Origin of the sequence: Shinella sp. SUS2 (assembly GCF_001262505.1) — a bacterium.
Lineage (GTDB): Bacteria > Pseudomonadota > Alphaproteobacteria > Rhizobiales > Rhizobiaceae > Shinella.
This window is the reverse complement of sequence record NZ_KQ410734.1, coordinates 1-54,912: the sequence shown is the minus strand read 5'-3', so window position 1 is coordinate 54,912 and position 54,912 is coordinate 1. Positions and strand designations below refer to the sequence as shown.

The following is a 54,912-nucleotide window of genomic DNA, read 5'->3' as shown; positions in this document are numbered from 1 at the left end:
GCCTGCGGCGGCTTTATCCTTCCGGCCCAACACCATCTTCCCGCGGCACAACGAGGCGGCCGCCCGATGGCTCTCCACGCTCGGCGTCGAAACCACGCCGCGCAACCTGCTCGTGACGAACGGCGCCTCTTCGGCTTTCGCCGTCGCCCTCCTTTCGGCCGCAGGGCCTGGCGCGATCCTTGCCGCGGAAGAGATCTGCTATCACGTGATCCGGCCGCTCGCGGACTATCTCGGCATCCGGGTCCGCCCGATCGCCGCGGACGCCGACGGCATGGTGCCCGAAGCGCTGGAAGAGGCCTGCCTGCGGGACGAGGTGCGCGCGGTCACCCTCCAGCCCAATCTCGCCAACCCGACGGCTTCGCTGATGCCGGAAGGCCGGCGCCACGCCGTCGTCGAAACGGCCCGCAGACACGACGTCACGATCATCGAAAACGACGTGTTCGGCCCGCTCCTCTCCCGTCGCCCGCGCCCGATCGCGGCGCTGGCGCCCGAACGGACGGTTTACATCACGGGCTTCACAAAGGTCGCCCTCCCCGGCCTGCGCATCGGCTATGTCGCCGCGCCGGATCATCTCGCCGCCACGATCGCCAATCGGCATCTGATGGCAAACTGGATGGCGACGCCCGTCATGGCCGAGATCGCCACACTGTGGCTGGGCGATGGTACGATGCAAGCACTGGTGGACTGGCAGCGCGAAGCCCTCGGCCAACGGCACCGCATCGTCTCCACGGCGCTGGAAGGCGCCGCCTACCGTGCGCATCCGGAAGGGCTCCATTTCTGGCTGCCGCTTCCGCCGGAGCACGACGAGCTCGCCTTCGTTTCCCAGGCGCGCACCCGAGGCGTGGCCGTCGCACCGAGCACGCCGTTCTCCCTGTCCGGCAACCCGGCAGGCGCCGTCCGGGTATCGGTCGGCGCAACCGAAGCGGACGAGTTGCGCGCGGGCCTCGACATCCTCGCCTCGTTGCTGCGCGCCGCACCCGACCGGAGCGTTCTGGCACTCTGAAGCCCCGCAATACGGTCGCAAAACAGCCAGGCGATTTTGCACGACACACGCAGGAAATTGACATGTGTCTTTTTCCCAGATTGACATGCATTTCCTCCCACGGCTGAATGCCCTGCACAAGACTATGGCGGAGCGTGCATGATCGAGGAGATCCAGCATCAATCAACCTTGGAGGCCCGTGCCACGGCCCGACGCATCGGCCTGATCGCGCTTGCCACGGACCATACGGTGGAAGCGGATTTCCGGCGCCTCGTCGCCAGCGACGGCATCGCCGTTCATGTAACGCGCGTCGGCTATGCGAACCCCACGACGCCGGAAAACCTCCGCGCGATGCATCCCCACCTTTCTGCTGCCGCCACCCTGCTTTTGCCGGACGAAGAGCTCGACGCCATCGTCTACGGCTGCACCTCGGCCTCGGTCATCATCGGCGAGGAGGCTGTCACAGCCGCCATCCGCGAGGGCAAGCCGGGCGCCACGGTCATCACGCCGGCCGGCGCCGCCGTCCTGGCGCTACGCGCCCTGAAAGCACGACGCATCAGCATCCTGACACCTTACATCCGCCAGACGGCCGAACCCATGCAGGCCTATTTCGAGGCGAACGGCTTTGGCGTCGATCGCCTCGCCTGCCTCGGCATGGAGGACGACCGCGACATGGCCCGCCTGCCGCAGGCCGAGATCATCCGGCTGGCGGCACACATCGCCGCAGCCGGTACCGACGCTCTTTTCATCGCCTGCACGGCACTGCGGGCGGCACAATGCACCCCCGAGATCGAACGGCAAACCGGCCTGCCGGTCGTCACCAGCAATCTGGCGGCCGCCTGGGCCAGCCTGCGACAATGCGGTGTCGCGCCCGACCCCAGGGCCGCAAGCCGCCTGCTCGCGACCGCCTGACACTCCAGTTCCGCCAATCAGGATGCCTCCTCATGATCGAACTTCCCTTCGCCCTTTCCGAATACAGAGCCCGGCTCCAGGCCATCCGCGCGGAGATGGCGCAACGCAATCTCGATCTCCTCGTCGTCAACGATGTCGCCAACCAGCACTACATCACCGGTTATGACGGCTGGTCCTTCTATACGCCCCAGGTCGTGCTGGTACCGCTCGCCGACGAGGAACCCGTCTGGATCGGCCGCGCCATGGATGCCGCCGGCGGCCTGCTGACAGCCTGGATGAAACCGGAAAACATCGTCGGCTTCCCCGAGGACCACGTCCAGCGGGCCGACCGTCACCCGATGGACTGGATCGCTGCCTGGATCAGCCGGAAGGGTTGGGGCCGCGGCAATATCGGCATCGAGCTGGAAGCCTATTACTATTCGCCAAAGGCCCATGCCCGCCTCACAGCAGGCCTGCCAAACGCCACCTTCCACGATGCCGACCTGCTGGTGAACTGGATCCGCAGCGTCAAGTCGCCGGCCGAGGTCGATTATCTGCGCAAGGCCTCACGCCTTGCCGAGGCCGCGGTGCGCGCTGCCTATGACACCATCGCGCCCGGCGTGCGCGAATGCGATGCCATCGCCAAAATTCAGGCGGCGCAGGTTGCAGGCGCGCCGGACTTTGCCGGCGACATCACCGCCCTGCCCCCGACCATTCTCGCCGGCGAAAACGCCTCCGCGCCCCATGTCATGTGGAGCGACCGGCGTTTCGGAGAGAACGAGACCGTCGCGCTGGAACTTGCCGGTGTCGTGCGCCGCTATACGGCCGGCCTTGCACGAACCCTCCAGCTCGGCAAAATGCCGGTCAAGGTGAACGACACGAGCAAGGCGGTTCTCGAGGGCATGGAAGCCGTTCTTGCCAGCATCGGACCAGGCGTGACGGCCGAGGCGGTGGAAGCGAGCTGGCGCAAGGTGATCGAGCGCCACGGCCTCAAGAAGGAATCGCGCATCGGATACTCGATCGGCGTCGCCTATCCGCCGGATTGGGGCGAGCACACGATCAGCCTGCGCCCGGGTGACACGACCATCCTGAAGCCGGGCAACGTGCTGCACTCCATCCTCGGCATGTGGATGGACGGCTGGGGCATCGAGGTCAGCGAGACGATCCTCGTCACCGAAACCGGCTGCGAGACGCTGACCAACTTCCCCCGGGACATTCATGTCAAGGCCTGAGCCCGACACGGCGGCAGTGGACGCGGCCCTCGCGCGCCGGATGATCGAAATCCGGCGCCATCTCCACCGCAATCCCGAGCTTTCCAATGCGGAGCGCGAGACGCAGGCCTATTTGAAGCACGCGCTGGAAGAGGTGGGCCTCGGCCCGGTCCGGCCGGTCGCCGGCTTCGGACTGGCCGTCGATATCGCGGGCACCGCTGGCCCCTCGAACCGCAAGGTCGTCATCCGCGCCGATATCGATGCGCTGCCGATCAAGGAAATGTCGGGCGAGCCGTTCACCTCCGAAAAGCCGGGCGTGATGCATGCCTGTGGCCATGACGCGCACGCAGCCATGGGCTATGCCGCCGCCGTCCTGCTGGACAGGCGCAGACAATCCTTCAGTGGCACCGTGCGGCTGATCTTCCAGCCCGCCGAGGAGGCGGAACCGCTCGGTGGACGGCGGGTCGTCGCGGAGGGTCTTCTCGACGATGTCGACGCAGCGATCGGCATCCATGTCGATCCCTATACGCCGACCGGCAGGATCGCGGTCGGCGCCGGCCCCTATACGCTCGCCTGCGATATTTTCGACATCGTCGTGACCGGAAACTCCGCACATGCCGCAAGGCCCTCCGACGGCATCGATGCCATCGCCGTCGCCTGCACGATGGTGACAGAGTTGCAGAAGATCGTCGCGCGGGAAATCGATCCCTACGATCCCCTGGTGATTTCCGTCACCGGCATCGAGGGCGGCGGCGCCTACAACGTGATCGCTGCCGAGGCCCGACTGAAAGGCACCATCCGCAGCGGCCACGAGGAAACCCGGCAGAAGGCCTGGCGCCGGCTGCGGCAGCTCCTTGAAGGGGTGGCGGCGGCGCATGGCGCAACCGTCACGGTCGATCTGCAACGGGGTGAGCCGCCAGTCATCAACGCGCCGGAAATGGTCGAGATCGTCCGCCAGGCCGGCAGGGCGATCGTCGGAGCGGACAACGTGCTGTCGGCGCCCGGATGGACCGCCGCCGACGACTTCGCCTTCTACAGCGAGAAATGCCCGTCGGTCTATTTCCGCCTCGGCATTCGCAACGAGCAGGCCGGTGCCATATACCCCCTTCACCACCCGCAGTTCCGCATCGACGAGGCCGCCCTGCCGCAGGGTGCGGCGGTGCTCTGCGCCACAGCCGAAACCTTCCTCAAGACGATGGAATGAGGAAGACGCAGGCCTGTCGTCCGGTCAGCCTTGCCGCGCCAAGGGCGGCGTGCCGTTTGCACGCTCCGGCGGAATGCCTTCGGCACCGCTCATCTGACGGCATGCCGGCTTTCCGATCTGCAGCAAACAGCATACCGTCAAGCCGCAGGCACATGATCGGCGCCACAAAAGCACCACGGCAGGGTGTCGGAATTCCGGCCTGCCGTTCGTCTTCATGCAGACATGCTATGGAGGACAACATGACGATCACCATAACGGCCTTTGCCCAATCGCCTGATCGCGGTCGGGGTCTTGCGCGCGACATGCGCGTTCGCTGGGCGCTCGAGGAGGTGGGCCAGCCCTACGCGGTCCGTCTCCTCACGTTCAAGGACATGAAGGAGCCGGCGCATCTCGCGCTTCAACCCTTCGGACAAATCCCGACCTATGAGGACGGCGATCTCGCCCTGTTCGAAACGGGAGGCATCGTATTCCATATCGCGGAGCGCCATGCTGGCCTGCTGCCGGAGGACGCCGACGCCCGGGCACGCGCGATCAGCTGGATGTTCGCCGCACTGAACACCATCGAGCCGCCGATCCTCGACCGGGAAATGCCGACCTACACCGAGCGCGACAAACCCTGGTATGCGGAACGTCTGCCAATCCTGGAAAGCCGTATCCGCACACGGCTGGACGCGCTCTCCCGCCGGCTCGGCGATGCGGACTGGCTCGACGGCGCCTTCAGCGCCGGCGACCTTCTCATGGTGACCGTTCTGCGCCGGCTGGAGGGATCGGGCGTCCTTGAGGACTATCCGCGCCTCTCCGCCTACATCACCCGCGGCAAGGATCGCCCCGCCTACACGCGGGCCTTCGACGCACAACGGGCGGTGTTCACCGCAGCCTCCGCATGATGGCGCTGGTTCCGTTCGCACCCACTCATTTCACTCCTCTTCTCGGCTGGTTTCCAAGCTATGCCGATCTCGTGCAATGGGGTGGTCCCCTTCTGGAATTTCCCCTGTCGCACGGTCAGCTCGAACGGATGCTGGCGGAAGGCAGATCCGATCCGCCGGCCCGGCTCTGCTGGACGGCAGTGTTCGACGGTGAGCTGGCGGGCCATGTCCAGCTTGCCTTCGACTGGCGCAACGGCAACGTCGTGCTCGGTCGCGTGGCCATCGCGCCGGAAATGCGCGGCCGGCGTCTTGCCGGCCGGATGATCGCGCTGGCGATCGACAAGGCCTTCGGCTTCCAGGCGATTGAACGGCTGGAACTGAACGTATTCACCTGGAACACGCCGGCCATCCGCACCTATGAAGCGCTGGGCTTCACTCTGGAAGGGGTCCGCAGAGCATCCGCCCGCGTCGAGGGCGAGCGCTGGGACACTGCCATCATGAGCCTGTTGAGAACCGAACTCTCCAGGGCCACCGCGCCGCACGCAGGCGGTTAAGAAGAAGGCCCACACAGGCGACTGCGCGTGGGCCGGCTTCTACAGTTTCGCCCTCGTCGAACGCGGCGTGGAGAGGAGGATGCTCGTTTCACTGCCCGTGATGCCCGGCACGAGGCGGATCTTGCGCAGGACGGCGTCGAACTCGGCAAGGCTCGAGGCGCTCAGTTCCACCAGCAGGTCCCAGCGGCCGTTCGTCGTGTGGATCTGCGAAATCTCCGCGAAGCCACCGAGCGTACGGATCACGCGGTCGGTTACATGGCCTTCGATCTCGATCGTCATCACGCCGCGAACGACATCTTCGAGAGCATCGGCGCGCAGCATCACCGTATAGCCGAGAATCGTGCCGTCCTGCTCCATCCGCTCGATGCGCGCGCGCACGGTCGCCCGCGACGCCCCGGTTTCCAAAGCGAGATCCGAAACGCTCCGGCGCCCGTTGCCGCGCAGCAGCGTCACGATCTTCTGGTCGAGCTCGTCCATGCCAATCTGGCTCCTCGGCTTTCCATTATGGTCAATATGGCATTCCGAGATGCCAAAATTCAATATTCAATCTGCCGTTCAAGGCTTCTAGAATTTGGAAAACCAATAAGGAGTACGTCATGGAGTGCACGCTGATCGGCGCCCCCTTGCAAATCGGTGCAGGACAGCTTGGCTGCGAGATGGGGCCGAGCGCCCTTCGCATCGCCGGCCTTCGCACCGCGCTGGAGGAGCTTGGCCATACGGTGAAGGACACCGGCAACCTTACGCCCCGCGCCTTCGACGAGATGCCGCACCCGAACGCTGCCGTGCACCATCTCGGCGAGACGGTCGCCTGGGTGGAGGCGCTGTCTGCCGCCGCCTACGAGCACAGCAAGGCCGGCATGCCGATCTTCCTCGGTGGCGACCATGCGATCTCCGCCGGCACCGTTCCGGGTCTGGCACGCCGCGCCGCCGAACAGGGCCGGCCGCTCTTCGTGCTCTGGCTGGACGCCCACACTGATTTCCACAGCCTTGAGACCACCGCCAGCGGCAACCTGCACGGCACGCCCGTTGCCTACTATACCGGCCAGGCAGGCTTTGAAGGTTATTTCCCGCCGCTCGCCCATGCCGTACCCCCGGAAAATGTCTGCATGATCGGCATTCGCAGCGTCGATCCCGCTGAACAGGTCGCGATCCGCAAGACCGGCATCACGGTCCACGACATGCGTGTCATCGACGAACACGGCGTCGCCGTCCTCGTGCGCACCTTCATCGAGCGGGTTCGGGCTGCAAACGGCCTCCTGCATGTGAGCTTCGACGTCGACTTCCTGGAGCCCGATATCGCACCGGCCGTCGGCACCACGGTGCCGGGCGGGGCGACTTTCCGCGAGGCGCACCTGATCATGGAAATGCTGCACGACAGCGACCTGGTGACGAGCCTCGACATCGTCGAACTCAATCCGTTCCTCGACGAGCGCGGCAAGACTGCGAAGCTGCTCGTCGATCTTGTTGCCAGCCTGATGGGCAAGCGGGTGATGGATCGCCCGACGCTTGCAGGCTGAGCCCGGCTGTTCTTCTGGAGGGAAAATGAACACTGATCCGAAATTGAACGTGGTTCCGTTCGTCAGCGTGGACCATATGATGAAGCTGGTATTGAAGGTCGGCATCGACCGGTTCCTGACGGAGCTGGCGGCGACGATCGAGGAAGACTTCCGGCGTTGGCCGGTCTTCGACAAGACCCCGCGCGTCGCCTCCCATTCCGAGGAGGGCGTCATCGAACTGATGCCGACCAGCGACGGGACGCTCTATGGCTTCAAATATGTCAACGGCCATCCGAAGAACACGCGCGACGGCCGGCAGACCGTGACGGCCTTCGGCGTGCTGTCGGATGTCGGCAACGGCTATCCGATGCTGCTCACCGAGATGACGATCCTGACCGCGCTGCGTACCGCCGCGACCTCGGCGGTGGCGGCAAAATACCTGGCACGGCCGAATTCTCGCACCATGGCCATCATCGGCAACGGCGCGCAGAGCGAATTCCAGGCGCGCGCATTCAAGTCGCTTCTCGGAATCGACAGGCTGCGCCTTTTCGATATTGACGCCTCGGCAACGCGCAAATGTGCCCAGAACCTTGCAGGCCTCGGCTTCACCATTGAGGAATGCCGATCGGTCGAAGAGGCCGTGGAGGGCGCCGACATCATCACCACCGTCACCGCCGACAAGCAGTATGCGACGATCCTTTCGGACAACCATGTCGGCCCCGGCGCGCACATCAATGCCGTCGGCGGCGACTGCCCCGGCAAGACCGAGCTCAGCAAGGACATTCTGCTGCGCTCCGACATCTTTGTCGAATATCCGCCGCAGACACGCATCGAAGGCGAGATCCAGCAGCTGCCGGCCGAGCACCCCGTTATCGAACTCTGGCAGGTCATGACCGGCGAGACCGAGGGCCGCAAAAGCGCCGACCAGATTACGCTGTTCGACAGCGTCGGCTTCGCCATCGAGGATTTCTCCGCGCTGCGCTACGTGCGGGAGAAGCTCGCCGAGCACGGCATGTTCGTGGAACTCGACCTGCTCGCCGACCCCGACGAGCCGCGCGACCTCTACGGCATGCTGCTGCGCTGCGAGAAGAAGCTCAACGCAGCCTGATATGCGCTGTCACCCGGCTTGTGGATTGCCGAGCCGGGTGACAGCACCTCTCCTGGACGCAATATCCACGATTTGTTCCGGCCCGGGCGGGGCAGCACCTCTGGAAGCGATCAGGCCTTGGCACCGATACGCCCCCGCGCCGCCAAAAGCCCGACGATGGTCACGGATGCAAAGGCCGCGCCGGCAAGGAAGGTGGCTTCCGGCCCAAAAGCGTCCCACAGCGCACCCGCCAGCACGCTTGCTGCCAGCAGGGCGAGGCCGGTCACGAGATTGAACATTCCGAAGGCCGTACCGCGCAAATCCGCCGGTGCGACATCCGCGACAAGGGTTGCGAGCAGGCCCTGCGTGAAGCCCATGTGCAAGCCCCAGAGTACGACGCCGACGGCGAGCGACGCCATGCCGGTTGAAAACGCCAGCACGACATCGGCGAAAACAAGAAGAAGCAGGCCGGCGATGAGGATGCCGACACGGTTCATGCGATCGGAAAGCACCCCGACAGGATAGGCCGACAGCGAGTAGGTAAGGGCCATGAGCACCAGGACTGCCGGAACCATTGCAAGCGGCAAGTCGAGCGACTGCGCCCGCAGGATCAGGAAAGCCTCGCTGAAGCGCGACAGCGTGAACACGGCCGCGATGCCGACGATCCACCAATAGCTGGCGCCAAGCCGCGCCAGTTCGCTTCGCCGAAGGGGCATGCGCACAGGGCGCGCACCGTCCTTCCGCTCCGGCTCCCGGACAAAGACCATCAGCACGACGACGGAGAGGAACGCCGGCACGACGGCCACCCAGAAGACTGTCGGAAAGTGGTCAGCCGTCAACCACATCAGTGCGATGGCAAGGAGTGGCCCCAGGAAGGCCCCGATCGTATCAAGCGACTGGCGCAGGCCGAAGCTGGCGCCGCGCAGTTCGGGCGGCGCGATGTCCGCCACCAGCGCGTCGCGCGGCGCACCGCGGATACCCTTGCCGATACGATCGATGAAGCGGGCGGCGACCATCCAGTCCAGCGTCGATGCCAAGGGAAAGATCGGCTTGGTGAGCGCGGCAAGGCCATAGCCGAGTACCGCGAGAAGCTTGCGCTTGCCGAGCCAGTCGCTCAGCGCACCGGAAAAGATCTTGGTGATCGAAGCCGTCGCCTCGGCGATGCCCTCGATAATGCCGACAGCCAGCGTCGAGGCGCCAAGAACCGTCACCATGTAGAGCGGCAGAAGCGCGTGAATCATCTCCGACGAGACGTCCATCAGCATCGACACGAAGCCGAGCGCCCATATGCCCGACGGAATGCCGCGCCAACCGGCTCCTTTGCGGCTCGTCGCTGCCGCGTCCACCGGCGTACCCGCCTTGGCCGTGCCCATCACCGGTTCTCCTGCTGGGCATCGAAGACACGCTGCGCATAGCCGTCGAGCAGCGTCTCGCAGCCACGAAGGCGTGCCTCGGCCTCCGCGGCCAGCGGAGCGCCATAAAAGTCGAGCTTGCGAATCTTCTCGAACCAGCTCTGAAGCTTCTTCAGGTCGGCATCCTCTTCCTCAAGCTCGGCATAGGTAAATTTTTCGATGGCGATTTCCTTGGCGATCTCCACCTCGAACTCGGCGCAACGACCGAGGAATTCACGATACTGCTCGTCGCGATCGGCCTGGAAGCGGACGATGACCTTGTCCTCCTGCATCCGGTCGAGTGCCACGGTTTCCAGGATCACCGCGTCGCCGCCCATCGTGGCGATGTCGTTTTCCATCATCTTCAGGCGGCGCACATGTTCGTCGGTCTTCGGCAGGAGGCAGACGCCATTCTGGAGATAGACCGCTCCCATCCCCTTCAGCTTCCGCCACAGCGCCACCCGCTTTGCGGCCGGATCGGGCGGGACCTTGTAGGTCAGGAGAAGCCAGTGGAGAACAACCATGGCTTCTCTTTAATGTAACCATCGTAACAAATCAACTGCTGCGACAGGGGTATGGCTTCATCATCCACCTCCCCAAAACAGGAAACCGACGCGGTCCCGGCCTAGCGAAACGGCTCGATCGGCGCGGCCTCGCCGCGGGCGGCCAGTTCCGCCAGAAGAAGCGCACCGAGACCGGCGATGCAGAACCCCACGGACAGGGAGAGGGCTGTGCCGTCATAAAATCGGCCCATGCCGACGGCGAAGAGCGTGGCAACAAGGCTTGATCCCGATGCGATCAGCGACGCACCAAGGCCCGCCACCTGCCCGAGGGGACGCATGGCCATAGCATTCAGGTTGCCGAAGAGCACCCCGATGGCGAAGAAAGCTCCAAACCCGAGCACCATCAGCATGGAAAGCGGCGGGCGACCGCCCCAGAATATGCATGCGATCGCCATCAGGAAACCGGCCGCAGAAAGCCCCGCAAAACCGGCGCGCGCCATTCTATCCATGCCATAGCGGTGCAGGAGCCTGGCATTGACGAAGGACGCGAGCCCCACCCCGGCGGCCAGCCCGGCGAAATAGAGCGGGAAGGCCTGCCCGATCCCATAGGCATCGAAGAACAGGTCGGTCGCCGTGCTGAGATAGAGGAGCTGCGCCCCGAAGACGATCCCGGTCGCGATGATCAGCAGCACCACCCGTCGGCTGGACAGGATGCGACGGCTGTTCAAGACCAGCAAGCCCGGCCGAAACGGGATGCGCCGTGCCACCGGCAGGGTTTCCGGTTGACGAACGGCGAGCCAGAGGCCGAGCAGACCGGCGATCACCAGATAGGCGCCAAAAACGCTGCGCCAGCCGCCGAGAGCGATCAGGCCCTGTGCCAGAGCAGGGGCGAGCATCGGCACGAGAATGAAGAGGGTGAACATGAAGGACATGACGCGCGCCATAGCCTCCCCCGCGAACTGGTCACGGATCATCGCGCGCGTGGCGATCTTCGGACCGGCGACACCGATGCCCTGCAGGAACCGGCCCAGGATCACCATGTCCAGCGAGCCCGCCTGCATGGCGACAACGGTCCCGGCCCCGTAGACGCAGAGGCCCAGTAGCAGCGCCTTCTTCCGCCCGATCGCATCGGAGACCGGCCCGAGCAGCAGCTCGCCGAAGGCCATGCCGAAAATGAACAGCGAGACGATGTGCTGGGTGGAAAGCGGGGGCGCCTGCCCGACATCCGCCCCGATCTCCCGCAACCCGGGCAACAGCGCGTCAATGCTGAGGGAGGTCAACGAGGTCAGGAGAGCATAGAGGAGGATGCGTTCGCGAAAGCTGATCAAGAACAGGCCTTGCGGAAAATGGAAACGATCACCCTGCCCAATAGCATGTTTCGCTTGCGGAACGTGCGACTCTCGGTGAAATTACCGGCCTGCAAAATCCGCTAGCGGCGGGCGCAATGCCGGGCGGTTCTTTCGCTGCCCTAGCGGCAGAAGCGTCAGGCAACGAGCAACACCCATACGCGCAAAAATTGACGGCTTGTGAAGACCTCTTCCCTAGGATTGCCGCGGCATCCATCCAGCGGGGGCGGCGATGAAATCGGTGGCGCGTGCTTTTGTCCTTTTCGCCTTCATGGCCTTGCTTACGCTCCATGTCGCCACCGGCTTCCTTGCGAGTTTCACCGAAAAGGTTCCCCGCGCTGTCACCGGCATCGATACGGTCATCCGGACCGGCCTCGTATCCTGGCTCGGCCACACCAACACCCTGGCCTTGCTGGCCTTCCTGACACTCCTCCTGCCGGCCGCCGTCTGCTTGCGCGCCCTACAGGCCGGCCGAGCCGTTCACCCGGAACCGGTCACCATCAAACCGGCGCGCATGCAGCGCATGGTCGATCGAGCACCCAAATCCGACCTGCGTCCGCAGGACAGGCAGCTGCTGGCCAATATTCTCGAGGGAGTCGTCGGGCAAGTCGCGCAGGAACACGAGATGCTCAAGGCCAATGAACGGCCAAGCCCCTTCGTGCGGCTCGTGCCTCTGGTGCCGATCCCTCCGGATGGGCCGCCGCACAGCTGGTTCGGCGGCAACCCGTCGCTGCCCGAAGGCACCTCCTGGCCGATCCTCGGCGGTAAACCGGCGGCGTTCCTGGCGCAGATCGACTGCGCCGCCCTTCCCGCCGACCTCTGGGGCGGCGCGGGGCCACGCAACGGCTGGCTTTCCTTCTTCCTCGGCTACGAGAACGGCTATCTTGCCGCGAGGATTCTTCACACTCGATCCTACGGCGCACCGGCGGAGCCGCCTTTCCCGATCGAGTTCGAGTGGTTGTCGCTGCATGAGGTTCCCGGCACGGACTGGACATCGCTGGTGCGAAAGGACGTTCCGAAATGGCCGGTTGCCGTGGTCCGGGTTCCCTCGGCGGTGCAAGACCCGCGGGTGCGGACGAAACCCGGTTCCGACGACGAGAGCGATCCACGCTTCCTTCGATACCACACGGGTTTTGACCTGAACGAACCCGGCTGGAAGCCATTCGACGCCGCAAGCACGCTTCTCATGCTCGATGCAGCCACGGCCCACGCCCGCGAGATGGCCGGGCGCCGGCGAAGGAACCTCGACAAGGCGGCAAAGACGCTGGATCAGCTTGCCACCCAGCCCGAGCGCTTCGACAATCCCAACACAGCACGAAAGTGGGCGGAGGACGAGAAAGCCCGATCCGCGCGAAGCATGGCGGAGTGGGACGCCTGCCTTTCGCACGCCGGAGCGCTTCGGGCGGCGGCAGAACGCGAGATCGCGTCCGGATCTCGCCTGGAAGCATTGATCGACGACCTGATCACATCACTCGCGGAGATCACGATTCCGGACGGAAATGACGCACGGCCGACGAGCGCCTTCCCCACCCGGTGCCCGCCGGAAGCCGCCGCCTGCTGGCTGACAAGCTGGGCGACGCTTGCGCAGCATCATGCAACCTTCCTCTACGCCGCCGATCCTGCTGCGCTTCCGCCGGCGTGGCGGACAAGGGTCGAGAAACAGGTGGCCCACGATGCGCAGCGCGAAATGGGATCAATGCGCGACGTGCCAGACGGCTATGTCCACGAATTCGCAATGGGACAGGACGTAACGCTGCTGCAACTGCCCACCAGCCGTCTGATGAACTGGATCTGGGGCGATACCTACGATCTCGTGCTCACCATCGACAAAACCGATCTCGATCGGGGTGATTTCGGCCGGGTAAAGGTGCAGATCACGAACTAGGATCATCGCTGCAAAACCGAAATCGGATCGCGCTCACTTCCGCCGGACATCGAGACCCAGGGCCTCGGCGATGACGATCGTCTGGTCGATCGTGATGATCGCCTCCTTGAGGCGAACGTTTTCCGGTTCGATCGCACTGAGGTCGCTTCCCCTGAGATCGCAGGCGGAAAAATCCACGCCATGCAGCCACGCGCCGGAGAGATCGACGTCCCGCAGCGAGCCGGCCTTGCAGGAGGCACCCGTGAGATCCGCCTCCCGCAGGCGAACGTCCGCGAAGAAGGCCCGATCGAGCACAGCGCCTGGCAGGCCGACGAAGGACCAGTCACCCCCCGAAACCTGCATCTGATCAAACTCGCAGCCATCGAACATGCTGCCGACGAACTTGCACTGCGTGAATCGACTGTCGAAGAACTTGCAGGACAGGAAAGTACAGTTCACGAAGGCGCTCGCCTGGTGCGAGGACGCATTGAAACGGGCCCGTCGAAAGACGCATGTGTCGAAGACCGCGCCCTCACTTTGCGCCTCGGTGAGGTCGAGATCGGCAAACAGCGTGTTCGCGTGGCGCTCGCGTTCGATCTGCCGGCCATACCAGTCCGCCCCGGCAATGGTGATCTCCGTCTTCGGTGCCGCTTCGCCGTATCGTCGTTCAGCCATGGTCGTCCATCTGCGATCTGATCGAGGGTGCCTGTCCTGCGCTCGAAGCAAGCGCTTGCTCGGATCATGCCGGATGGCGACGGGAAAGACGAGGCGCGCAATGCCGTCTGTCCACGGTCCTGATGCCCGGAACGGGGACTGCGCCATTTACCCTGCGAATTTATGGCGGCCCTGCGCCGTTTCCCCTTCGCCCTCCCAAAAATGCAATCCCTTCAGGCAGATCATGACATTTCCCACAATCAAGCTTCCCGCCCGCCCCCTCGCCTTGAAGCGCGGGGTGATTTCAACGCCGCTCGCCTACTACTTCTCCACGCCGATCCTCCTGGCAATCGCCGTCTTCATGGTGGTAACGGAGGCTCCGGGCATTCTGCGCGACTACACGATCAGCCAGAATCCGCTCATCCTCGAAAACGGCGACATCAAGGGCAGTTGCACGACCCGCAAGGCCATCTTCACCACCTGCGAGGTCGATCTTTCCTACGAGCATGACGGTCAGCGCTATGACAAGGACGTCGAGGTGATGTTCGTCGACATGCACAGCGGCGACTATGAGACGGGCCTTGTGATTTCTGCGGATCGGCCGGATCTCGCCACGATCACCCTCGGGCTCGACATGCTGTGGAACAGGATCATCACACTTTCCGTCTTTGCCCTTCTGCTCGGCGGCGGCGCCTTGGCGATGATCTACCTTCTCTTCCGGATCCTGCGCGTTCGCGGCCAGTTGCAGCATCCAGCGCCCCTCACCCCGATTCCGGTCGAGATCACCGGCATGGACAAGAAGAACAACCGCCTCGCGATCACCTATGCGGACAAGGTGAGCGAACGGAAGACCAAACGCGTGGCCTACACCCGTTTCGAGGCCGGACAGGAGCCGATCATCATCGGCGACGCAGGCAGCAATGCAGTCGCACTGGCTGTCTGGCACGGCGACACCTTCCTGCCGGTCCTGCTCGACGACAAGCTCGAGCGCATCGAGATGACACAGCAGGAACGGGCGGAGGCCCTTGCGCCGCTCTATGCCGCGGCGACACAGGCCGGGCGGCAGGCAGCACCATCCCTTGCTCCGGCGAAGACAGGGCCGTCGCTGCTGCGAAGGCTGGGCCTGTTCCTCCTCGTCATCCTGCTCATCATCGTCGGTATTTTCGGTTACTGGCTCTGGTACGTGACCAGCGCGCCCTCGCAGTTCAATTCTCCGGGGATGGACATCAACAACATGCTGCCGGAAGCCCTCAACCAGTGGGGCTGCGACCAGCTGCAAAAACGCTTCGCCGATGGCCCTGCACCCTTTGGATGCACGGCTGCGGACTATCAAAGCTGGAAATGAGAAAGCGGCGCACCGCACCGCAAACATAGAGGGAGACGCCGCAAGGGCGTCTCCCCATTATCGAGCCTTAGCCGTGTGCGCGTTCTGCGGCATCCCACTCGAATTGCAGGCCAGCGGTACCGCCGAGGCCCTTCATGATGTCGAGGAAGGCCGGAACCGTCTCGGTCCGCTTCCAGTCGCGCTGCAATTCACACAGCAGCTGGACGACGGAGATCAGCTTGCCGCCGGCCTGCTCGATACGGCGCAGGGCCGCGTCATGAGCCGTGACGGAGGTGCCGCCAACGGCATCGACGACCACGTAGACCTCATAACCTTCCTTCAGCGCATCGAGCGCCGGGAAAGCCAGGCAGGCTTCCGTCCACAGGGCTGTCATGATCAGCTTCTTGCGGCCGGTCGCCTCGACGGCCTGGCGGAACTCGATATCCTCCCAGGAGTTGATCGTCGTGCGATCATAGGTCGGGAAATCGGCAAGGACCGCCTGCAGCTGCGAGATCGGCGGCTTGTTGAGACCGGTCTTCACATTGACCGTGGTGTGCACGATCGGCAGCTTGTAGGCGACACCGGCCTTGGCGGTCGCAACGATGTTGCGCACCATCAGCGGGCGATCCATCGACGCGATCGAGTTCACCTGGACGGGCTGGTAGTCGATGACGACAAGGGCGGAGTTCTGCGGGGTCAGAAGGTGGTCTTCGGCCGGGTTGCGGATGACTTCACTGGTCATGGTCTTCACTCCTGGTTTGGCTGCCTGCCTGTGCAGGCGGTGGGTTCCAAGTTCCCCCGCAATCGGGCAATACCTGTCGGCTGCAGGACAATGATGGCCCCGCACGCGGCTGGCTTGCCGTTTGCAGCGAGAGAACGTCTTCGAAGGAGAACGGGCGGTGCCGGCATCCCGTACCGGCAGGTTCCATCCCGCTGAGGCTTGAAAACCCTGAGGTTTTCGTTGCTCGCCTCCGATGAGTGAAACCTATGCCTTTCTTCTGGAAACGATAATTCCCAGTTCCGTTGGATCACTTAACACCAGGAGTGCGAAACGTACTCAATCGACCTGCCAGTCAGGAACACCGGCAAAGGCATCGGCGAGAAAGTCCACCATCGCCCGGACCTTCGCCGGCGGGCGCCGGTCCGGCGGGTAGACGGCGAAGATGCCGGCCATGTCATAGGCTGGCTGGTCGAGCGGCAGAAGTTCCAGCCTCCCGGCCGCAACGTGGTCGGCGATGAGGAAATCGGGACCGTAGAGGATGCCCTGCCCGTTCAGCGCCGCCGCCACAAGGGCATCGCCATTGTTGGCGATGAAGTTGCCCCGGATCGGCACGCGCAGCTGGTTGCGGGTGCCGAAGATCCATTCCCGGGCACCTGTCGCATCGGAAAGCGAATAGCTGAGGCAATTGTAGTCGAGCAGGTCGCCGACGCGCCGTGGCCGCCCATGCGCATCGAGATAGGCGGGCGTCGCGGCAACGACCATCTTCGTCGGCGCAAGCCGGCGGGCGATCAGCCGGCTGTCGGCCAGCCGGCCGATACGCACCGTCATGTCCCAACCTTCGTCGATCAAATCGACATAGCGGTCGTTCAGGCCGAGATCGACGGTAACACCGGGATACATCGCGCTGAATTCAGGGACGAGCGGGGCGATATAGCGCACACCGAAGGAGATCGGCGCGCTGAGGCGCAGCGTACCGACGACGTCGATGCGCTGGGAGGAGACGGCCGCCTCGGTCTCCTCGATATCAGGCAGGATACGCAGGCAGAATTCGAGATATTGCCGTCCCGACTCGTTGAGCGAAAGCTTGCGCGTGGTGCGATGGAAGAGCTTGATTCCGAGCCGTTCCTCCAGCGCATCGACATGTTTCGTCGCCATGGCCGGCGACATCTTCAGCTGACGCGCCGCGGCCGACAGGCTGCCCTGTTGCGCCGTGCGTACAAAGACCTGCATGCCGGTCAGGCGATCGAGCATCGATGGACCCCTTCTGTCGCGCCGCGGCCATCCAGCCTGCCGTCCTGCCGGTCTATCAGAGAAACCGGCCGGGCAGGAGGGTCTTGCGCAGGGCCAGCGACAGGGCCGTCGCAAGCAGCATGATCGCTCCGATCAGCAGAAAAGCGTCTGTGTAGCTCAACACATAGGCCTCGCGCTGGACGGTACGAGCAAGCAGGGCAGTAGCCTGCCCGACCGCTTCCTGTGGATTGGCGGCCCGCGGCAACACTGTTTGCGCCAGCGTCTCGATCCGCGCTGCCACGTCCACATCACCGCTTTCGACATGCTGGCCGATCAGGTTGGAATAGACCTGTTCCTGCACCCGCACCGTGGTCGTCACGAGCGCCAAGCCGATCGCGCTGCCGATCGTGCGCACGATATGCACCAGCGAGGCGATCCAGGGGATCTCCTGCAACGTGATGTCTTCGGTGATCAGCACCATGGTGGGGATCGCGACGAGCGACCCGCCGACCGACTGGAGCAGAAGCGGCAGGAGGAATTCCTCGCTGGCCCACAGGCCGGTAATGTTGGCGGACAGGAGCAAACCCCCACCCATCAGCATGCCGCCGAGCGCCAGCAGATTGCGCGGATCGACCCGATAGCAGAGCCAGGCCACCGCGGGTGCGAGGAGCAATTGCGGGATTGCCGTAGCAAGGAACAGGTCACTGCTTTCCAGCGCGCGATAGCCCTGGATGCGGATGAGATACTGCGGAACGATGAAGGCCGAGGACATGACGGCAATACGGCTTGCGAACATCATCATCAGGCCAAGGCCGATATTGCGCCGCCACAGGAGCCGCGGACTGACGGCCGGGTTCGAATGTAGCAAGGCGTGCACGAAGAACGCGCCGATGAGAAACGCTCCGGCAAGCAGAAAGCCGACGATGAGACCGGATTGCAGCCAGTCGAGCCGGTTACCCTGGTCGAGGGCGGCCACCAGCGCAGCCAGCCCGAGCGACAGGGCAAGCAGCCCGAAGCCGTCGAACTTGCGAAAGCGCATGTATTTGACGGGGTCGTGGGCAAGGCCATAACTGGCCGCAAAAACCGTCAGTGCGCCCGGGACGATGTTGAGCCAGAACAGGAACTCCCAGGAGAGATGTTCGAGAATGAAGGCTTCGAGCGAAACCGAGAGGCTGGGCGTGGTGGCGGAAACCAGCGCATAGAACGACAGGCCGTAGAGCCGCTGGTGCTGCGGCAAGTGGCGCATGATCACAGCATAGGCCATGGGGATCAGCACACCGGCACTCAACCCGCGCAGCGCCTGAAGGCTGAGCAGGATCGAAAGGTCGGGGCTGAACGGTGCCGCGAGGGAAAACACGGAAAACAATGCCGCGCCGAGGATGACGCCGCGCGTCGGCGACAGTATCCCGCGCAGCCACACTGCCGCTGGGATCGCCGCCACCTCGGCGACGACATAGGCTGTGGTGATCCACGAGGCCTCATCGAGGCTGAGGCCGAGGGCACCGCGGATATCCGCAAGGCCGATGTCGGTCAGCCGCGCGTTGAGGATCGATGTGAAGGTGCCGAGGAGGACAGCGCCGATGCCGACGAGCGTCCTGAGGCCGGGCCATTCTTTCCGGAGGGCCGGAACCGTTGCCGCTGTCATGATCTGTCCTTCCCACCTACTTGATCGCGGGATCGTCGATCGCCGTGTCCGTATGGATTGTCGACAGGACCGACATGCCCGGCCGCAGCGCCTTCCGCAGGTCCTGCGGAACATCGACGAGTGCAATCCGCACGGCGATACGCTGGGCGACCTTGGTGAAATTACCGGTTGCATTGTCCGCCGGCAGCAGCGCGAATTCCGCACCAGTCGCGGGCGCAATCTGCTCCACACGGCCTTTCAGCTCCCGCCCCGGGAACATATCGACCTTGATCGTCGCGGCCTGGCCGACATGCACCCTGCCGAGCTGTGTTTCCTTGTAGTTCGCCACGACATGAACCTTGGGCAGCGGAACAATGGAAATGAAGCGAGTACCGACGGAAACATACTGGCCAGCGCGCACACTGCTGACATTGACGACGCCATCGATGGGCGCAACGATCCTGGTATGGCCGAGCTCGATACGGGCGAGCGCGAGATCGGCCTTGCGGATCTCCAGCTCCGCCAGCGCCTGCTCCCGCTGCGTGCCCAACACGTTGAGCTGCTGGCGCTGCGCGTCCGCTTCGGCCTGTTTTTCCGCAAGCTGGGCCTCGAAGCGGCGATTTGCGGCAAGCGCGTCCTCCAGGCGCTGGCTGGTGGACCAGCCGTCCTCGACGGCGGCAGTCTGCCGGCCGTACTCACCCGCAGCCCGGTCGCGATCGGCGCTGATTGCAAGGATAGCGGCATCGGCCTGGGCGATGGTGCGGTGTTGCAGCACGATCCGACTGTCGACATTGCGGATGGCGACATCCGCAGCGGTAACCGAGGCCGTCGCGCGGCTGACCTTCGCGTCATATTCCGAAGCCTCGATCTCGCCGAGCAGCTGGCCGGCCCGGACCGCCTGGAAGTCGCTCACCGCGACCCCGCGCACACGGCCGGAAATCTGCGTGCTGATCGGCGTCGTGTCCGCCCGGAGATAGGCATTGTCCGTAGACTGGTTCGTGAAGCCCGCGACCCATTGCCCCCAGCCGAGCGGAATGACGGTGGCAAGCCCGATGCCGACGACGATGGCGGCCGAACGGGCAAGGGCAAGATAGCTGCGCCGGCGCGGCCGCTTCTGCGTCGCGCCCTTCGGCTGCGGATGGTGAGCGGTCGGCGCACGTACATCCGGGGCCGGCGCGGATTGCGGCCTGTTGTCCGGGACGACGAGACCTGTGACGATTGCGTTCATTGCCGTAACTCTCCTAGGTCCTTTGGACCGGATTTAGATATCGGCAAATATGGGCGCGGATACTCAATGAATGAAATGATGCATTAGCATTTGATTCATGAACAAGATTCATTCTCTTGCCTGGATCAATCCTTACGATGGTAACGTTCCGCGCTTTCCACCAGCGCCTGCCGCAACCAGGCCACGGCGGGATGTGCGCCCATCGTCCGGTGCGACAGCATCGAGATCTCGAAGGGTGGCGCGTGGTAAGGTGGATCGCGCCACGCAAGATCGAGCGCGCGCGCGGCGCGCAATGCAAATTGCAGCGGCACGTAGGCGATCATGTCGGTTGCCGCCAAAAGGGCCGGAACGGCAAGGATGTGCGAGACGGTCGCGCCAACCGTGCGCGTCAGGCCCTCGGCGCCGAGCAGACCCTCGATATAACGCGGATTGCTGGTGATGTAGGCCCGCTCCAGCCCACCCTGGTCGATCGTCGCATCCCCGGCCGGCTGAAGCTGGTCGGAAATCAGGATATCGACATGCGGAAAGGCCGCAAGCGCCTGGAGACCGAAGGGACCAGCGGCGGCGGGATGATCCCGGCGCATCAGCCACACGCTCTGATCGGAAAACAGCGGCTCGCTGACGAAACGGGACGGTGTCTTGCCGAAAACGCCGATGGCCACATGAAGGGCGCCGCGATCGAGTTCCTCCGTGATGTTGAGCTCACTCAACGGGCGCAGCCAGCAGCCGGCCTTCGGCGCATGGCAGCGGATGCGCGCCATCAGCTCGGGAATGACCGTCGCCGTGAGAAAATCCGAGGTCGAGATCGCGAAGGTGATGTCCGAGGTCTCGGGATTGAAGGTATTGCCCGCGAGGGCGCCCTCGATCTGCCGCAGGGCCGGCTTGAACGCCTGCGCAAGCTCCAGGGCACGGGGGGTCGGATACATGCCGTTCGGCCCGCGGATGAAGAGCTCGTCGCCAAGCGTCTCGCGCAGCCGGGCGAGTGCATGGCTAATGGCCGACTGGGTAAGGTGCAGGCGCTCGGCCGCCCGCGTGACGCCCCGCTCCTCCATGACTGCGACGAAGACGCGAACAAGGTTAAGATCGGCGCTATGAATTTCGCGCATGCTTCCAATGCCCCAGCCTCATTTGATTAATGTAGCTTCCGGCACCACCTTCGACAAGCGCGATCCCTCGCCCCGTTCAAGGAAGAAACACGACATGGACGCAAAGACAGCATTTGCCGTTCCCGGCCGTCTGCCCCTACAATCGGTTGCCAGCCTGCAGGAGCGGTTCATCGCCGGATCGCTCCTCTATCTGGGGCTGATCGGGCTCCTGTGGCAATTCAGCGGCCTTTAGCCGGATCACCGGCGAGACTGGAAAGCGGAGGATGCCTGATGGATGACGACGTTCGCGACAACCCGGCCGAGTCGCGCTTCGAGCTGGCCGTCGGAGACGAGATGGCGGTCGCCTACTACCGCGAGGAGAATGGCCGGATCGTGCTCATCCACACCGAGGTTCCCCAGGCGCTATCAGGCCAAGGCATAGGCACGCGTCTTGCACGGGGTGTCTTCGAGACGTTGCGCGCCCGAAAGACGCGCATCATCGCAAAATGCCCCTTCATGGCCGCCTTCGCCGTCAAACACCCGGACTATGCCAGCCTGCTCGACGGATAATGTGGCAATCGACGCCGTAGTCGACTGGCCCCGCTCAGCCCCCCTTTTCCGTCAGATAAGCCCGGGCAATCTGCTGCATCCGGGCCTTTCCGAACTTCGATCCATGGCCGCCGTGAACAGTATGGACGTCGAGCCGCGACAGGCGCTCCATGGTCACCCGGTAGGCCGCGACGTCGCATCCCGGCAGGTCATCCACGAGGTTGCCCTCGTAGATCGCGTCTCCGCTGAAAAACGTCCCCGTCTTCTCATCGAGAAGGCCGAGCGAGCCGGGTGAATGGCCCGGAAGATGCAGGACCATGTAGCGGGCGTCGCCGGTGTCGATGACATCGTTTTCCTTGAGGATCGTGGCAAGCGCAGCGGGCGGGATCGCATAGGCCTCCGGCATGACGCCCGTGGGCGCGACCGCTGCGAGGGCGTCCGGTTGCGTGCGAAAATAGGGGGCGAGCGTATCGGTGTCGAGCATCTGCGCAAAGGCAGCGGCCTCGGCTTCGTGCCCCAGCCGGTTCTCGAATTCGTGGAACGAACCGACATGATCGACATGGACGTGGGTCGCGACCGCCAGCACAGGCTTGCCGGCCGGAATGTCCAGCGCGCCCGCGAGACTGGCGAGCCCCATGCCAAAATCGACGACGAGATCAGCATCCCGACCGACGAAATGAAACATGTTGGCCCGGAAAAAGCTGTGCACATGCGGCTCGTAAAGCCGCGTCAGCCTCTCGGAGATTGTCTCCTTCGAAAACCAGTCCTTATTGCGCACCCTCACCTCCCTCAATGCAGCAGCTTGCCGAGAAAGCGCTGCGTGCGCTCATGCGCGGGCGCGGAGAACAGGCGGTCGGGCGTGTTGCGCTCGATGATCTGGCCGCCATCCATGAAAACCACTTCGCTCGCCACCTCGCGCGCGAAATTCATCTCGTGCGTGACGCAGACCATCGTCATTCCGTCGGCGGCGAGAGAAATCATCGTGTCCAGCACCTCCTTGACCATTTCGGGATCGAGTGCCGAGGTCGGCTCGTCGAACAGCATGATGCTCGGGTTCATGCAGAGTGCACGCGCAATGGCGACGCGCTGCTGCTGGCCGCCGGATAGCTGACCGGGATATTTGTCGGCCTTTTCCGGAATGTGGACGCGCTCCAGATAGGTCATTGCGATTTCGGTCGCCTGTTTCTTCGACAGTTTGTGCACCCAGCGCTGGGCGACCGTGCAGTTTTCGAGAACCGTCAGATGCGGGAACAGGTTGAAGTGCTGGAAGACCATGCCGACATCGCTTCGAATGCGGTCGATGCGCTTGAGCTGGTTGGTAAGCTCGATGCCGTTGACGATGATCGAGCCTTCCTGGTGAATCTCGAGACGGTTCATGCAGCGGATCAGCGTCGATTTGCCGGAGCCGGAAGGGCCGCAGATCACGATGCGTTCGCCCTTGTTCACCGTCAGGTCGATGCCCTTCAGGACCTGGAAAGCGCCGTACCATTTGTTGACGCCAGCCACCTCGATCGCGGCCCGGTGCGGAAGATCGGTCGTCGTTTGCGTGTTCATTTCCAACTCTCGGGTTGAAGCGGGATCAGCGATAGCCGCGCGAAAGCACATATTCGATGCGGTTCTGCGCAAGCGTCAGCACCGAGACGATAACAAGATAGTAGACGAGCGCGGCGCCGTACCATTCGAGGAAGCGGAAGCTCGTCGCGATGGCGAACTGGGAGACGGTCATCAGCTCCTTGAGCGAGATCACGGTCGCCAGCGACGTGGTCTTCAGGAGGGAGATGAACTCGTTCATCAGCGCGGGAACCGCGATCCGGAGCGCCTGCGGCATGGTGATGACCAGAAAGATCTGCCAGCGATGCATGCCGAGCGCCGCAGCCCCTTCCCGCTGGCCATGGCCGACGGCGGCAAAGGCACTGCGCAGGATTTCCGCCAGATAGGCGATCTGGATGAGCGAGAGCGCCAGGAACGCCGCGACGAAAGGCGTGAACCAGCCGGCGCGGAAAATCTCCGAAATCTGCGGCAGGCCGTTCCAGACGAAGAGCAACACCAGCAGGGCCGGCGCGCCGCGGAAGAGCCAGACATAGAGCGTCACCAGCCATCGGACCGCCGGCCGCGGTGAGCCCGCCATGGAACCGAGCCCCATGCCGAGCACGAGAGACACGGCCATGACGCAGAGGGAAAGGCCGATCGTCAGGAGCGCCCCCTTGAAAAGGGGGGCGCTGAATATCGCCTGCAGGAAGAGGTCGAGCTGGAACAACGCGAAACCGTCCTATCGTCAGTTGACGTCGTGGGAAACGTCGGTCGCCGTTTCCGGCAGGTTCCATTTCTGAAGCAGTGCCTTCATCGCGCCGCTCGCCTGCAGGGCCTCGATCGCTTCCTTCAGCATCTGGCGGTCACCATCGCTCTTGCGGAGATAGATGCCGTAGTTTTCGCTCTGCTCGTAGGTGTAGGGAATGCTCAGGCGGCCCGGTACCTGCAGCATGCGATAGGCCGCCGTCGTATCCTGCGTGATGGTGGCCGTCGCACGCCCGACGAGGATCTGCTCGATGACGCCGGATGCCGAGGGATAGGTCTGTGCCTGGATCGGCGCCTTGCCGCCGGCCTCAAGCTCCGCATTGAGATCGGCGACCATCTTTTCGTAGGAGGTGCCGGCCTCGATCGCCATCACCTTGCCGCTGACATCGGCCGGAACCTTCGTCTCCGTGTCGCTTGCCGCGGTGACCATCACGATATGCGAGCTGAAATAGGGGATGCCGTCGTATTTTTCGAGACGGGCCGGCGTGATCAGGATACCGCTCGCGACGAGATCGCAGCGCTTCGAATCGAGCGAGGGGAGCAGCCCCTTGAAATCGCCGACGACATATTCGGCCTTGGCACCCCACTGCTTGGCGATTGCGTCCATGACGTCGATCTCGAAGCCGACGAGGTCCTTGTCGCCGGGGTTTTCATAATATTCCATCGGCGGGAATTCGCCGCTGGTGCAGACCTTCAGGACGCCACCCGATACGAAATCGGGTTTCTGCTCTGCGGCAAGACCATTGCCTGCGCCGAGAAGAGCGGCCAGCATCGCGCCGGCGAGAAGAGACGGTTTCATTCCCAGTCGTGCAGTTTTCATCATCGTGTTCCCTTGTTTTTGGCTTCTTGGATTGATGTTTTGTGAAGTCGTATACGAACATCCCATGCAGACAAGCTAAATGTTTTCGCGAAATAAACGCAGAAAAACTAAACTATTTCGGTGAGGATCTGCCCGTACGTGTCGGTGTCGAAGGCCGGAAGGATCAGCGGCTCGACATGCCCGTCCCGGCGCGCGGTGAGGACGTATTGCATCATGGCTTCGTTGCTCGGCATTTCGAAAATCTGCACGAAATCATAGGGGCCGAGCAGGGCATAGAAGGCGATCGAGCGACCGCCGAGCGCGGCCACGCGATCCTCGCTGACCTTCCGGCGCTTGGCGCTGTCGGTCAGCTCGGTGAGCCCCTTCTGCGTCAGACGCATCAGGGAAACGTATTTCTGGCTCGCATGCACCTCGCTCATTTCGTAGACGTTCCAAGCTTCTTGAGCCCCTCAAGGACTGCGGCCGTATCGGTGAGCGCACCGAAAATGCCGTTCTCGACCGTGACCATGTGAAGGGCCGCCTCGTGGGCATATTGATCGCCGCTGGCGCAGGCATCGGAGATCGTCAGGCACTGGAAGTTGCGGTCGCAGGCCTCGCGCAGCGTGGTGTGCACACAGACATCCGTGGTGCAGCCGGAAAACAGGAGATGGGTGATGCCCTGCGCGCGCAGGACATGTTCGAAATCCGTGTAGGTGAAGGCGCCGTTGCAGGTCTTGTCGACGATGATGTCTTCCGGACGCACATCGAGTTCGGGAACGATCTGGAAGCCCGGGCTGGAGCGCAGCAGCGCGGTCGTGCCCTCAAGACCGGAGCGCTTCCGGCGCCATTTTTCGTAAGGCGTCATGTCCGCGAGGTCCCCGCGATAACCCTGCCGCGTGTGGATGATCTGCACGCCGGCCTCCCGACAAGCGGCAATGAGCCGGTTGACTGCGGGAAGGATCGCTCGGAGCGGCGCCGGGTCGTAGCCCTGGCGGGCGAAATAGCCGGTCGTCGACAGGAAATCCTCCTGCAGGTCTATGACAATGAGCGCAGTCTTCTGCGCCTCCAGATTGCCGTCATAGGGAAAGTCGAATGGTTTGGCCGCAATCATGAACGTTCTCCTCTTTGTCGTTGGGATAGCACTCTTAACAGTTTGAAAAAATCAATTTATAATCACCAGTATCGTTCTGTTTTTCCAAACAACTAGCCGGGTCAAATAATGAGCCGTCTGCCGCCGTACCTGCAATATCTGCCGGCCTTCGAGGCGACCGCGCGCCTCGGCGGGGTCCGGCATGCCGCCGAGGAACTGAACCTCAGCCCCAGCGCGATCTCCCTGCAACTGAAGAAACTGGGCGAAGCGACGGGGATCGTGCTGTTTCAGAAGGCGGGCCGGAATGTCGCGCTGACCCAGGCGGGCAAGGATTTTTCGCAGGCCGTCGCCATATCGCTCGGCCAGCTCGACACGGCGACGCGGGCTTCGCGGAAAATTACCGCCGGCGACCAGCCCGCCGCGCTGTCGGTCTCCGTACCGACGGCGCTCGGCATCGCCTGGCTGACGGCCGCGATCGTCGATTTCGCTCAGTCGAACGGCATCGCCAGCTTGACGATCAACGAGGCGATCACCGCCGCTGACGTGGATTGGGACAAAAACGACCTCGCCATCGTCTACGACAACCCGCCATTTACCGGAAAATACTGGCGATCCCTCAGCGAAGTCAGGCTCTGTGCCGTCTGCGCGCCGACGCTGTTTCCCCGGCTGGACCTGCGCAATCGCGACAGGAAGCTGAGTTCGGTCGCCCTGCTTCATGAAGACGACGGTGGCGAATGGGCAAAATGGTCCGTCGCCGCGCGGATAGGCCTCGAAGGCAACACGCGTGTGCGGGTGAATTCGGTGGCGCAGGCAATCGCCTCTGCCGTTCAAGGCCGCGGCGTGGCGCTGGTCTCCGATGTCCTGACGCGGAACTATCTAAGCGAAGGCCGTCTCATCCAGCCGTTTTCGACCACGATCAACGCAGCGCGGGAATATTACATCGTCTGCCCTGTGGACCGGGCGAACGACCCGGTCCTGCGCGCGCTTGCCGATCGCGTGATCGAGCAGTTGCGCCCCGGACGCGACCAGAATGCCTGATCGTCAAGCCCCGTTTGAGGACCGAAACCGATGACGCTGCCCCCCCTTCATGCCTTTCGCGTCTTCGAAAGCGTCGCACGGCTCGGCAATGTCGGCGCGGCGGCAGCGGAGCTGCATGTGACGCCAGGCGCGGTCAGCCAGCAGATCCGCGCGCTCCAGGTAGCACTCGGTGTCGACCTGTTTCAAAAACGCGGACGCCAACTGGCCCTGACCCCGAGCGGAAGCCAGCTCCAGCGCTCGGTGGCAAATGCGATGGACGCGATCCAGACCGGCGTGCGCCAGCTCTCGGCGCAAAGATACGGCGAGGCCAGCAGGCGAACCCTGACCATCTCCATCCCACAGGTGCATGGCGTCGCCTGGCTTGCGACCCGGCTTTTCACCTTCATGGCCGACAGTCCGAATTTCCAGTTGAAGGTCGTCACGTCCAGCCATTTTCCCGGCGTCGACTGGCGCAAGACCGACGTCGCGATCGTCTACGGGGCACCGCCATGGCCGGGTTTCTGGTGGCGTCTTCTGCACGGTATCCGCATGACGCCGGTGTGCAGCCCGCAGCTCCTGCGCGGACCGAACGCCATCCGCCAGCCCTCAGACCTTGCCTATCACCGGCTGCTCCATGAAGACGACGGTTCGCAGTGGCGGCGCTGGCAGGCAGAGGCCGGCATCGCCTATGCCGGGGAGGCGGACGTCTATTTCGACGACTTCGGCATCGTGCTTCAGGCCGCGCGCGACGGTTTCGGCGTCGCGCTCAGCGACGAAGTCGTTTCCGCCCGCGATCTCGACGAAGGCCGCCTCGTCCAGCCGCTGCAGCTCAGCGTGCCGGCCCTTCACAACTACTATTGCATCTGCCCGGAAGCGAAGCGGGAAACCGCCGAGGTCGGCTACTTCATCAACTGGCTGATCGAAGAGGCGACCATTCCCTGAAGGCGACCACCGGGCTCGGGTCACGGCTCAAAGCGCACCATCGACGATGACCATCGGCCGGCCTCGGGAACAAGCTTCGATGCGGGCATCGACGCGATAGATATCGCGCAACATGGTCGGTGTTATCACCTCGGCGGTTGCGCCACTCGAGGCCATTTCACCATTGGCGATGACGATCGTGTTCGTGCAGTAGCGCAGGGCATGATTGAGATCATGCAACGCGATGAGCACGACCATGCCAGTGCGGCGGGCAAGATCGGCGACGAATTCCAACACATCGATCTGCCGATGGAGATCGAGCGCCGAGGTCGGCTCGTCCATCAGCAGGACCTCGGGTTTGCGCACCAGCGCCTGGCCGAGCGAGACAAGCTGACGCTGGCCGCCGGACAGCGCATCGAGGCCGCGAAACGCAAGCTCTTCAATGCGCAACGCCTTCAAGATTGCATCGATCTCGAACAGCTCGCCGTCCTTCACACGCCAGCCGCCACCCTGTTTTGCGGCAAGCAGCAACGACTCGTACACCGTCAGCACGGCATTCGAACCGGTATCCTGCGGCATGTAGCAGATCGAGCGGTCCCCGCGGGCCACATCGGAGAGCTGCACGACACCAGGACCGGAAACAAGGCCTGCGATACGCTTGAAGAGGGTCGATTTTCCCGCCGCATTCGGGCCGATGACCGCGGTGGTGGTGCCGGATGCCAGCAGTTCGATCGCTACATTGGACAAAACCGTCGTGCGGCCATAGCTGGCGCCAAGGTCCTTCAGCACCAGGCTTACCATGCGCGCCTCCGGTTCGAGAAAATCAGGACGAAGAAGAAGGGAACGCCGACAAGCGCGGTGATGACCCCGATCGGCAGGATGGCACCGGGGATGAGCACCTTGCTGACGACTGATGTCGCCGACAGAAGAAGCGCACCGCAGATCACGGACCCGGGCAGAAAGAACCGCTGATCCTCGCCCACCACCATGCGCGCGATATGCGGGCCGACAAGGCCGACAAAGCCGATCGTGCCGACGAAGGAGACAGGAATGGCGGCGAGCAGACTGACGACGAGCATGGTGTGGAGACGCAGGCGCCGGACATTGACGCCCATGCTGGCCGCCTTGTCGTCGCCGAGCCGCAGCGCCGTCAGTGCCCAGGCATTGCGGATGAAGAGCGGCAGCGTCACGACCAGTATGGCCGCGGTGACGAACACCTTGTCCCAGGTCGCCTTCGTGAGGCTGCCCATGGTCCAGAACACGACGGCCGCGAGCGCCTGTTCGGAGGCGAGGTATTCGAGAAGCGACAGCGCGGCATTGAAGGTGAAGACGAGCGCGATGCCGAGCAGAACGATGGTCTCCACCGTCACGCCCCGCAACGTCGAGGCGAAATGAATGAAGAGCGCGGCCACCATCGCCATGATGAAGGCATTGACCGGCACCATGTATTGGGTCGCCCCCGGAAAGATGGCGACGCCGGCAACAAGCCCCAGCGCCGCACCGAAGCTGGCAGCGGCTGAAATGCCGAGGGTGAAGGGGCTGGCGAGCGGGTTCGACAGGATCGTCTGCATCTGCGCACCCGCAACCGAGAGCGACGCGCCGACCGTCACCGCCATCAACGCGATCGGCATGCGGATATCCCAGATGACGACACGCAGCTGGTCACCTGCCGTCTCCGGCGAGAAGAGCGCGGAAAGAACCTCGGAAACGCTGTAGTTCGCGGGCCCAAGCGCCATGTCGATGGCAATGCTGGCGGCAAGCGCAAGACCGAGGCCGGCAAGGATGAGGATACGCCGAAAGGCAAGGGCGCGATATTGATCGCGCCCCGTCGCCCTGGCTTCGGTCGCCGTGGCGGCCATCGACTACTCGCCCTTCAGCGAGACGAAGTATCCCGGCTTGTATTCAAGCGGCAGGAAGCGGGCGTGCAGCTCCTTGAAGGTCGCCTCCGGATCCAGGTCCTTGAAGAGATCGGGATGCAGCCACTTGGCGATCTGCTGGATGGCGACGAACTGGTAGGGGTTGTTGTAGAACTGGTGCCAGATGGCGTGCACATTGCCGTCCTTTACCGCCTTGACGCCCGTAAAGGCCGGACGCTTGGTCAGGTTTTCCAGCTTGCGGCGGGCTTCCGCCGTATCGGCGCCATACCCGACGCCGACCCAGTTGCCACCCGGCACATACCCTTCCCACATGCCGCCGGTGATGATCACCTGGTCGGGATTGGAGGCGATGATCTGCTCCGGGTTCACCGTGCCGAACGTGCCGGGGATGATCTCCCTGGCCATGTTCGTGCCGCCGGCGAGTTCGACCATCTTGCCGAAGTTCTCGTTGCCGAAGGACATGCAGCAATCGTCGGAGTAGCCCCCTGCCCGCTCGACGAAGACGACTGGCTTTGCCGGACCAGTCTTTTCAAGGACGTCCGTGACCTTCCTGATCGCATCGGCCCGGAAGGTGATGAAATCCTCCGCAACCTTCTCCTTGCCCATCAGCGTGCCCATGATGCGCATGCTCGGCTCGGTGTTCTCCATCGGCTTCTCGCGGAAATCGACATAGACGAGCGGGATGCCGACCTTGGCAAGCTTCTCGATGTAGCCGGCTTCTTCCGTCGCGGTCTTGGCATCGACATTCATCAGGATGACGTCCGGCTTCAGGGCCACGGCCTGCTCGATATCGAACGTACCGTCCTTCATGCCGCCGAAGGTCGGCAGCTTGGCGATGTTGGGGTATTTCGCGAGGTAAGCGGCGTAGGATTCCGGATCAGCCTTCGGCAGGTCGTCGCGCCAGCCGACAACGTGCTGGAACGGGTTTTCCTTGTCGAGCGCGGCGAGGAAATAGATCTGCCGGCCTTCGCCGAGGATGACATGCTTGACCGGCACGTTCACTTCGACGTCTCGCCCGGTAACGTCCTTGAGGACGACGGGATCGGCCATTGCCGGCAGCACGGTGGACACGAGGAGGCCGAGGGCAAACATCGTCGACTTGCCAGAAAAGGGCATGGGATTCATCTCCGGTGGAAACTGCCCGGCACATATTATTTTATGACTTTTATAGTCAAGTATTATCTTTTAGAAGCGTTCGAAGCTGAAATCGGGGAACGAAGCATGCAGAGCAACCGCACGACGGAGGGCACCAATTTCACCTTGCGGGATGAAATCAAGGCCTATTGGTCCGCGCGCGCTGCAACATTCGACCAGTCGCCCGGCCACGAGATCTTCTCCGAGGAGGAACGCGCCGCCTGGCATGCGCTCATCGAACGGCATCTCGGCCGTGGCGATGGCCGCGAGGCTCTCGACCTTGCGAGCGGAACCGGCGTGATCTCCCACCTGATGGATGACCTCGGCTATCGGGTGACCGGCATCGACTGGGCCGAACCCATGCTGGAACGCGCCCGCGCCAAGGCCGCAGCCCGCGGCCGTTCCATCCGTTTTCATCTCGGCGATGCGGAGAACACGCTTGAGGCCGATGACAGCTACGACGTGATCGTCACGCGCCATCTTGTCTGGACCCTTGTCGATCCGGCCGCTTGTTTTGCAGAGTGGCTGCGTGTCCTCAAACCGGGCGGCAAGCTGCTGGTCATCGACGGTGATTTCGTCAATACGGGCCTCGCCGAGCGGCTCGTAAAACGGCTCGCCGCCTTTCTGGAACGAGCAGGCACGACAGGAGTGCAGGCGCCTGCGGCCATGACCGGCACGCATGCAGACATCCTCTCCCGCGTCCATTTTTCCGGCGGTGCGCGGGTCGACGTCGTTTCACGCCTGCTTGCGGAAGCGGGTTTTTCAAGCGTGACGGCGGACAGGGATCTGCGGCAAATCCACAAGACGCAGGCAGCGCATTTCGGTTTCTTCAAGGCCATCGCGCGGGGCCTTCAACACCGTTATGCGATCGTAGCGCAAAAATGACATACCGAAACCAAACGCGGTTTCTTCGGCAACCCCGTCGTCGGATGCGAATTTTGCCAAGGGCCTTGGGGCGGCCCCTAATAGATCGCCTCAAGCCGCCTTGCGCGGCGCGCTGTTCATGAAGACAAGTGTTTCATCGAAAGAGCGGATACCGGCATCCGAACCGAGACCGGTCGCCACGAGCGCGGCGCTTGCCTGCGCGAGGTTAGCGCGGTGACCAGGTCCATCTTGTGATGCAGGGCCGTGATGTAACCGGCATCGAAGGCGTCGCCGCAACCCATCGTATTCGACCACCTCGATTTCGAACACCCGCTCCCGGACGACAGTACTTGCGGCATCCATGAAGCAGACATCGTCGCCGCCGAGGGTAAAAAAACAATGTTTTACGCCACGCTCCAGGAAGAACCGCCCTGCGCCCTCGACATCGGGCGCGGCCGAGATCTGTCTGGCCTCTTCGATCCGGGGCGTGAAGTAATCGATATACGGGAACAGCGGCTCGATGAGACCGAGCGTCCCGTCATTCGCGCCGAGAAGATCGAAAATGGTGTGCGTACCAATCGTGACGATGAGCGAAGGCGCGCTAAGCTTGTAGACCAGAAGGCCGTTCAACGCACCGAGCCTGGCACCGCCGCGGCGGCAACTTCAAGGCGGTGAACACTGCTCTCTCCAGGTCCGATCTTGACGCTGCGAGCCCGTCCGACGTCCTGTCGACAGCGGCCAGCGGCTTTCTCGACGCCGTCGGCACTTCCACCGGCCCACTTTACACGACAGACCTCCGGCGCGCCGCCCAAGCGCTTGCCGGCCGCGACATGCTCATCGCCATCGCCAAGGGCATCCGCAACCGCGGCAAGACGCAGTGTGGCGACAAGACCATGCTCGATGTCTGGCTCCCTGCCGCCGAGGCGGCATCCTCCGCCGTTGCCGGCAACCGCTCGAAATCGGACGTCTGGAACGCGGTCGAGACCGCTGCCGAAACCGGCGCCACGGTCCCACTCGTCAAGGCTATGGCCCGCCTGCAGTCCTGACGCGAACCTGCGCGCCAGGATCCGCGGAAAGTCGCAGAGAAGCGGCCAGGAACCTCAGCCGAGCACGCCTTCCACCGCCATAGCGGCGGCCAGCAACCGTTCGTCACCACACCGCGGAGCCGACACCAAGAGCCCGGCGGGCAAGCCCCCGGCACCCGTGCCACACGGCAGCGACACCCCGCACCAATCGAGAAAATTGCCGACCAGCGTGTTGCGCAGCGTCTTGCCGTTGGTCTGGAAGAACAGGTCCTCATCATCGAGCAACGGCTGGATTTCCGGGGCGACATGGGGAAGCGTCGGGCTGAGCAGCAGGTCCTGCGGACCGAGCCTGGCTTCGAAGGCTGCTGTCAGTTTTTCTCGGGCCTCCAGCATCTCGAGATAATCGGCGATGGTGATCTTCTCACCGAGCAGCGTGCGCTTGACGACACGGGGATCCATCTCCGCCGCCGCCGCACCCTTGATGCGCGCACGATGAAGGACGAAAGCTTCCGCCGTCACCAGCGCGCCGTGTTTCGCCATCAGTTCGAAAATTGCGGAAAACTCCGGGAAGGCCTCGCGCCGGATGCGCGCGCCGGCGCGCGAAAGCTGCGTGACGCCCGCCTCGAAAGCCGCGACGACCTCCGGTTCCGCACCGTCGAAGAACACGGTCTCGGGAATGACGAAGGAGAGGTCGGCAACATTCTGGTGCGGGACGGGGCCGGCAGCGGGCAGGCCCCGCATGGCAGCATCGATGAGGATCGCGTCCTGCACGGTGCGGCAGAGCGGACCAAGGGAATCGAGGCTTTTGGCCAGGGGGAACACACCCTCCATGGCGTAGCGCCCGCGGGTCGCCTTGTAGCCGACGATACCATTGAAGGCGGCGGGGATGCGCACCGAGCCGCCGGTATCCGTGCCGATGGAGACGGGCACGAGCCCAGCCGCGACCGCGACCCCGGAACCGGACGAGGAGCCGCCGGGAATGCGGTGCTCGCCAGCGGGCGAGGCCGGGTTGCGCGGCGTGCCGTAATGCGGATTGATACCGAGGCCGGAAAAGGCGAACTCGCTCATGTTCACCCGCCCGACGCTGACCATGCCGGCGCCCGCAAGAGCCTGCACCACGGCCGCATCGCGGCTTGCGGGCTCCGCGTCCCTCAGCACGCGGGAACCGGCGGTGGTCGGCAGGCCCGCGATATCGAAGAGGTCCTTCCAGGCGATCGGTACACCGTCGAGGACGCCGCGCGAGCGCCCTTTCCGCAGGCGCTGCCGTGCGGCCGCAGCTTCCGCTCTCGCCCGCTCCTCCAGGAGAAAGGTGAAGACCGCGGCATCCGGATGCGACCGGATGGCTGCAAGCGTCTCTTCCACAAGCGCAACGGGATCAAGCGCGCCCGACTGCAGAAGCACGGAAAGCTGGGCGATCGAGCGCGGCTCTGTCGTCATCGTCAAATGTCCTTCTCTGCACGCCCGACGAGCTGCATCCAGCGGCGGACGAGATAGTTGTGTTCATCCATGGTCGTGTTCCAGACGGCGATACCGTTGGCACGCTGCCAGTAGGAACCACCGCTGCGCACCGAGCCGCGTTTTACGCGGATCGTACCATCCGGACCAGGCAGGTCTTCCCGCGCGGCTAGCCCCTCATACCAGTAGTCCCATTCGGCGGCGCTCATATAGCGGCGCGAGCGCTCCGGGGTGGAGATGTAATAACCCTGCCGGGCGACGACGGCACCCGGCCAGCCGGAAATCCACCAGTTGAGATAGTCGTAGGCGACATCCAGCATGCGGCCGGAAAGGTGCCTCGACAGGCAGAGACCCCCATGCCAGGCACGGTAGCCTTCCGCAGGCGCCGCCTGTTCGACGGGAAAACCGCGGCCGTTCAGGATGCCGATACCCGTCGACCACATGCTCTGGATGTCGGTTTCATCCGCCACCATCAATCCCGCAGCGTCTTCCGCCGTGCGCCAGAAGCTGCGGAAGAAGCCCGCCTTGCGCCTTGTCTCCAGAATATCCATCAATGCGTCGATCTCTGCGACGGTCATGTTGCCGATATTGCCGAAGGTCATGAGGCCGGCGGCCTGCGCAGCAAGCGCGGCATCGAAAATACCGATCGCCGGTTCATCCACGAGGGCGGCACGGCCGCTCCAGCGTTCGTCGAGCAGCGCGGCCCAGCTGTTCATCGGCTGAAGGGGATCGAGGATGTCACTGCGATAGGCGAAGCTGTCGAAATTATGTGTCGTCGGCAGCATGGAGATGCGGCCGGTCGGCGTGTCGCCGAGGGCAAGGCTCGGCTGGACATAGAGTTTGCGCGCCGGCACGTCGCCCTGGCCGAGACGGGCGCTCGGACCGATCTGGCCGGTTTTCGTGAGGTCGTTGATCTCGCCCCAGAGCGGAACGCGGGCAATCTCGATCGGCTGGATGGCACGCCAGTACCAGACGATATCGAGATTGTGGAAGCACTGGTCGTAGATGTCGTAGCTGTCAGGCTCCTGCGCGGCCTTGTGCTGGGTGACGATGAAATCGTTGTTGTCGAAACTGACCTCGATGCCGAGATCCGCTTCGGCCTTCACCCGCAACTCCTCCAGAAGCGAGATGGCGGTGCCGAGCACACGCAGCTTCGGCTTGCCGGCCAGGTGGAGTGCCGGCGCTGCGGGTTCCGGTTTCGGGGAATGCTTGTTCATCAAGGGCTCTGGGCGTTGCGAACCGGTGCGGCTGCCTCTGGCTGTGGACTATCTGCCGCCCTCCCGGCAAGCGCGAAGGCATTGAAGGACCGTTTCAACAGGTTCGGATCGAGACCGTCAACAATAAAGACGATGCGCGAGGCGCGCTCCCCCACCGGCCATGTTTCCATATGCACGGGCGGATGGACGAGATGCTGCACGCCATGCACCGCCACCGGGCGATCCTCGCCCTGAATATCGAGCATGCCCTTCACCCTCAGTACACGTTCTCCATGGCGGTTGAGCAGCATGGTGAGCCAGACACCGAAGCCCGTCCAGTCGATCGGAGTATCGACGGTGATCACGAAGGAGGAAATGGCCGCCTGGTGTACCGTGCCGTCCGCCGCCACCAGCCCGGTTGGGGTATCGCAGTAGAAGCCGCTCGCCGATTGCAGCTTTGCCGCACGATGCGCCGTGTCATCCCCGAAGAGCGCATCGGCACCCGGTCCATCGACCGTTGCACTGTGGCGGACCGCATCCGGGTTGAGCTCGGCAAGGCGTGAAAGCAGACGCGCCAGACCACCATTACCATCGCAAAGATCCGCCTTGGTGACGACGATGTGGTCTGCGATGGCCGCCTGCCGGTTCGATTCGACATAGGTCTCCAGCTGGGCAGGGCCATTGACGGCATCGACCGTCGTCACAACGCTGCCAGCGCGAAAATGGTGGCGCAGAACAGGGTCGGATTTCAGCGTCGAAAGCACCGGGAAGGGGTCGGCAAGGCCGGTGCTCTCGATGACAACGCGGGTGAAGGGTGGCGCAAGGCCGCGTTCGCGCTTCGAATGGAGGTCACGCAACGCCTCGGCAAGCTCGCCGCGCACGGTACAGCACACGCAGCCCGATTGCAGCAGCACCATCGTTTCATCGATGCGCTCGACGAGGTAGTGGTCGAGGCCGACTTCACCGAATTCGTTGATCAGCACCGCGGTATCGGCGAGCGCGGGATCGGTGAGCAGGCGCTTCAGCAGCGTCGTCTTGCCCGAGCCGAGGAAGCCGGTGAGGAGATGGACGGGGGTGAAGGCAGGAATGTCAGCCATCGCTCCGCTCCATGCGGGTGATCAGCGAAGGATCGAGCGGATCACAGGGACGACCGGCAAGGCGCTCGGCGGCCGGCCAGAGATGGCCGAGGTCGTCGATCATCTCGCTCTTGCCGGTGCGGGTGGCGAGGATAAAGGACGCACCCTGCCAGTCGGAAAGGCTCATCCCGAAGGCGGCGAGCACGCGATTGGCAGCCGTCACCCGCCGGGCGCGCTCGCGACGCCGATCGAGGCGCTCAAGATTGCGGGTAAAGACGCCGGGGCGCGCCGCGGCATCCGTCCAATGCTGGTCTCCGCCGATGATGCCGCATAGGGAGCACATGGGGTTTGGTCCTTTCTATCGCCGAGACGCACAGCCCCTCATCCGGCCTGCCAACCTCCTTCTCCCCACAAGCGGCGTGAAGGAGGCAGGATACGCCGGTTGCCTCAGGCATCACCGTTCCGTTGGGCACCTCCCCTCCCCGCTTGCGGGGAGGGGGTTAGGGTGAGGGGCAAACGCTCCGCGCGATCCCCGCAGTCATTTCTTGCGTGGAAACCGCTTGGCGAAATCATCCGCGATCTCGTCCATCGTCACGAACTTCACACCCGGATGCTTGATCATGTGGGCATAAAGCCGCTCCAGCATCATCAGCACCTGTGGCCGGCCGGCGACGTCCGGATGGATGGTCAGCGGGAACACCGCATAATCCATCTCGCGATAGACCCAGTCGAACTGGTCGCGCCACATCTCCTCGATCTGCCGCGGATTGACGAAGCCGTGGCTGTTCGGGGATTTCTTGATGAACATCATCGGCGGCAGGTCGTCGAGATACCAGGAGGCCGGGATTTCGATGAGGTCGGTCTCATGGCCGCGCTTCAGCGGCACCATCCAGTCCGACGGCTTCCTGGAATAGTCGATCTTCGTCCAGCTGTCGCCGACGCGCACGTAGTAGGGCGTGAAGTCATTGTGCATCAACGAGTGGTCGTACTTGATGCCGCGCTCCAGCAGCAACTCGTTGGTGACATTGGAGAACTCCCACCACGGTGCGACATAGCCGGTCGGCCGCTTGCCCGAAAGTTTGGTGACCAGCTCGATGCTCTTGTCGAGCACCTCCGTCTCCTGCTCCCGCGTCATGGCGATGGGGTTTTCATGGGTATAGCCGTGAATGCCGATCTCGTGGCCGGCCTCGGCAACGGCCTGCATCTGCTCCGGGAACGTCTCGATCGAATGGCCGGGGATGAACCAGGTCGTCCTGATACCGAACCGCTCGAAGAGTTTCAGGAGCCGCAAGCTGCCCACCTCGCCGGCAAAGATGCCGCGCGAGATGTCGTCGGGCGAATCCTCACCGCCATAGGAGCCGATCCAGCCGGCCACCGCATCGACGTCGACGCCGAAACTGCACAAAATCTCTTTTGCCATTTTTATCTCCTTGGTTCCCTGAAAGAAGGATCACTGGGCCGGGATGACCGTCGCCTCGGCGGGGTTCCAGCTCAAAAGAACGGGGGTTCCGGCCGGGAACGCACCCGGGCGGTACTTGTCGACATGGGCTTCCAGCGCGATAGCCCGGCCGTCCTGAAGCCGCGCCGTCAGGTGGGCGATATGACCGACGACCTCGGAGCGCTCGATGCGGGCATCGACGCGGTTCTTCACACCGGAAAGCGCGGCCTCGCCCGCCGTATGCAGCTCGATCGCCTCGGCCGGCACGACGAGATTGACGCGGCCCTTCTCGGCGAGCGCCCCGTTGGCACGGCCGCAAAGCGTGCCGATGCCCGTCGTCACCACCACGTCCTCACCCTCGCTGCCTGCAACCTCGCCCGAAAGCACGGTGTTGCGGCCGATGAACTGCGCGACGAAGGGTGTGTTCGGCCGGCTATAGAGCTGGTGCGGCGGGCTCACCTGCTCGACGCGGCCCTGGTTCATCACAACGATGCGGTCGGAGAGCGCCAAAGCCTCGGACTGGGCATGCGTGACGAAGATGAAGGTGACGCCGAGGCTCTTTTGCAGGAGCTTCAACTCGTTCTGGATGGCCTTGCGGAGGTTCGCATCGAGAGCACCGAGCGGCTCGTCAAGCAGCAGGATGTCCGGCTCGACGACGAGGCCGCGGGCGAGCGCGATGCGCTGGCGCTGGCCGCCCGAGAGTTTTTCCGGCTTGCGCTCGGCGATGTCCTCAAGGCCGAGCGTTGCGAGGATGCGGTCGACCTTGGCCTCGCGTTCGCTCTTGGCGATACCCTTCACCTCCAGGCCGTAACCGACATTGCGGCGCACACTCATATGCGGAAAGAGCGCGTAGTTCTGAAAAATCATCGAGGTCGGGCGGCGCTGCGGCGGCACCTCGTTCATGCGCTCGCCGCGGATGCGCATCTCGCCGGAGGAAATGCCCTCGAAACCGGCGATCATGCGCAGCGTCGTCGTCTTGCCGCAGCCCGAGGGGCCGAGGAAGGCAATGAACTCGCCCTTCTGGACGGAAAGATTGAAATCGATGACGGCGGGCGTTCCGTTGTCATAGACCTTGCCGACAGTGTTGAGTTCGAGGTCGAATAGCATCAGAAAATCTCCGGTCGCGGACCGGGGCCACGCGCGCCCCGGTCCTTCGTCTTGGGATCAGGCGTTGAGGAATTCGTCCCACTTCTGGATGAGGTGATCGTATTCTTCCGGCCACTGGTGCCAGTAGGCGACGTTCTTGGCGCGCTCTTCCAGCGAACCACCATCGCGCAGGTCCCCCTCCTTGATGCCGCGCTCTTCCGCACCGACCCAGGGCTTGCCCTCGTACCAGAAGGCGTATTTTTCCGGGGCCATGACGTCCTTGATATTGGTCGAGGGCGAATAGTAGCCCTGTTCGGAGACGGTGATGCCGGGTTCACCCGAGAGCCAGTAATCGGCATAGGCGATGACCGCCTCCCGGTTGGTGGTGCCCGCGATCATCGACGGGCCGATCGCCCAGCCGCGATAGCCTTCCTTCGGCACGGCGTATTTGCAGGCCTTGCCCTGCGCCTTGACAGCCATGACGGCGGGTTGCCAGGCGTCGCAGACGACCATCTCGCCCGAGGCCATCAGGTTGACCAGCTCGCCGAAATCGCCCCAGAGCGCACGGAACTGGCCTTCCTTCTTCTTGGAGACGAGAAAGGCGGCGGCCTCGTCGATCTCGGCGGCGGTCGGGTTGCCGGGGTTCTTGACATCCGAAAGACCGAGCGTGTTCATCGCCATGATGGCCTGGCCGAAGGCGATGAGCGGGTCGGTGTTGAGGCCCGACTTGCCCTTCCACTTCGCATCGAAGATCGCCGTCCAGGTATTGGCCTCCTCATCGGAGAGCACATCCGGGTTGTAGCCGATGGAATCGTAGTTGTAGACGGCGGGCACCATGTTGAGCACGGTTTGGCCCTCGTCCGCCCAGATCTGGCCGACGATCTGCGCGGCGCGGTCCCACTTGTCGCTCGCCGTGGTGAAGGTATCGCGGATGTTCGCCCAGTTCTTCAGCGAAGCCGCCGGGATCGTCTCCACATTGTCGGTCATGACGATGGAGGGCAGGCGCTCGGCGATGATCTCCCAGCAATCGTAGTCCTTCGAGCCCGAGAGGATCTTCGTCTGCGCATCCGGGAAGGTGGCGGCGGTACCGGACGTACCGCCGACACCCGACGCCTTCTTGAACTCTTCGAGGATGCGTTCCTGCACCGTTACGGAAAGGCCGATGGTGCGGAGCTGCTGGCCGGCAAGGTCAGCGGCCTGCGCGAAGGCCATGCGGGAGGACAGGAACGGCGTGCCGCCACCCATCGCCAGCGCCATCACGCCTGCCGAGCGCTTGAGAAGCGAGCGGCGATTGATTTCCGACTTGAACATGTCTCTTCTCCAGTTGTTATCGTTCCCTGAGCCGCCCTGCGGCTCTCTTTTTGTTCGCAATTCCGGACGCAAAACCGCTGCACATGTTTGCTGGAATTGCTCAGTACCGGCCCACCAGAAGGCCGCCATCCACGACCAGCACCTGGCCGGTCATGTATCTCGCGCTGTCGGAGGCAAGGAACGCGGCGACATCGGCGATGTCCTCCCCGGTTCCAAGCCGCCCCATCGGAATGAACTCCGCCGCCTTTTCCGCTGCCGCCGGCCCGAGCGAATTTTCCTCGGACAGAAGCTGGGCGGTGCGGATGTAGCCGGGCGCAATGCCGTTCACCCGCACACCGTCGCGCGCCATCTCGACCGCGAGCCCCCGCACGAGGCCGACGACGCCGGATTTGGCCGCCGAATAGTGCACATGCTCGTCCCAGCCATAGGCGACACCCATGATGGAGGAGAGCGCGACGACCGCCCCGGATCGACGGGCACGCATACCGGGCGCGGCGGCGCGCACGAGGCGGAAGATGCCCTTGAGGTCGATGTCGAAGGTGAGGTCCCACTTCTCGTCGGTGAGATCGGCAAGCTTCGTACGGTGCGCGATGCCGGCATTGGCGACAACGACGTCGATCCGCCCGTGCCGCGCCTCGACATCAGCAACGAGCGCATCGGTCGCCGCCGTTGAGCGCACGTCGTAGCGATGGAATTCCGCCGAGCCGCCGGCCGCAGAAATCGCCTCGACGACCGCGCGGCCTTCCGCCTCCAGAATATCGGTGACGACCACATGGTCGCCGAGCGCGCCAAACGCCTTCGCGGTGGCTGCGCCGATGCCGATGCCGGCCCCGGTGATGATGACGATGCGTTTCTTTTGGTTGGACATTGTTGTCTCCGGGTTCACAGCATGACGTCGCCGGAATTCGGTCCGAGCGTCTGCCCGACGAAGAGGCTGGCGGCAGGCGAGGCGAGGAAGGCGACCGTCTCGGCGACCTCCTCCGGCTCGCCGAAGCGACCGAGGGGAAGGCCGGCGCGTTTGGCGGCGCGCCAGTCTTCGGAAAGGCCCATGACCAGTGGCGTGTTGATCGGCCCCGGCGCGACGGCGTTCACCCGCACGCCGCGGGCGGAAATCTCGCGGGCGAGCGCCTTGGTCATGCCGATGATCGCGGCTTTCGCACCGGAATAGTGCACCAGCTCCACGCCGCCGATCTGGCCGAGCTGCGAGGCGACATTGACGATGACGCCTGTTCCGGCGGCAAGCATTGCCGGCAGCACGGCCTTGGTCATCAGGAAGGTGCCGCGCACATGCACGGCGAACATACGGTCGAAATCGCCGACATCGAGATTTTCGAACAGGGCCTGATGGACGATGCCGGCATTGTTGACGAGCAGCGTGACATCGCCATGCGCCGCAACGGCGGCAAGATGGATGAGCGCGACATCCGCCTCGCCGGAGACGTCGCCCACAACGGCGACGGCCCGGCCGCCCGCCGCGCGGATCTCGCCCACGACAGCCTCGGCATGTTCGAGCGAGAGATCGTTGACGGTGACGGCATACCCATTCGCCGCAAGTTTTATCGCGATGGCGCGGCCGATGCCGGAGCCTGCGCCGGTGACGAGAGCAGCGCCCGCCATCACGCTTCCTCCTGGATCGCCATGCGCTTGGCACGGCGCACAGAAAAGCCCATCAGAACGGCATAGGTGCCGAGCAGCGCGAAGGAGAACAGCGTCGTCAACACGCCGAAGGCGAAGACGTTCGGATGCACTTCCACCGAGAAGGTGCCGTAGATGGCGAGCGGCAACGTCAGGTCCCGGCCGGAGGCAAAGAGCGTGCGCGAAAACTCGTCATAGGAGAGCGTGAAGGCAAAGAGCATGGCCGAAAGCACGCCGGGGAAGATCAGCGGGAAGGTGATCTTGCGGAAGGTGCGTGCCGGAGTGACCCCGAGCGACCAAGCGGCCTCCTCGACGCTCGGATCGAAGCGGTTGAAGATCGCCAGCATGACGAGGAAGGCGAAAGGGAAGGTGTAGACGACATGCAGCACGAAGGCCGTGCCCCACCAGTGGCGGTCGATGCCGAGCGCGTTGGCGACCAGCGCCATGCCGAGGCCGACGAGCACGCCGGGCACCATCATGCCGAGCACGATGAGATAGAAGACGACGCCCGAGCCGCGGAACTTCTTGCGGAATGCCTGTGCGGCGGTAACGCCGAGCACGGTGGAGACGATCATCGTCATGACCGCGAGCGCCAGCGAGCGCACCAGCGCCTGGTCGATCGGCAGCGGCGCGATGCGCGACGGCGGCGTAAGGCCGAAGAGGTGCTTGTACCAGTAGGTCGACCATTCGATGATCGGGAACTGCGGCCCGCCCTCCGGCCCGGTCTGGAAGGAAAGGATGGCGAGCACCGCAAGCGGGCCGTAGAGGAAGACGATGAACAACGTCGTATAGAGGCCGAGGCCAAGCTTGATGCCAGCTGCGTTCATGGCTCAGAGCTCCTTCCTGAGATCGACGACCCGAAGCATGGCGGCAACGACCGCCCCCATCAGGATGGTCAGCACCACGCCGGCGACGGCGGCGAAGGCCCATTTCAGCGAGCCGACCTGGGTGACGATGATGTTGCCGAGGAGGTTGACCTTGCGCCCGGAAAGGGCGGCCGACGTCGCGAATTCGCCGAGCACCATGACGGAGACGAAGATCGAGCCCACCACCACGCCCGGCATGGAGAGCGGCAGGATGATGGTTCGAAAAATCCGCCAGAAGCTCGCGCCGAGATCCTGCGCCGCCTCGATGACGGAGGGATCGATGCGACCGAGCATGAAGGCGATAGGCCCAACCATGAAGACGCAATAGATCTGCGTCATGCCGATGATGACCGAAAGTTCGGAGAAGAGCAGCACCTCGATCGGCTGGGTGACGATGCCGAGCTTCATCAGGATCATGTTGATCGCGCCCTCCTTGCCGAGCATCGGCCGCCAGGCGAGCACGCGGATGAGGAAGGAGGTCCAGAACGGAATGACGCAGAGCACCAACAGCGCCGTCGAGAGCGTCTTGTTCTTCACGAACAGTCCGACGAAGAGCGCCGCGGGATATCCGACGAGGAGCGTCGAGACGAGTACGATCAGCCAGATGCGGATCGTCGTCCAGAGCGCGCCGAGATAGGTGTCCGACGAGAAGAAGGTGACCCAGCTCTTCAGGGTCAGCGTCGGCTCGATCTTGAAGGTGGTCTGCGTCCAAAACGAGACGTAGACCATCATCAGGATAGGCGCGACGAGGAAGAGCAGCATCCACAGGACGCCGGGGGCGAGCAGCCAAATGGTGCGGTCCGGCTTCTTGCGGGCGGCGGATGCCGCCGTCTCGACCGGCGTGTCATGGCTGGTGGCGGCCATCGTCATCTCTCATTCTCCGGGTGGATGGGGGCTTCAAACGAAGACAAGCGCGTCCTCCCGTTTCCAGACGAGGGCGTAGCGAGCCTTTTCCTCGAAAACCTCGGGTGCGGCGTGGCTGAGATGGGTCTCCACCTCGAAGACGCGACCGTCGTCGAGCGTGAAGAAGGAGTTGATCGCCGCACCGGAATACTCGCTGGCGACGAAGCTCGCCTCGATGCGCACCTCGTCGCCAGCGGCCGCCGCATCTCTCGGGCGGATCGCAACCCGGTCGTAACGGATGGCGTAGGCCTGCTTGCCGGATTTCTGCCTGCTGCCGCCAAGTGCCAGGCGGCCGACCGCGCTCTCGAAGACATCCCCCGACACCGCGCCGGAAAAGATGTTGTAGCAGTTGAGGAAACGCGCGACGTCGGCCGAGGCCGGGCGGCTGTAGAGCGTGCCGGCATCGCTCGATTGCGCGATGCGGCCACGATCGAGCACCAGCACGGTGTCGCCCATGGCGAGCGCCTCGGTCTCGGACCCCGTGACATGCAGGAAGGTCACGCCGCAGCGCTCGCGGATCGTACGCAGTTCGCTGCGCATGCGTGTGCGCAGATTGGCATCGAGCGCGCCGAGCGGCTCGTCGAGCAACACCATGCTCGGCTCCGTCACCAGCGTACGGGCGAGTGCGACGCGCTGCTTCTGTCCGCCGGAAATCTGCGTAACGGCACGGTCTTCCAGGCCTGAAAGCCCGACGAGGCCGATCATGTCGCGTACCCGCACGGCAACGACCTTCGCATCCGTCACCGGATCGACTGCACGGTTTTCAAGACCGAAGGCGATATTTTCGGCAACGCTGAGATGGGGAAAGAGCGCAAAGTTCTGGAAGACGAAGCCGATGCCGCGCTCATGTGGCGGCACACCGTCGATGCGCCGGCCGGCAAAGAGGATTTCACCGCCATCCGGCTGCTCGAAACCGGCGATGACCCGCAGAAGCGTCGTCTTGCCGGAACCCGACGGTCCAAGCAGCGAGACGTAACTATCCTCGGCCAGCATCGCATCGACGCCTGCAAGCGCCGGCACGCCGGCAAACGCCTTGTGTACATTTTTCAGTTGGAGGACGGCTGACAACTCTGTTCCCACCAGTTCCCGCCAGGGCCTTCCTGCAGACAAGGCTCCGCCGTCCACCGGACGGGAAGCCGCGTCCGGAGAAGACAAAGAGCTTGCAGTCCCGCATCGGTCAGATGCGCGGCGCAGCGTCGATCCTGAGCATTTCGTTTTGTTCCACTGTCGACGCCTCTTGCGGACGTCTTGGTATCAAAAGCATGGCATGAATGATTTTTGTATTCAATAGACTTTTTAGAAATTTCTATCGCGCAACCATTTTCGCCTCCAGGCCACAGAAATCCAGCCACGACGACCTGACTTTCTCGCGCAGCCTCTTTCAACTCTCTGTCGATTTTTCGCGCATTGTGCGCAAAATTCATCGCATTCGCCGATAAAATCGGCGATCACTCCACAAAGACAGCACAGCCATCATGAATGCGCCGCAGCTTTCCATCGTCAACGATAAGCGAAAGCTATATTCAATCTTTGTATTCAATAATCATTTATGCTGTCCTTTCCTTGCGCCGGAGAATGCGTCAGAGTGCATCCCTCCACGAGGCCGACGGATACGGGATTCCATGACGGACGAGCAGGCAGCCACCGGCACCCAGCGGCGCTACGCGATCGCCGAGGACGTGCTGCGCAGCAATATCGAAACGGGCACGCTGCCACCCGGCCTGGTGCTCCTGGAAGGCCCGATCGCCGACATCCTGCAAACCTCGCGCGCGCCGGTGCAGCGCGCCTTGCAGACGCTGGAAGCAGAAGGATTGGTGCACCGCTTTTCCGGCCGCGGCTTTCTCGTCGGCCCGCCGGGCGCGGATGTCGAGCCGAACCGCACGGATATCAAGGCCCTCGGCCTCATCGTGCCGCGCCATGCCGACGAAGCCCTGCAAAGCCGCTCCTCCTGGGAGCGCATCTACAACCAGGTGGAAGCGGATGTCGCGGGCTGCGTGGTGTTCGGCCGCTACCGGATCATAGAGATGGAGCTCGCCAACCATTTCAACGTCAGCCGCACCGTGGTGCGCGACGTGCTGACGCGGCTGCGCGAGCGGGGCCTCGTGCGCAAGAACCAGAGCTCGCACTGGATCGCCGGGCCGCTGACCGCCCAGACGGTGAAGGACCATTTCGTGCTGCGCACCATGCTGGAACCGCCGGCGATCCGCCTCGGTGCCCGCGCCGTCAGCCAGGCACGGCTGGAAACCCTTTTGAGGCGCCTGCGCGGCGCCGAAGAGGCGAGCACCGCCGGGGCGCTGCGCGAGGTCGAGGCGATCCAGACCGAGTTCATCGAATGCTGCGTGCTCGCCGCGCCGAACGAGCGGTTGAAGGACCTGGTGCGCAACAATCTCCTGCCCGTCACCGCCACCGACCGCCTGCTGCGCCGTCTTGGCCTGCCCGGCGATCCCGCGATCATAACGGAACTGCGCCTCGTCGCAGAACTTCTGCTGCGCGGGGCGACGGAATCGGCGGTCTCCATGATGGAGACTCACCTGCAGGCTTCGCTGAACCGCACCATCGCCCAGATGAAGATCGTCGCGATCATTCCGGGGCCGGGGGTGACGGCCGCCTATCTGACGCCCGTTCTCGATTGAGCGCTGACGGTATCGTGCATCACTCGCTGGGCTGTGGGGCATATCGCCCCCTGGCCCGTCGGCCATTCCCCCCTCAAGGGGAGAAATTGGCAGGAGGCATGAACCTCGCGCAAATTGCAGCGCCGGGAATGGACGAAACGGTGCCCCATCCGATCTCCTCTCTCGCGAGGGGGATGGCCGGCAGATCAGAGGGGGGTGCACCCAAAGCATCCGCCGCACCGCAGTCAAAGACCCCGCCCCGCCAGGCGGTCCACGTCTCGTCCTGAGTGCGACGGCCGACCGCACAGCCCCGCCTCCTACGCCAGCGCTTGGCGCAGCTGCACAAGCCCCGCCTGTCGGACTTTCCGCGCCGCCAGCGCCTCCTCCATCGTCACCTTGACGAAGCGGGTTGGCGTGTGCGGCTGGAGTTGGCCGATGAAGTCCATGTCGGCGGAAATGACCGTGCCGACCATGAAATAGCCACCGCCGGAGACGGCGTCGCGGTGCAGGATGATCGGCTCCGTGCCGCCTGGCACCTGGATCGAGCCGTAGGGATAGCAGCTATCGACGATGTTCGACGGGTCCGAACCCGCGCCGAACGGCTGGTCGCGCTCCACGAAATCGAGCTTGCGCCCGCCCTTGAAGCGATAGCCCATGCGGTCCGCCTCGTTCGCCACCTTCCATTCGTCGGCAAAGAAGTTTTCCTGCGATTGTTCGGTGACGCGGTGCCAGTAGAGGCCGGGCAGCACGCGCAGCTCCGCCGGCAGGCCCGGCTTGCGGCGCAGCGCCTCGGGCACGGTCTTGCCCTCGCTTGCCAGGCTTCCCGCGCCGACCGGCAGCGCGTCGCCCGCCGCAAGCGGCCGGCCCTTGAAGCCGCCGAGCGCGCCGATCGGATAGGTCGCGCGGCTGCCGAGCGCTTCCGGCACGTCGATGCCGCCGGAAACGGCAATGCAGATGCGCGCGCCGGATTTCAGGAAGTCGAAGGTCAGCGTCTGGCCCGCCTTCACCCTGAAGGCCGTCCAGCCGGGCTGGAGAACGCCGTCCACCTTGGCCGGCATGTCCGCGCCGGTCACGGCAACCAGCGCATCTTCGGAAAATTCCAGCTTGGGACCGATGAACACGGCCTCCAGCCCCGCCGCGCCCTCGTCGTTGCCGACGAGCAGGTTGGCCGCGCGCATCGCATAGCGGTCCATCGCCCCGCCGACGGGAATGCCGAGGTGGAAATAGCCGGGCCGGCCGAGATCCTGGACGGTGGTCGCAAGACCGTGATGGAGTACCTTAATGGCCATGGAGCATGCCCTCCAGCTTGGCGTTGGTGCCGTCGATGTCCTTCTGGAAGTCCCTGAGGTCGAAACGCACCTCGCGGATGGGCGGGGCGAAACGGCCCCTGTCGACATCCTCCACCGCCTGGTCATAGGCGTCGCGGTCGATCGGCTTGAACTTCACGATGTCGCCGGGGCGGAAGAACACCATGAAATCCATGAGATAACTGGTCGTCTGCGCCGGATCGAAGATCGGCATGGGCGTGATGCCGAACATCTGGTAGCCGCCCGCCCCGCGCACCGAATAGATGCAGCCGAAGCAGCCGCCATGGCCGACCGTGAGGCGCGGCGTGTCCGTGCGGGGCCTCAGATATTTCGGCACCTGGATCTGCCGCTGGCGCTCCACCATCTGGTACATGAAGGGCAGGCCCGCAACGAAGCCGACCATAGAGACGAACCAGGGCGAGCCGGAATGCGCGGCGACGAAATCCTCCACCGAGCCGTAGCCGTTGATGCGCGCGGCATAGTCGAGATCGGTGCCCGAGGGGTCCTGGTGGCGCTCGCGAAAGCGCATCAGCGTCTCATGCGTGAAGGGATCGTTGTAGAAGACGGGGATTTCGACGATGCGGGTGGTCAAGACAGGCTCGGCCTTTTCCGCCGCGCCCTCGATGGCCTTCACCTCGCGCAGGATGTCGTCGGGGTGGATGAGGTCGGGGTCGAACTTCACCTGGAAGGAGGCGTTTGCCGGGCAGATTTCCGTCACGCCCCTGATGGCGCTCTCGCGAACCCCCTTCGCCATGGACAGGCTCTTGAAGAAGGCTTCCAGCGACATCTCCTCGCTGCATTCGACGAACAGGTGCTCGTCGCCGCCAAATGTGTATCGGATGCTCATCAGGCAACCTCCGCAGTCGCGCCGGCCTTTGCGGCGAAATCGGTTTCAAGCCAATGTTCGAGGAAGCGGGTGTCGAAGGCGCCCCGCGTAACGCTGGCATCGGTGGCAAGCGCCAGATGCAACGGTATGGTCGTCGAAATGCCCTCGATAACGAGACCTTCCAGCGCGCCTTTCAGCCGCGCAAGGCAAGCCTTGCGCGTCTCGCCCCAGACGATCAGCTTGCCGACGAGCGAATCGTAGAAGGGCGGGATCGTGTAACCCTCGTAGAGCATGGTATCGAAGCGGATACCCTCGCCCTCCGGAACGACGAGCCTGGTGATCGTGCCCGGCGCCGGCAGAAAACCCCTCGCCGGGTCCTCGGCATTGATGCGGCACTCGATGGCGTGGCCTTCGGCCACAACATCCTTCTGACCGATCGACAGCGGCGCACCGCCGGCAATGCGGATCATCTCTTCCACGAGGTCGATGCCGGTGATCATCTCCGTCACGGGATGCTCGACCTGGATGCGTGTGTTCACCTCGATGAAATAGAAGTCACGCGTCGCCTCGTCATAGAGATATTCCACCGTGCCCGCGCCGCGATAGCCGACCTCGCGCGCCAGCGCCACCGCACTGTCGCACAGCCGCTTGCGCACCTCGGCGGGAAGCAGGAAGGACGGCGCCTCCTCCCAGACCTTCTGGCGGCGGCGTTGCAGCGAGCACTCCCGCTCGAAGCAGTGGACGAAGTTTTCGCCGTCACCGAGGATCTGCACCTCGACATGGCGGGCCTTAGTGATGACCTTTTCGAGATAGAGCCCGCCATCGCCGAAGGAGGCGAGCGCCTCAGCCGACGCCTGCGGAAAATGTCGTTCAAGATCGGCGAGATCGGCGGCAATGCGGATGCCGCGACCGCCCCCGCCCGCTGCCGCCTTGATCATGATCGGAAAGCCGGTTTTCTCAGCCACGGCCCGCGCTTCCTCAAGGGTCGCAAGCCGCCCGGCGCTGCCGGGCACCGTCGGCACGCCGGCTCTTGCCGCCACTTCGCGCGCGGCCACCTTGTCGCCGAGCAGGCGGATGGCATCGCCTTTCGGGCCAATGAAGATCAGCCCCGCGGCCTCCACCGCATCGGCGAAATCGGCATTTTCCGAGAGGAAACCGTAGCCCGGGTGCACCGCATCGACGCTGGCCGCCTTGGCAGCGTTCACCACCGCCTCGATGTTGAGATAGGATTTCTTCGGCGCCGGCGAACCGATATCGACCGCCTGGTCCGCCAGTTTCACCGCCAGCATGTCCGCATCGGCGGCGCTGTGCACCTGCACGGTGCGAATGCCGAGCGCCTTGGCCGCCTTGATGATGCGCACCGCGATCTCCCCGCGGTTGGCGACGAGGATCGAGCGGATCGTCATGCCTCTACCTCGGCAATCACCTGCCCCGCCATGACCGGCTCCTCGTTGTCGACGAGGAAGGTAATGTTCCTGCCTTCGACGCCCGCCGGCACCTCCTGGAACGTCTTCATCACCTCGATGAGCCCGATCGCATCACCGCTCGAAACGCTGTCGCCATCCGTCTTGAACGGCGGCACGTCCGGCGAGGGCGAACGGTAGAAAGTGCCCGGCAGGGGCGATCTGATCTCGATCTTGCTCATATTGTCTCTCTCCACTTGAACTCTTTGTTGTCACGCACTTGCCGGCGCAAACCGCTTTCGAACGTTTGCCGGAACTGCGTCAGCGCCCGGCCGCCGAGACCGGCGCGATGCGAATGCCGGCCCCCACCAGCGCCTCCCGCATGCGGCTAACAATCTCGAAGGCGCCGAGCGTATCGGAATGGAAGCAGATGGATTCGAAGTCGATGGCGATGTCGTTGCCCTGCACCGTGCGCACCCGGCCCTCCTGGCAGGCGCGCAGCACCTTCTTCGCGATGGTGGCGGGATCCGGCCGGCCGGCATCGCGGGTGAAGACGATGGAGCCGCTGTCATCGTAATCCCGGTCGGCATAGAACTCCCGCACGACCGGCTGACCCGCCTCCTGCGCCGCACGAAACGTCGCCGAGCCGCCCATGCAAAAGATGAAGGCGTTCGGCTCAACGGTGCGCATATACTGGACGAAAATCTGCGACAGTTCCGGATTGACCGCCATCTCCATGTAGAGCGCACCGTGCGGCTTGACATGTTGCAGGCGCACGCCGTGGCGATGGGCGAATTCCCTGATGGCCCCGACCTGGTAGACGATGTCGTTGACGAGTTCGCGCGCCGTGCCGGCGATCTTGCGCCGGCCAAAACCTTGCAGGTCGTTGTAGCCGGGATGCGCCCCGATGCCGACGCCGTGTTCGGCGGCAAGCCGCACCGTCTCGTCCATCAGGTTGGGATCGCCGGCATGGAAGCCCGCCGCAATATTGGCAGAGCTGATCAGCGGCATCAGCGCTGCGTCGTCTGTATCGCCGACGCGCCAGCGGCCAAAGGCCTCGCCCATGTCGCAATTGATATCGACGACCTCGCGCACTGCTCTACCCTCGCCTGCTGTTTTCCTCGAAAGAAACGCTAGGCGGTTTCAGGGCTTTTGAAAAATTCTATTTTTGCAGATACGAATTCTGAAAATCAGAACAATAAGCCTGCTTTTGTTGCAACGCAGAATCCAAAAAAAACAGCGAGATAACGCAGGAATGCCCAAAACTTTTCGACATCACGCCCAATTCTGCAGCGTGCATTCTGATTTTTCGATACCATGCCACGATAAACCAGAAGAGGAATTGCAGCCGTGACGATCAGCCTCCGCCAGATCCGCTACTTTGTCGCGACCGCCGAGCTCGGCCAGATCTCGCAGGCCGCGGTGGACCTCTCCATTTCGCAATCGGCGGTGACGACGGCGATCAAGGAGCTGGAACGCACGCTCGGCGCCAGCCTGTTCCTGCGCGCCCCGCACGGCATGGACCTGACGCCCGCCGGCCGCCAGTTCCTCTCGCATGCCTATGAGATCCTGAAGAAGGTCGACGAGGCGATGCATCTCAACGTCGTCAGCAGCGAGATCGAAGGTACGCTGACGGTCGCCGCGACCTATACCGTCATCGGCTATTTCCTTCCCCTCCATATCGAGCGCCTGCGCCGCCTCTTCCCGAGGCTCGAGATCCAGCTTTTCGAGTTGAACCGCGAATCCATCGAGGAGGGGCTGCTGAGCAATCGCTACGATATGTCGGTGCTGCTCACCTCGAACATTCTCAACCCGGCCCTGGTGACGGAAAAGGTTTTGAGCTCCACCCGCCGCCTATGGCTCCCCGCCCAGCACCCGCTGCTGCAGATGGAAACCGTCGGCTTCAAGGAGATTGCCGAGGAACCCTACATCATGCTGACGGTGGACGAGGCCGCCCATTCCGCCCTGAAATACTGGAGCGCCACCCCCTACCAGCCGCGCGTCATCCTGCGCACGTCGTCCGTGGAAGCCGTGCGCTCTCTCGTCGCCAATGGCCAGGGCGTCGCCATCCTCTCCGACATGGTGCACCGCCCCTGGTCGCTGGAAGGCCGCCGCATCGAAACCGTCAACATCGCCGACCCCGTGCCCGCCATGGATGTCGGCCTCGCCTGGCGCCGCAACATGGAGCTCACCCCACCCATGCTCGCCTTCCGCTCCTATTTCCAGCAGGCGTTTCACCTGCCGGAACGGTAGTATTGCGGCAAACCTCGACACCGGAATTGAGTGACCGCCAAGCGGCTGCCTAAGGCTCCGCCTGCACCTTCACCTCGCCCCAGTTTTCATCCGCCTTTTGGATGTAGCCTTTGGTATCCTTGCTCCAGAGCGCTTTGATATCGTCGTTGTAGTTCAGGTAGAGCTTTCCATCGACGATACTGAAGGCCTGCGGTTCGGTGGGCGCCTTGTAACCTTTCGCGGTGCCATAGGCGCAGTAGCCGCCATATTGCGGGACATAACGCACGGGATCGCGCAGGAACGCCTCCCGGTTCGCCGCGGTGGAGAAATGGAAAATCGCCCCCTTGTAGGGAGCGGAGAATGCGCTCGACCCCTTCACGGGGCCGCCTTCGGTGAAGTAGGCGACCGCATCATATCCATTGATCGCAACGCCTTCCTTCGAAAACACCTCTCCTGCCTTCGCCAATGCGGGCGACAGCACGGATGCAAGGCAGACGACGGTAGGAATGAGAACGCTGGCCTTCAACATGGGTGGTCCTTTCGTTGATTTCCGATTGTTGCCGGTTCCGGCAGCTGGAGGATAAGGCGCTTTGTGGTGCCTATTGTGCGCACCTCGACAGGGCGGCGAGCGCTTCGAGTTCGCGAATGCGGGCTTTCTTGTCCGTTGGGGCGACGAACAGCGAGAGAGCGTCGTCGGGCGAACGGGAAACACACCAGAATGCCAGCGAAAACAACGCGGGTGTCATGGCGCTCGCCAAGGCGGGTTCCCGCCGCTTTCCCGGCATCTCGAGCTCCAGGCCTCCCCAGATCGTCAGGTCGCATCCATCGCCGACGCTACAGCGCAAGATCGCGCCTATGGATCGGCCCGGCGCACGCCGCACGGCCAGCGATACCTCCGCATCGACATGCAGGCGGATCGTCGAGGGGGCCATCACATGCGGCAGCGTGCCAAGACCGGTCGTTGCCTGAAGGGGAGCGTCGGGGCACGCGATCGAGAGCGACCTTTGCAATTGAATGAAGTGGGCAAGGCTCGGGTTCAGCGTCTTCCCCCACGGACTTGTCCCTTCCCCAAAAAGCCGGACGACACCGCGACCCGAATGGAATTGCGACTTCGATTGCAGCACAAGACGCTCCTTTGTCTCGATGCCGGAACGGCTGCCTGCCGCCCCGGCTCACTGCAACAGCTACGGTCCCGGACAGGAATTTGTTACAGGCCGGTGGGCATTTCCGGCAGACGATCGGCGCTATTTCGGAAACCCGACAGCCGTCAGGCCGGCATCCAGCATGTCGGCGCGCGCCTGGTGTCCGCCGCCATGGATGCACATGGTGCTGCTGCCCCTGAGGCAGCCGGGCGCGACCTCACAATCGATGCCGTCAAGGGTGATCCTTGTTCTTGCTTCATCCTCGCACAGCGCCCGTCGGCGCAGGATGGCCACACTCTTGTAGGCGTCGCCCTGATGACGCGTCGCGCCGATGGCTCGACCGGAAAGCGGAAAGGTCCGGTCAGCGGTGCCATGGAAATGGATCATCGGCGGGATCTCCGCCACGCACTCTTCCGGCCGCGGCAAGGGGTTCCAGAAGACGCCTGAAAACGTCACCATCGCCGCCGCCTTCTCCCCCTGCTGGCAGGCCGTGTACCACGCCATGGATGCACCGATGGAGAACCCGCCGATCACGATCTTGTTCGCCGTGAAGCCGTCGCGCGCCGAAAGGTCACCGAGAACCTCGGCAATGAAGGCTTGCTCATCCCGGCCCGTCCACGCTCCATTGGGAAAGGACCAGCCGCCCTTCGTTCCATCGACGGCGACATAGGCCAGATGGTGAGCGAGCGTGGTGGCCATAAGGGAGGCCTGCTGCATCTGCAGCTCTGCGGACCCCTTGAAGCCATGGAAATACACATAGGCGCCACGAACATCCCCGTCCTCGGGCATGGCGATCCTGTAGTTGCCGGAGGGAACCATCCGCACAACCGGCTCGGCGCCAAGCGCGGCTGTGACCCTGACAGAAGCCGCCATGACGAGAGCAAGGGCAAGGAGAGAGCGATGCAGCATGATCACGGTTGTCTTTCGGCAGCAGCCTCGGCCAGAGCAAGCTCGGCCATGATTTCGTCTCCATGCTCCCCGACATGCGGTGGCGGGCGATCGAACCGAACCGGCGTTGCCGACATCTTCAAGGGGTTTCCGAGCAGACGCAGGGTTCCACCGTCACCAGCCGGCATCTCGACCACCATGTCGCGCGCGACCGTGTGCGGGTCGGACAGAACCTGATCGATCGTCGCAACGCGTCCCGCGGGTATGCCCGCCGCGACAAGCCGGCGTTCCCAGGCCTCGGCCCCGTCCGCCTTCAGCGCATCCGAAAGGATGCCGTCAAGCGCGTCCATATGGATGACACGATCCCGGTTGCGGCGGAACCGTTCGTCTAGGGCGAGGTCGGGAAGGCCCAGCTCGACGCAGAAGCGGGCAAACTGCTGGTCGTTGCCGACCGCAATCGCAATCTCCCCATCGGCAGTCCCAAAGGTCTGGTAGGGCGCGATGTTCGGGTGCCGGTTGCCGATACGACCGGGCACCTTGCCCGACACGAGATGGTTGGTGGCCGCGTTGATCAGCCAGGCGACCTGCGCGTCATAGAGCGCCAAGTCGATACATTGGCCTTCGCCGTGTCAACGGCGGAGTAAAAACCGGCCACGGGGCGGAGCAACAGTCGGCCACGGTGGCGCCGGCCTGAGACCGCCGGG

General features: G+C 63.7%; 57 protein-coding genes and 2 pseudogenes (1 of these 59 only partly in view). 18 read left to right on the top strand and 41 right to left on the bottom strand.

Annotated elements, in window-relative coordinates:
- The 6 genes from AKG11_RS19985 to AKG11_RS19960 all read left to right on the top strand — a co-directional run.
- Positions 1–1,003 carry the 3' portion of a MocR-like ectoine utilization transcription factor EhuR gene (locus AKG11_RS19985; protein WP_050745207.1) on the top strand. The gene continues 380 nt to the left of window position 1, outside the view, so only the last 1,003 of its 1,383 coding nucleotides appear in the window; the start codon falls outside the window, past its left edge; it ends in the stop codon at positions 1,001–1,003.
- Positions 1,004–1,141: 138 nt separating this feature from the next.
- Entirely contained in the window at positions 1,142–1,894 is a 753-nt protein-coding gene (locus tag AKG11_RS19980; protein WP_050745206.1) for an aspartate racemase/maleate isomerase family protein, read from the top strand.
- A 32-nt stretch (positions 1,895–1,926) separates the two neighbouring features.
- On the top strand, positions 1,927–3,105 hold the full coding sequence (locus AKG11_RS19975) for a M24 family metallopeptidase (RefSeq protein WP_050745205.1): 1,179 nt from the start codon (positions 1,927–1,929) through the stop codon (positions 3,103–3,105).
- The gene (locus AKG11_RS19970) at positions 3,092–4,288 is read left to right on the top strand and encodes a M20 metallopeptidase family protein (RefSeq protein WP_050745204.1); all 1,197 of its coding nucleotides are present in this window, start codon (positions 3,092–3,094) and stop codon (positions 4,286–4,288) included. The genes AKG11_RS19975 and AKG11_RS19970 overlap by 14 nt, the downstream gene beginning before the upstream one ends.
- 239 nt (positions 4,289–4,527) lie before the next feature.
- Positions 4,528–5,175 carry a glutathione S-transferase family protein gene (locus tag AKG11_RS19965; RefSeq protein WP_050745303.1) on the top strand — a complete coding sequence of 216 codons (648 nt, stop codon included), beginning with the start codon at positions 4,528–4,530 and terminating at the stop codon, positions 5,173–5,175.
- The gene (locus AKG11_RS19960; protein WP_023517320.1) at positions 5,172–5,708 is read left to right on the top strand and encodes a GNAT family N-acetyltransferase; all 537 of its coding nucleotides are present in this window, start codon (positions 5,172–5,174) and stop codon (positions 5,706–5,708) included. The genes AKG11_RS19965 and AKG11_RS19960 overlap by 4 nt, the downstream gene beginning before the upstream one ends.
- A gap of 39 nt (positions 5,709–5,747) precedes the next feature.
- Here the strand turns inward: AKG11_RS19960 and AKG11_RS19955 are convergent, their stop codons facing one another.
- Positions 5,748–6,185, bottom strand: coding sequence for an Lrp/AsnC family transcriptional regulator (locus AKG11_RS19955; protein ID WP_023517321.1), 438 nt, complete (start codon positions 6,183–6,185; stop codon positions 5,748–5,750).
- 119 nt (positions 6,186–6,304) lie between these two features.
- Between AKG11_RS19955 and rocF the strand changes: the two genes are divergently transcribed.
- The gene (rocF, locus tag AKG11_RS19950) at positions 6,305–7,225 is read left to right on the top strand and encodes an arginase (protein ID WP_050745203.1); all 921 of its coding nucleotides are present in this window, start codon (positions 6,305–6,307) and stop codon (positions 7,223–7,225) included.
- Between the two features lie 25 nt (positions 7,226–7,250).
- A complete protein-coding gene (gene ocd, locus AKG11_RS19945) occupies positions 7,251–8,312 on the top strand; it encodes an ornithine cyclodeaminase (protein WP_050745202.1) in 1,062 nt (353 codons plus the stop codon).
- A 110-nt stretch (positions 8,313–8,422) separates the two neighbouring features.
- On the opposite strand, the gene AKG11_RS19940 is transcribed toward ocd, so the two are convergent.
- From AKG11_RS19940 to AKG11_RS19930, 3 genes are all read right to left on the bottom strand, one after another.
- On the bottom strand, positions 8,423–9,664 hold the full coding sequence (locus tag AKG11_RS19940; protein WP_050745201.1) for an MFS transporter: 1,242 nt from the start codon (positions 9,662–9,664) through the stop codon (positions 8,423–8,425).
- Positions 9,664–10,206 carry a Chromate resistance protein ChrB gene (locus tag AKG11_RS19935; protein ID WP_050745200.1) on the bottom strand — a complete coding sequence of 181 codons (543 nt, stop codon included), beginning with the start codon at positions 10,204–10,206 and terminating at the stop codon, positions 9,664–9,666. The genes AKG11_RS19940 and AKG11_RS19935 overlap by 1 nt, the downstream gene beginning before the upstream one ends.
- 101 nt (positions 10,207–10,307) lie before the next feature.
- On the bottom strand, positions 10,308–11,513 hold the full coding sequence (locus tag AKG11_RS19930) for a multidrug effflux MFS transporter (RefSeq protein WP_050745199.1): 1,206 nt from the start codon (positions 11,511–11,513) through the stop codon (positions 10,308–10,310).
- A gap of 250 nt (positions 11,514–11,763) precedes the next feature.
- On the opposite strand from AKG11_RS19930, the gene AKG11_RS19925 reads away from it, so the two are divergent.
- A complete protein-coding gene (locus AKG11_RS19925) occupies positions 11,764–13,416 on the top strand; it encodes a DUF1963 domain-containing protein (RefSeq protein ID WP_053190895.1) in 1,653 nt (550 codons plus the stop codon).
- Positions 13,417–13,449: 33 nt separating this feature from the next.
- Here the strand turns inward: AKG11_RS19925 and AKG11_RS19920 are convergent, their stop codons facing one another.
- Positions 13,450–14,070 (bottom strand): pentapeptide repeat-containing protein, encoded by a 621-nt coding sequence (locus AKG11_RS19920; protein ID WP_050745197.1) that lies wholly within the window; start codon positions 14,068–14,070, stop codon positions 13,450–13,452.
- Positions 14,071–14,293: 223 nt separating this feature from the next.
- On the opposite strand from AKG11_RS19920, the gene AKG11_RS19915 reads away from it, so the two are divergent.
- On the top strand, positions 14,294–15,394 hold the full coding sequence (locus AKG11_RS19915) for a hypothetical protein (protein WP_050745196.1): 1,101 nt from the start codon (positions 14,294–14,296) through the stop codon (positions 15,392–15,394).
- A gap of 67 nt (positions 15,395–15,461) precedes the next feature.
- Here the strand turns inward: AKG11_RS19915 and AKG11_RS19910 are convergent, their stop codons facing one another.
- The 5 genes from AKG11_RS19910 to AKG11_RS19890 form a co-directional block, all read right to left on the bottom strand.
- On the bottom strand, positions 15,462–16,115 hold the full coding sequence (locus AKG11_RS19910) for a hydrolase (protein ID WP_023512925.1): 654 nt from the start codon (positions 16,113–16,115) through the stop codon (positions 15,462–15,464).
- A 315-nt stretch (positions 16,116–16,430) separates the two neighbouring features.
- Positions 16,431–17,345, bottom strand: a complete 915-nt coding sequence (locus tag AKG11_RS19905) for a LysR family transcriptional regulator (protein ID WP_050745195.1) — start codon at positions 17,343–17,345, stop codon at positions 16,431–16,433.
- 55 nt (positions 17,346–17,400) lie between these two features.
- Entirely contained in the window at positions 17,401–18,969 is a 1,569-nt protein-coding gene (locus AKG11_RS19900; protein ID WP_050745194.1) for a DHA2 family efflux MFS transporter permease subunit, read from the bottom strand.
- 16 nt (positions 18,970–18,985) lie between these two features.
- Positions 18,986–20,176 carry an HlyD family secretion protein gene (locus tag AKG11_RS19895; RefSeq protein ID WP_050745193.1) on the bottom strand — a complete coding sequence of 397 codons (1,191 nt, stop codon included), beginning with the start codon at positions 20,174–20,176 and terminating at the stop codon, positions 18,986–18,988.
- Between the two features lie 125 nt (positions 20,177–20,301).
- Positions 20,302–21,282 (bottom strand): LysR family transcriptional regulator, encoded by a 981-nt coding sequence (locus AKG11_RS19890; protein WP_050745192.1) that lies wholly within the window; start codon positions 21,280–21,282, stop codon positions 20,302–20,304.
- Positions 21,283–21,376: 94 nt separating this feature from the next.
- On the opposite strand from AKG11_RS19890, the gene AKG11_RS34610 reads away from it, so the two are divergent.
- Together AKG11_RS34610 and AKG11_RS19885 are read left to right on the top strand one after the other, a co-directional pair.
- Complete coding sequence (locus AKG11_RS34610) at positions 21,377–21,514, top strand: hypothetical protein (RefSeq protein ID WP_023512930.1); 138 nt, start codon at positions 21,377–21,379, stop codon at positions 21,512–21,514.
- 38 nt (positions 21,515–21,552) lie between these two features.
- Entirely contained in the window at positions 21,553–21,831 is a 279-nt protein-coding gene (locus AKG11_RS19885; protein WP_023512931.1) for a GNAT family N-acetyltransferase, read from the top strand.
- 34 nt (positions 21,832–21,865) lie between these two features.
- Here the strand turns inward: AKG11_RS19885 and AKG11_RS19880 are convergent, their stop codons facing one another.
- The 6 genes from AKG11_RS19880 to AKG11_RS19855 form a co-directional block, all read right to left on the bottom strand.
- Positions 21,866–22,588 (bottom strand): MBL fold metallo-hydrolase, encoded by a 723-nt coding sequence (locus tag AKG11_RS19880; protein ID WP_245290261.1) that lies wholly within the window; start codon positions 22,586–22,588, stop codon positions 21,866–21,868.
- 11 nt (positions 22,589–22,599) lie between these two features.
- On the bottom strand, positions 22,600–23,415 hold the full coding sequence (locus AKG11_RS19875) for an amino acid ABC transporter ATP-binding protein (protein ID WP_371260120.1): 816 nt from the start codon (positions 23,413–23,415) through the stop codon (positions 22,600–22,602).
- On the bottom strand, positions 23,390–24,067 hold the full coding sequence (locus tag AKG11_RS19870) for an amino acid ABC transporter permease (RefSeq protein ID WP_023512934.1): 678 nt from the start codon (positions 24,065–24,067) through the stop codon (positions 23,390–23,392). The genes AKG11_RS19875 and AKG11_RS19870 overlap by 26 nt, the downstream gene beginning before the upstream one ends.
- An 18-nt stretch (positions 24,068–24,085) precedes the next feature.
- Positions 24,086–24,904, bottom strand: coding sequence for a transporter substrate-binding domain-containing protein (locus AKG11_RS19865; RefSeq protein ID WP_088016567.1), 819 nt, complete (start codon positions 24,902–24,904; stop codon positions 24,086–24,088).
- A 128-nt stretch (positions 24,905–25,032) separates the two neighbouring features.
- Entirely contained in the window at positions 25,033–25,344 is a 312-nt protein-coding gene (locus tag AKG11_RS19860) for a GYD domain-containing protein (protein WP_050745188.1), read from the bottom strand.
- Positions 25,341–26,015 carry a cysteine hydrolase family protein gene (locus AKG11_RS19855; protein WP_050745187.1) on the bottom strand — a complete coding sequence of 225 codons (675 nt, stop codon included), beginning with the start codon at positions 26,013–26,015 and terminating at the stop codon, positions 25,341–25,343. Before AKG11_RS19855 ends, AKG11_RS19860 begins: the two co-directional genes overlap by 4 nt.
- Before the next feature lie 108 nt (positions 26,016–26,123).
- On the opposite strand from AKG11_RS19855, the gene AKG11_RS19850 reads away from it, so the two are divergent.
- Both AKG11_RS19850 and AKG11_RS19845 read left to right on the top strand, forming a co-directional pair.
- On the top strand, positions 26,124–27,032 hold the full coding sequence (locus tag AKG11_RS19850) for a LysR substrate-binding domain-containing protein (RefSeq protein ID WP_050745186.1): 909 nt from the start codon (positions 26,124–26,126) through the stop codon (positions 27,030–27,032).
- A 30-nt stretch (positions 27,033–27,062) separates the two neighbouring features.
- The gene (locus AKG11_RS19845) at positions 27,063–27,953 is read left to right on the top strand and encodes a LysR substrate-binding domain-containing protein (protein ID WP_050745185.1); all 891 of its coding nucleotides are present in this window, start codon (positions 27,063–27,065) and stop codon (positions 27,951–27,953) included.
- Between the two features lie 27 nt (positions 27,954–27,980).
- On the opposite strand, the gene AKG11_RS19840 is transcribed toward AKG11_RS19845, so the two are convergent.
- Genes AKG11_RS19840 through AKG11_RS19830 form a run of 3 tightly spaced genes read right to left on the bottom strand, consistent with a single transcriptional unit; the run spans position 27,981 to position 30,925 of the window.
- Positions 27,981–28,733: an ABC transporter ATP-binding protein gene (locus AKG11_RS19840; RefSeq protein ID WP_050745184.1), complete on the bottom strand. Its 753-nt coding sequence runs from the start codon at positions 28,731–28,733 to the stop codon at positions 27,981–27,983.
- A complete protein-coding gene (locus AKG11_RS19835; protein ID WP_050745183.1) occupies positions 28,727–29,791 on the bottom strand; it encodes a FecCD family ABC transporter permease in 1,065 nt (354 codons plus the stop codon). Before AKG11_RS19835 ends, AKG11_RS19840 begins: the two co-directional genes overlap by 7 nt.
- Positions 29,792–29,794: 3 nt before the next feature.
- Entirely contained in the window at positions 29,795–30,925 is a 1,131-nt protein-coding gene (locus AKG11_RS19830) for an ABC transporter substrate-binding protein (protein WP_050745182.1), read from the bottom strand.
- A gap of 105 nt (positions 30,926–31,030) precedes the next feature.
- Between AKG11_RS19830 and AKG11_RS19825 the strand changes: the two genes are divergently transcribed.
- Positions 31,031–31,828 carry a class I SAM-dependent methyltransferase gene (locus tag AKG11_RS19825; protein WP_023512943.1) on the top strand — a complete coding sequence of 266 codons (798 nt, stop codon included), beginning with the start codon at positions 31,031–31,033 and terminating at the stop codon, positions 31,826–31,828.
- Positions 31,829–31,918: 90 nt separating this feature from the next.
- Here AKG11_RS19825 and AKG11_RS19820 read toward each other — a convergent pair.
- Positions 31,919–32,458, bottom strand: a pseudogene (locus AKG11_RS19820) (PfkB family carbohydrate kinase); the annotation flags it as partial.
- A gap of 20 nt (positions 32,459–32,478) precedes the next feature.
- Here AKG11_RS19820 and AKG11_RS19815 point away from each other — a divergent pair.
- Positions 32,479–32,853 (top strand): DAK2 domain-containing protein, encoded by a 375-nt coding sequence (locus AKG11_RS19815; protein ID WP_050745181.1) that lies wholly within the window; start codon positions 32,479–32,481, stop codon positions 32,851–32,853.
- A 54-nt stretch (positions 32,854–32,907) separates the two neighbouring features.
- Here the strand turns inward: AKG11_RS19815 and AKG11_RS19810 are convergent, their stop codons facing one another.
- The 12 genes from AKG11_RS19810 to AKG11_RS19755 all read right to left on the bottom strand — a co-directional run bounded on the left by AKG11_RS19810 (position 32,908) and on the right by AKG11_RS19755 (position 44,866).
- On the bottom strand, positions 32,908–34,269 hold the full coding sequence (locus AKG11_RS19810) for an amidase (protein ID WP_050745180.1): 1,362 nt from the start codon (positions 34,267–34,269) through the stop codon (positions 32,908–32,910).
- A gap of 2 nt (positions 34,270–34,271) precedes the next feature.
- Positions 34,272–35,504: an ABC transporter substrate-binding protein gene (locus AKG11_RS19805; protein WP_050745179.1), complete on the bottom strand. Its 1,233-nt coding sequence runs from the start codon at positions 35,502–35,504 to the stop codon at positions 34,272–34,274.
- On the bottom strand, positions 35,504–36,580 hold the full coding sequence (locus AKG11_RS19800) for a CobW family GTP-binding protein (RefSeq protein WP_050745178.1): 1,077 nt from the start codon (positions 36,578–36,580) through the stop codon (positions 35,504–35,506). Before AKG11_RS19800 ends, AKG11_RS19805 begins: the two co-directional genes overlap by 1 nt.
- Positions 36,573–36,902, bottom strand: coding sequence for a hypothetical protein (locus AKG11_RS19795; protein ID WP_023512948.1), 330 nt, complete (start codon positions 36,900–36,902; stop codon positions 36,573–36,575). The genes AKG11_RS19800 and AKG11_RS19795 overlap by 8 nt, the downstream gene beginning before the upstream one ends.
- Positions 36,903–37,097: 195 nt before the next feature.
- Positions 37,098–37,979, bottom strand: a complete 882-nt coding sequence (locus AKG11_RS19790) for a polysaccharide deacetylase family protein (RefSeq protein ID WP_023517322.1) — start codon at positions 37,977–37,979, stop codon at positions 37,098–37,100.
- 30 nt (positions 37,980–38,009) lie between these two features.
- Positions 38,010–39,104: an ABC transporter ATP-binding protein gene (locus AKG11_RS19785; RefSeq protein WP_050745177.1), complete on the bottom strand. Its 1,095-nt coding sequence runs from the start codon at positions 39,102–39,104 to the stop codon at positions 38,010–38,012.
- A gap of 57 nt (positions 39,105–39,161) precedes the next feature.
- Positions 39,162–40,394, bottom strand: a complete 1,233-nt coding sequence (locus AKG11_RS19780; RefSeq protein ID WP_023516196.1) for an ABC transporter substrate-binding protein — start codon at positions 40,392–40,394, stop codon at positions 39,162–39,164.
- Between the two features lie 100 nt (positions 40,395–40,494).
- Positions 40,495–41,262 carry an SDR family NAD(P)-dependent oxidoreductase gene (locus AKG11_RS19775; RefSeq protein ID WP_023516195.1) on the bottom strand — a complete coding sequence of 256 codons (768 nt, stop codon included), beginning with the start codon at positions 41,260–41,262 and terminating at the stop codon, positions 40,495–40,497.
- Positions 41,263–41,276: 14 nt separating this feature from the next.
- Positions 41,277–42,011, bottom strand: a complete 735-nt coding sequence (locus AKG11_RS19770; protein WP_024271366.1) for an SDR family NAD(P)-dependent oxidoreductase — start codon at positions 42,009–42,011, stop codon at positions 41,277–41,279.
- Positions 42,011–42,856 (bottom strand): ABC transporter permease, encoded by an 846-nt coding sequence (locus tag AKG11_RS19765; RefSeq protein ID WP_023516944.1) that lies wholly within the window; start codon positions 42,854–42,856, stop codon positions 42,011–42,013. Before AKG11_RS19765 ends, AKG11_RS19770 begins: the two co-directional genes overlap by 1 nt.
- A 3-nt stretch (positions 42,857–42,859) precedes the next feature.
- Positions 42,860–43,765: an ABC transporter permease gene (locus AKG11_RS19760; RefSeq protein ID WP_023516943.1), complete on the bottom strand. Its 906-nt coding sequence runs from the start codon at positions 43,763–43,765 to the stop codon at positions 42,860–42,862.
- A gap of 27 nt (positions 43,766–43,792) precedes the next feature.
- Positions 43,793–44,866 carry an ABC transporter ATP-binding protein gene (locus tag AKG11_RS19755; protein ID WP_050745176.1) on the bottom strand — a complete coding sequence of 358 codons (1,074 nt, stop codon included), beginning with the start codon at positions 44,864–44,866 and terminating at the stop codon, positions 43,793–43,795.
- A 554-nt stretch (positions 44,867–45,420) separates the two neighbouring features.
- On the opposite strand from AKG11_RS19755, the gene AKG11_RS19750 reads away from it, so the two are divergent.
- On the top strand, positions 45,421–46,431 hold the full coding sequence (locus tag AKG11_RS19750; protein ID WP_050745175.1) for a GntR family transcriptional regulator: 1,011 nt from the start codon (positions 45,421–45,423) through the stop codon (positions 46,429–46,431).
- 296 nt (positions 46,432–46,727) lie between these two features.
- Here the strand turns inward: AKG11_RS19750 and AKG11_RS19745 are convergent, their stop codons facing one another.
- The 5 genes from AKG11_RS19745 to AKG11_RS19725 form a co-directional block, all read right to left on the bottom strand.
- Entirely contained in the window at positions 46,728–47,699 is a 972-nt protein-coding gene (locus tag AKG11_RS19745; protein WP_050745174.1) for a 5-oxoprolinase subunit C family protein, read from the bottom strand.
- Positions 47,689–48,564: a 5-oxoprolinase subunit B family protein gene (locus AKG11_RS19740; protein WP_050745173.1), complete on the bottom strand. Its 876-nt coding sequence runs from the start codon at positions 48,562–48,564 to the stop codon at positions 47,689–47,691. Before AKG11_RS19740 ends, AKG11_RS19745 begins: the two co-directional genes overlap by 11 nt.
- Positions 48,564–49,949 carry an acetyl-CoA carboxylase biotin carboxylase subunit gene (locus AKG11_RS19735; protein ID WP_050745172.1) on the bottom strand — a complete coding sequence of 462 codons (1,386 nt, stop codon included), beginning with the start codon at positions 49,947–49,949 and terminating at the stop codon, positions 48,564–48,566. Before AKG11_RS19735 ends, AKG11_RS19740 begins: the two co-directional genes overlap by 1 nt.
- The gene (locus AKG11_RS19730) at positions 49,946–50,188 is read right to left on the bottom strand and encodes an acetyl-CoA carboxylase (RefSeq protein WP_023513359.1); all 243 of its coding nucleotides are present in this window, start codon (positions 50,186–50,188) and stop codon (positions 49,946–49,948) included. The genes AKG11_RS19735 and AKG11_RS19730 overlap by 4 nt, the downstream gene beginning before the upstream one ends.
- A 79-nt stretch (positions 50,189–50,267) precedes the next feature.
- Positions 50,268–51,041, bottom strand: a complete 774-nt coding sequence (locus tag AKG11_RS19725) for a 5-oxoprolinase subunit PxpA (protein ID WP_023513358.1) — start codon at positions 51,039–51,041, stop codon at positions 50,268–50,270.
- A gap of 255 nt (positions 51,042–51,296) precedes the next feature.
- Here AKG11_RS19725 and AKG11_RS19720 point away from each other — a divergent pair, with 255 nt between their 5' ends.
- A complete protein-coding gene (locus tag AKG11_RS19720) occupies positions 51,297–52,199 on the top strand; it encodes a LysR family transcriptional regulator (RefSeq protein WP_050745171.1) in 903 nt (300 codons plus the stop codon).
- Positions 52,200–52,248: 49 nt separating this feature from the next.
- On the opposite strand, the gene AKG11_RS19715 is transcribed toward AKG11_RS19720, so the two are convergent.
- The 4 genes and pseudogenes from AKG11_RS19715 to AKG11_RS19700 all read right to left on the bottom strand — a co-directional run.
- Positions 52,249–52,707, bottom strand: a complete 459-nt coding sequence (locus tag AKG11_RS19715) for a YHS domain-containing (seleno)protein (protein WP_023513356.1) — start codon at positions 52,705–52,707, stop codon at positions 52,249–52,251.
- Between the two features lie 70 nt (positions 52,708–52,777).
- Positions 52,778–53,302 carry a hypothetical protein gene (locus AKG11_RS19710; RefSeq protein WP_050745170.1) on the bottom strand — a complete coding sequence of 175 codons (525 nt, stop codon included), beginning with the start codon at positions 53,300–53,302 and terminating at the stop codon, positions 52,778–52,780.
- Between the two features lie 120 nt (positions 53,303–53,422).
- Complete coding sequence (locus AKG11_RS19705) at positions 53,423–54,229, bottom strand: CE1 family esterase (protein ID WP_050745302.1); 807 nt, start codon at positions 54,227–54,229, stop codon at positions 53,423–53,425.
- A 2-nt stretch (positions 54,230–54,231) separates the two neighbouring features.
- A pseudogene (locus AKG11_RS19700) lies at positions 54,232–54,822 on the bottom strand (CaiB/BaiF CoA transferase family protein); the annotation flags it as partial.
- Positions 54,823–54,912: the final 90 nt, after the last annotated feature.

Excerpts from the sequence above, each read along its gene's own strand:
- AKG11_RS19980 (WP_050745206.1), top strand. The coding sequence starts at position 1,142 with ATGATCGAGGAGATCCAGCATCAATCAACCTTGGAGGCCCGTGCCACG.
- AKG11_RS19975 (WP_050745205.1), top strand. The coding sequence starts at position 1,927 with ATGATCGAACTTCCCTTCGCCCTTTCCGAATACAGAGCCCGGCTCCAG.
- AKG11_RS19970 (WP_050745204.1), top strand. The coding sequence starts at position 3,092 with ATGTCAAGGCCTGAGCCCGACACGGCGGCAGTGGACGCGGCCCTCGCG.
- AKG11_RS19965 (WP_050745303.1), top strand. The coding sequence starts at position 4,528 with ATGACGATCACCATAACGGCCTTTGCCCAATCGCCTGATCGCGGTCGG.
- AKG11_RS19960 (WP_023517320.1), top strand. The coding sequence starts at position 5,172 with ATGATGGCGCTGGTTCCGTTCGCACCCACTCATTTCACTCCTCTTCTC.
- AKG11_RS19955 (WP_023517321.1), bottom strand. The coding sequence starts at position 6,185 with ATGGACGAGCTCGACCAGAAGATCGTGACGCTGCTGCGCGGCAACGGG.
- rocF (WP_050745203.1), top strand. The coding sequence starts at position 6,305 with ATGGAGTGCACGCTGATCGGCGCCCCCTTGCAAATCGGTGCAGGACAG.
- ocd (WP_050745202.1), top strand. The coding sequence starts at position 7,251 with ATGAACACTGATCCGAAATTGAACGTGGTTCCGTTCGTCAGCGTGGAC.
- AKG11_RS19940 (WP_050745201.1), bottom strand. The coding sequence starts at position 9,664 with ATGGGCACGGCCAAGGCGGGTACGCCGGTGGACGCGGCAGCGACGAGC.
- AKG11_RS19935 (WP_050745200.1), bottom strand. The coding sequence starts at position 10,206 with ATGGTTGTTCTCCACTGGCTTCTCCTGACCTACAAGGTCCCGCCCGAT.
- AKG11_RS19925 (WP_053190895.1), top strand. The coding sequence starts at position 11,764 with ATGAAATCGGTGGCGCGTGCTTTTGTCCTTTTCGCCTTCATGGCCTTG.
- AKG11_RS19920 (WP_050745197.1), bottom strand. The coding sequence starts at position 14,070 with ATGGCTGAACGACGATACGGCGAAGCGGCACCGAAGACGGAGATCACC.
- AKG11_RS19915 (WP_050745196.1), top strand. The coding sequence starts at position 14,294 with ATGACATTTCCCACAATCAAGCTTCCCGCCCGCCCCCTCGCCTTGAAG.
- AKG11_RS19910 (WP_023512925.1), bottom strand. The coding sequence starts at position 16,115 with ATGACCAGTGAAGTCATCCGCAACCCGGCCGAAGACCACCTTCTGACC.
- AKG11_RS19905 (WP_050745195.1), bottom strand. The coding sequence starts at position 17,345 with ATGCTCGATCGCCTGACCGGCATGCAGGTCTTTGTACGCACGGCGCAA.
- AKG11_RS19900 (WP_050745194.1), bottom strand. The coding sequence starts at position 18,969 with ATGACAGCGGCAACGGTTCCGGCCCTCCGGAAAGAATGGCCCGGCCTC.
- AKG11_RS19895 (WP_050745193.1), bottom strand. The coding sequence starts at position 20,176 with ATGAACGCAATCGTCACAGGTCTCGTCGTCCCGGACAACAGGCCGCAA.
- AKG11_RS19890 (WP_050745192.1), bottom strand. The coding sequence starts at position 21,282 with ATGCGCGAAATTCATAGCGCCGATCTTAACCTTGTTCGCGTCTTCGTC.
- AKG11_RS34610 (WP_023512930.1), top strand. The coding sequence starts at position 21,377 with ATGGACGCAAAGACAGCATTTGCCGTTCCCGGCCGTCTGCCCCTACAA.
- AKG11_RS19885 (WP_023512931.1), top strand. The coding sequence starts at position 21,553 with ATGGATGACGACGTTCGCGACAACCCGGCCGAGTCGCGCTTCGAGCTG.
- AKG11_RS19875 (WP_371260120.1), bottom strand. The coding sequence starts at position 23,415 with ATGTGCTTTCGCGCGGCTATCGCTGATCCCGCTTCAACCCGAGAGTTG.
- AKG11_RS19865 (WP_088016567.1), bottom strand. The coding sequence starts at position 24,904 with ATGAAACCGTCTCTTCTCGCCGGCGCGATGCTGGCCGCTCTTCTCGGC.
- AKG11_RS19860 (WP_050745188.1), bottom strand. The coding sequence starts at position 25,344 with ATGAGCGAGGTGCATGCGAGCCAGAAATACGTTTCCCTGATGCGTCTG.
- AKG11_RS19855 (WP_050745187.1), bottom strand. The coding sequence starts at position 26,015 with ATGATTGCGGCCAAACCATTCGACTTTCCCTATGACGGCAATCTGGAG.
- AKG11_RS19850 (WP_050745186.1), top strand. The coding sequence starts at position 26,124 with ATGAGCCGTCTGCCGCCGTACCTGCAATATCTGCCGGCCTTCGAGGCG.
- AKG11_RS19845 (WP_050745185.1), top strand. The coding sequence starts at position 27,063 with ATGACGCTGCCCCCCCTTCATGCCTTTCGCGTCTTCGAAAGCGTCGCA.
- AKG11_RS19840 (WP_050745184.1), bottom strand. The coding sequence starts at position 28,733 with ATGGTAAGCCTGGTGCTGAAGGACCTTGGCGCCAGCTATGGCCGCACG.
- AKG11_RS19835 (WP_050745183.1), bottom strand. The coding sequence starts at position 29,791 with ATGGCCGCCACGGCGACCGAAGCCAGGGCGACGGGGCGCGATCAATAT.
- AKG11_RS19830 (WP_050745182.1), bottom strand. The coding sequence starts at position 30,925 with ATGCCCTTTTCTGGCAAGTCGACGATGTTTGCCCTCGGCCTCCTCGTG.
- AKG11_RS19825 (WP_023512943.1), top strand. The coding sequence starts at position 31,031 with ATGCAGAGCAACCGCACGACGGAGGGCACCAATTTCACCTTGCGGGAT.
- AKG11_RS19810 (WP_050745180.1), bottom strand. The coding sequence starts at position 34,269 with ATGACGACAGAGCCGCGCTCGATCGCCCAGCTTTCCGTGCTTCTGCAG.
- AKG11_RS19805 (WP_050745179.1), bottom strand. The coding sequence starts at position 35,504 with ATGAACAAGCATTCCCCGAAACCGGAACCCGCAGCGCCGGCACTCCAC.
- AKG11_RS19800 (WP_050745178.1), bottom strand. The coding sequence starts at position 36,580 with ATGGCTGACATTCCTGCCTTCACCCCCGTCCATCTCCTCACCGGCTTC.
- AKG11_RS19795 (WP_023512948.1), bottom strand. The coding sequence starts at position 36,902 with ATGTGCTCCCTATGCGGCATCATCGGCGGAGACCAGCATTGGACGGAT.
- AKG11_RS19790 (WP_023517322.1), bottom strand. The coding sequence starts at position 37,979 with ATGGCAAAAGAGATTTTGTGCAGTTTCGGCGTCGACGTCGATGCGGTG.
- AKG11_RS19785 (WP_050745177.1), bottom strand. The coding sequence starts at position 39,104 with ATGCTATTCGACCTCGAACTCAACACTGTCGGCAAGGTCTATGACAAC.
- AKG11_RS19780 (WP_023516196.1), bottom strand. The coding sequence starts at position 40,394 with ATGTTCAAGTCGGAAATCAATCGCCGCTCGCTTCTCAAGCGCTCGGCA.
- AKG11_RS19775 (WP_023516195.1), bottom strand. The coding sequence starts at position 41,262 with ATGTCCAACCAAAAGAAACGCATCGTCATCATCACCGGGGCCGGCATC.
- AKG11_RS19770 (WP_024271366.1), bottom strand. The coding sequence starts at position 42,011 with ATGGCGGGCGCTGCTCTCGTCACCGGCGCAGGCTCCGGCATCGGCCGC.
- AKG11_RS19765 (WP_023516944.1), bottom strand. The coding sequence starts at position 42,856 with ATGAACGCAGCTGGCATCAAGCTTGGCCTCGGCCTCTATACGACGTTG.
- AKG11_RS19760 (WP_023516943.1), bottom strand. The coding sequence starts at position 43,765 with ATGACGATGGCCGCCACCAGCCATGACACGCCGGTCGAGACGGCGGCA.
- AKG11_RS19750 (WP_050745175.1), top strand. The coding sequence starts at position 45,421 with ATGACGGACGAGCAGGCAGCCACCGGCACCCAGCGGCGCTACGCGATC.
- AKG11_RS19745 (WP_050745174.1), bottom strand. The coding sequence starts at position 47,699 with ATGGCCATTAAGGTACTCCATCACGGTCTTGCGACCACCGTCCAGGAT.
- AKG11_RS19740 (WP_050745173.1), bottom strand. The coding sequence starts at position 48,564 with ATGAGCATCCGATACACATTTGGCGGCGACGAGCACCTGTTCGTCGAA.
- AKG11_RS19735 (WP_050745172.1), bottom strand. The coding sequence starts at position 49,949 with ATGACGATCCGCTCGATCCTCGTCGCCAACCGCGGGGAGATCGCGGTG.
- AKG11_RS19730 (WP_023513359.1), bottom strand. The coding sequence starts at position 50,188 with ATGAGCAAGATCGAGATCAGATCGCCCCTGCCGGGCACTTTCTACCGT.
- AKG11_RS19715 (WP_023513356.1), bottom strand. The coding sequence starts at position 52,707 with ATGTTGAAGGCCAGCGTTCTCATTCCTACCGTCGTCTGCCTTGCATCC.
- AKG11_RS19705 (WP_050745302.1), bottom strand. The coding sequence starts at position 54,229 with ATGCTGCATCGCTCTCTCCTTGCCCTTGCTCTCGTCATGGCGGCTTCT.